Origin of the sequence: Kitasatospora sp. NRRL B-11411, from assembly GCF_000721345.1 — a bacterium.
Lineage (GTDB): Bacteria > Actinomycetota > Actinomycetes > Streptomycetales > Streptomycetaceae > Kitasatospora > Kitasatospora cineracea.
In genome coordinates this window covers 1-56,198 of the sequence record NZ_JOGH01000045.1, presented here as the reverse complement: position 1 = coordinate 56,198, position 56,198 = coordinate 1, and the positions used below count along the sequence as shown (strand labels likewise).

General features: G+C 73.0%; 50 protein-coding genes (1 of these 50 running past the window's edge). 23 read left to right on the top strand and 27 right to left on the bottom strand.

Features of this window, described 5'->3' with window-relative positions; all coding sequences use genetic code 11:
• The 3 genes in view from IH44_RS0121085 to IH44_RS0121075 are tightly spaced (at most 9 nt apart) and all read left to right on the top strand, a layout consistent with a single transcriptional unit that may run on beyond the window.
• Positions 1 to 946 carry the 3' portion of an acetyl-CoA carboxylase carboxyl transferase subunit gene (locus IH44_RS0121085; protein ID WP_030461210.1) on the top strand. 743 nt of this gene lie to the left of the window's left edge, so 946 of the gene's 1,689 nt are visible here — the last part of the coding sequence; its start codon lies off the left edge, out of view; the stop codon is at positions 944 to 946.
• The gene (gene accB / locus IH44_RS0121080; RefSeq protein ID WP_030461209.1) at positions 943 to 1,440 is read left to right on the top strand and encodes an acetyl-CoA carboxylase biotin carboxyl carrier protein; all 498 of its coding nucleotides are present in this window, start codon (positions 943 to 945) and stop codon (positions 1,438 to 1,440) included. The genes IH44_RS0121085 and accB overlap by 4 nt, the downstream gene beginning before the upstream one ends.
• Positions 1,441 to 1,449: 9 nt before the next feature.
• Entirely contained in the window at positions 1,450 to 2,814 is a 1,365-nt protein-coding gene (locus IH44_RS0121075) for an acetyl/propionyl/methylcrotonyl-CoA carboxylase subunit alpha (RefSeq protein WP_030461208.1), read from the top strand.
• A gap of 61 nt (positions 2,815 to 2,875) precedes the next feature.
• Here the strand turns inward: IH44_RS0121075 and IH44_RS0121070 are convergent, their stop codons facing one another.
• Both IH44_RS0121070 and IH44_RS0121065 read right to left on the bottom strand, forming a co-directional pair.
• Positions 2,876 to 3,943: a methyltransferase gene (locus tag IH44_RS0121070; RefSeq protein WP_030461207.1), complete on the bottom strand. Its 1,068-nt coding sequence runs from the start codon at positions 3,941 to 3,943 to the stop codon at positions 2,876 to 2,878.
• A 39-nt stretch (positions 3,944 to 3,982) separates the two neighbouring features.
• A complete protein-coding gene (locus IH44_RS0121065; protein WP_051817133.1) occupies positions 3,983 to 5,095 on the bottom strand; it encodes a nitrous oxide reductase family maturation protein NosD in 1,113 nt (370 codons plus the stop codon).
• Between the two features lie 241 nt (positions 5,096 to 5,336).
• Between IH44_RS0121065 and IH44_RS45515 the strand changes: the two genes are divergently transcribed.
• Positions 5,337 to 5,624 (top strand): hypothetical protein, encoded by a 288-nt coding sequence (locus IH44_RS45515; protein WP_030461205.1) that lies wholly within the window; start codon positions 5,337 to 5,339, stop codon positions 5,622 to 5,624.
• A gap of 105 nt (positions 5,625 to 5,729) precedes the next feature.
• Here IH44_RS45515 and IH44_RS46600 read toward each other — a convergent pair whose 3' ends face one another.
• Entirely contained in the window at positions 5,730 to 6,425 is a 696-nt protein-coding gene (locus IH44_RS46600) for a hypothetical protein (RefSeq protein WP_051817132.1), read from the bottom strand.
• Positions 6,426 to 6,751: 326 nt separating this feature from the next.
• Here IH44_RS46600 and IH44_RS0121050 point away from each other — a divergent pair, with 326 nt between their 5' ends.
• Positions 6,752 to 8,437 (top strand): alpha/beta-hydrolase family protein, encoded by a 1,686-nt coding sequence (locus tag IH44_RS0121050; protein ID WP_051817131.1) that lies wholly within the window; start codon positions 6,752 to 6,754, stop codon positions 8,435 to 8,437.
• A gap of 7 nt (positions 8,438 to 8,444) precedes the next feature.
• On the opposite strand, the gene IH44_RS0121045 is transcribed toward IH44_RS0121050, so the two are convergent.
• The 4 genes from IH44_RS0121045 to IH44_RS0121030 all read right to left on the bottom strand — a co-directional run bounded on the left by IH44_RS0121045 (position 8,445) and on the right by IH44_RS0121030 (position 12,075).
• Entirely contained in the window at positions 8,445 to 10,049 is a 1,605-nt protein-coding gene (locus tag IH44_RS0121045; RefSeq protein ID WP_232795031.1) for an MFS transporter, read from the bottom strand.
• Positions 10,046 to 10,600 (bottom strand): TetR/AcrR family transcriptional regulator, encoded by a 555-nt coding sequence (locus tag IH44_RS0121040; RefSeq protein WP_030461201.1) that lies wholly within the window; start codon positions 10,598 to 10,600, stop codon positions 10,046 to 10,048. Before IH44_RS0121040 ends, IH44_RS0121045 begins: the two co-directional genes overlap by 4 nt.
• A 150-nt stretch (positions 10,601 to 10,750) precedes the next feature.
• The gene (locus IH44_RS46595) at positions 10,751 to 11,149 is read right to left on the bottom strand and encodes a cell division protein SepF (RefSeq protein ID WP_051817130.1); all 399 of its coding nucleotides are present in this window, start codon (positions 11,147 to 11,149) and stop codon (positions 10,751 to 10,753) included.
• Between the two features lie 398 nt (positions 11,150 to 11,547).
• On the bottom strand, positions 11,548 to 12,075 hold the full coding sequence (locus IH44_RS0121030) for a DinB family protein (RefSeq protein WP_030461199.1): 528 nt from the start codon (positions 12,073 to 12,075) through the stop codon (positions 11,548 to 11,550).
• A gap of 182 nt (positions 12,076 to 12,257) precedes the next feature.
• Between IH44_RS0121030 and IH44_RS42935 the strand changes: the two genes are divergently transcribed.
• The gene (locus IH44_RS42935) at positions 12,258 to 12,617 is read left to right on the top strand and encodes a YrdB family protein (RefSeq protein ID WP_063759656.1); all 360 of its coding nucleotides are present in this window, start codon (positions 12,258 to 12,260) and stop codon (positions 12,615 to 12,617) included.
• Positions 12,618 to 12,739: 122 nt separating this feature from the next.
• Here IH44_RS42935 and IH44_RS0121020 read toward each other — a convergent pair whose 3' ends face one another.
• The 3 genes from IH44_RS0121020 to IH44_RS0121010 all read right to left on the bottom strand — a co-directional run bounded on the left by IH44_RS0121020 (position 12,740) and on the right by IH44_RS0121010 (position 16,123).
• Positions 12,740 to 13,489 (bottom strand): TVP38/TMEM64 family protein, encoded by a 750-nt coding sequence (locus IH44_RS0121020; RefSeq protein ID WP_232795030.1) that lies wholly within the window; start codon positions 13,487 to 13,489, stop codon positions 12,740 to 12,742.
• Positions 13,490 to 13,522: 33 nt separating this feature from the next.
• Entirely contained in the window at positions 13,523 to 14,509 is a 987-nt protein-coding gene (locus tag IH44_RS0121015) for a deoxyribonuclease IV (RefSeq protein ID WP_232795029.1), read from the bottom strand.
• 417 nt (positions 14,510 to 14,926) lie between these two features.
• Positions 14,927 to 16,123, bottom strand: coding sequence for an MFS transporter (locus IH44_RS0121010; RefSeq protein ID WP_030461195.1), 1,197 nt, complete (start codon positions 16,121 to 16,123; stop codon positions 14,927 to 14,929).
• 84 nt (positions 16,124 to 16,207) lie between these two features.
• Here IH44_RS0121010 and IH44_RS0121005 point away from each other — a divergent pair, with 84 nt between their 5' ends.
• From IH44_RS0121005 to IH44_RS0120990, 4 genes are all read left to right on the top strand, one after another.
• Complete coding sequence (locus IH44_RS0121005) at positions 16,208 to 17,575, top strand: ROK family transcriptional regulator (protein WP_030461194.1); 1,368 nt, start codon at positions 16,208 to 16,210, stop codon at positions 17,573 to 17,575.
• A gap of 366 nt (positions 17,576 to 17,941) precedes the next feature.
• Positions 17,942 to 18,355 (top strand): molybdopterin-binding protein, encoded by a 414-nt coding sequence (locus IH44_RS0121000; protein WP_030461193.1) that lies wholly within the window; start codon positions 17,942 to 17,944, stop codon positions 18,353 to 18,355.
• Positions 18,356 to 18,612: 257 nt separating this feature from the next.
• A complete protein-coding gene (locus IH44_RS0120995; protein ID WP_030461192.1) occupies positions 18,613 to 19,320 on the top strand; it encodes a glycerophosphodiester phosphodiesterase in 708 nt (235 codons plus the stop codon).
• A 542-nt stretch (positions 19,321 to 19,862) separates the two neighbouring features.
• A complete protein-coding gene (locus tag IH44_RS0120990; protein ID WP_232795028.1) occupies positions 19,863 to 20,978 on the top strand; it encodes an AI-2E family transporter in 1,116 nt (371 codons plus the stop codon).
• Between the two features lie 77 nt (positions 20,979 to 21,055).
• Here the strand turns inward: IH44_RS0120990 and IH44_RS0120985 are convergent, their stop codons facing one another.
• On the bottom strand, positions 21,056 to 22,009 hold the full coding sequence (locus IH44_RS0120985; protein WP_232795027.1) for an alpha/beta hydrolase: 954 nt from the start codon (positions 22,007 to 22,009) through the stop codon (positions 21,056 to 21,058).
• 187 nt (positions 22,010 to 22,196) lie between these two features.
• Between IH44_RS0120985 and IH44_RS0120980 the strand changes: the two genes are divergently transcribed.
• Positions 22,197 to 23,042, top strand: a complete 846-nt coding sequence (locus IH44_RS0120980) for a spermidine synthase (RefSeq protein WP_030461189.1) — start codon at positions 22,197 to 22,199, stop codon at positions 23,040 to 23,042.
• Between the two features lie 186 nt (positions 23,043 to 23,228).
• On the opposite strand, the gene IH44_RS0120975 is transcribed toward IH44_RS0120980, so the two are convergent.
• Together IH44_RS0120975 and IH44_RS0120970 are read right to left on the bottom strand one after the other, a co-directional pair.
• On the bottom strand, positions 23,229 to 24,236 hold the full coding sequence (locus IH44_RS0120975) for a GNAT family N-acetyltransferase (RefSeq protein ID WP_030461188.1): 1,008 nt from the start codon (positions 24,234 to 24,236) through the stop codon (positions 23,229 to 23,231).
• Between the two features lie 658 nt (positions 24,237 to 24,894).
• Positions 24,895 to 25,110 (bottom strand): heavy-metal-associated domain-containing protein, encoded by a 216-nt coding sequence (locus tag IH44_RS0120970; protein ID WP_030461187.1) that lies wholly within the window; start codon positions 25,108 to 25,110, stop codon positions 24,895 to 24,897.
• Between the two features lie 351 nt (positions 25,111 to 25,461).
• On the opposite strand from IH44_RS0120970, the gene IH44_RS0120965 reads away from it, so the two are divergent.
• Both IH44_RS0120965 and IH44_RS0120960 read left to right on the top strand, forming a co-directional pair.
• The gene (locus tag IH44_RS0120965; protein WP_157852413.1) at positions 25,462 to 26,775 is read left to right on the top strand and encodes an MATE family efflux transporter; all 1,314 of its coding nucleotides are present in this window, start codon (positions 25,462 to 25,464) and stop codon (positions 26,773 to 26,775) included.
• A gap of 492 nt (positions 26,776 to 27,267) precedes the next feature.
• The gene (locus tag IH44_RS0120960) at positions 27,268 to 29,472 is read left to right on the top strand and encodes an NB-ARC domain-containing protein (protein WP_232795026.1); all 2,205 of its coding nucleotides are present in this window, start codon (positions 27,268 to 27,270) and stop codon (positions 29,470 to 29,472) included.
• A 135-nt stretch (positions 29,473 to 29,607) separates the two neighbouring features.
• Here the strand turns inward: IH44_RS0120960 and IH44_RS0120955 are convergent, their stop codons facing one another.
• Complete coding sequence (locus tag IH44_RS0120955; protein ID WP_035955831.1) at positions 29,608 to 31,311, bottom strand: hypothetical protein; 1,704 nt, start codon at positions 31,309 to 31,311, stop codon at positions 29,608 to 29,610.
• Positions 31,312 to 31,577: 266 nt separating this feature from the next.
• Positions 31,578 to 31,982 carry an SAV_915 family protein gene (locus IH44_RS0120950; protein WP_051817127.1) on the bottom strand — a complete coding sequence of 135 codons (405 nt, stop codon included), beginning with the start codon at positions 31,980 to 31,982 and terminating at the stop codon, positions 31,578 to 31,580.
• 310 nt (positions 31,983 to 32,292) lie between these two features.
• On the opposite strand from IH44_RS0120950, the gene IH44_RS0120945 reads away from it, so the two are divergent.
• Complete coding sequence (locus IH44_RS0120945) at positions 32,293 to 33,024, top strand: carbon-nitrogen hydrolase family protein (RefSeq protein ID WP_030461182.1); 732 nt, start codon at positions 32,293 to 32,295, stop codon at positions 33,022 to 33,024.
• 36 nt (positions 33,025 to 33,060) lie between these two features.
• On the opposite strand, the gene IH44_RS0120940 is transcribed toward IH44_RS0120945, so the two are convergent.
• Positions 33,061 to 33,555: a DUF5709 domain-containing protein gene (locus IH44_RS0120940; protein ID WP_063759655.1), complete on the bottom strand. Its 495-nt coding sequence runs from the start codon at positions 33,553 to 33,555 to the stop codon at positions 33,061 to 33,063.
• 364 nt (positions 33,556 to 33,919) lie between these two features.
• Here IH44_RS0120940 and IH44_RS49145 point away from each other — a divergent pair, with 364 nt between their 5' ends.
• The gene (locus IH44_RS49145; RefSeq protein WP_081967016.1) at positions 33,920 to 37,063 is read left to right on the top strand and encodes a LuxR family transcriptional regulator; all 3,144 of its coding nucleotides are present in this window, start codon (positions 33,920 to 33,922) and stop codon (positions 37,061 to 37,063) included.
• A 37-nt stretch (positions 37,064 to 37,100) separates the two neighbouring features.
• Here IH44_RS49145 and IH44_RS0120930 read toward each other — a convergent pair whose 3' ends face one another.
• Positions 37,101 to 37,355, bottom strand: a complete 255-nt coding sequence (locus IH44_RS0120930; RefSeq protein WP_030461179.1) for a hypothetical protein — start codon at positions 37,353 to 37,355, stop codon at positions 37,101 to 37,103.
• A 14-nt stretch (positions 37,356 to 37,369) separates the two neighbouring features.
• Complete coding sequence (locus tag IH44_RS46590; RefSeq protein ID WP_157852411.1) at positions 37,370 to 37,528, bottom strand: hypothetical protein; 159 nt, start codon at positions 37,526 to 37,528, stop codon at positions 37,370 to 37,372.
• Between the two features lie 254 nt (positions 37,529 to 37,782).
• Between IH44_RS46590 and IH44_RS0120920 the strand changes: the two genes are divergently transcribed.
• A complete protein-coding gene (locus IH44_RS0120920; RefSeq protein WP_030461178.1) occupies positions 37,783 to 38,055 on the top strand; it encodes a hypothetical protein in 273 nt (90 codons plus the stop codon).
• A 64-nt stretch (positions 38,056 to 38,119) separates the two neighbouring features.
• On the opposite strand, the gene IH44_RS0120915 is transcribed toward IH44_RS0120920, so the two are convergent.
• Complete coding sequence (locus IH44_RS0120915) at positions 38,120 to 39,349, bottom strand: glutathionylspermidine synthase family protein (RefSeq protein WP_030461177.1); 1,230 nt, start codon at positions 39,347 to 39,349, stop codon at positions 38,120 to 38,122.
• 5 nt (positions 39,350 to 39,354) lie between these two features.
• Positions 39,355 to 39,696, bottom strand: a complete 342-nt coding sequence (locus tag IH44_RS0120910) for a hypothetical protein (RefSeq protein WP_063759654.1) — start codon at positions 39,694 to 39,696, stop codon at positions 39,355 to 39,357.
• A gap of 156 nt (positions 39,697 to 39,852) precedes the next feature.
• Here IH44_RS0120910 and IH44_RS0120905 point away from each other — a divergent pair, with 156 nt between their 5' ends.
• Positions 39,853 to 40,275: a DUF350 domain-containing protein gene (locus IH44_RS0120905; RefSeq protein ID WP_030461175.1), complete on the top strand. Its 423-nt coding sequence runs from the start codon at positions 39,853 to 39,855 to the stop codon at positions 40,273 to 40,275.
• Positions 40,276 to 40,293: 18 nt separating this feature from the next.
• On the opposite strand, the gene IH44_RS0120900 is transcribed toward IH44_RS0120905, so the two are convergent.
• From IH44_RS0120900 to IH44_RS0120890, 3 genes are all read right to left on the bottom strand, one after another.
• A complete protein-coding gene (locus IH44_RS0120900; protein WP_030461174.1) occupies positions 40,294 to 41,451 on the bottom strand; it encodes a homoserine O-acetyltransferase in 1,158 nt (385 codons plus the stop codon).
• Positions 41,448 to 42,767, bottom strand: coding sequence for a bifunctional o-acetylhomoserine/o-acetylserine sulfhydrylase (locus IH44_RS0120895; protein ID WP_030461173.1), 1,320 nt, complete (start codon positions 42,765 to 42,767; stop codon positions 41,448 to 41,450). The genes IH44_RS0120900 and IH44_RS0120895 overlap by 4 nt, the downstream gene beginning before the upstream one ends.
• A 319-nt stretch (positions 42,768 to 43,086) precedes the next feature.
• Entirely contained in the window at positions 43,087 to 43,971 is an 885-nt protein-coding gene (locus IH44_RS0120890) for a LysR family transcriptional regulator (RefSeq protein ID WP_030461172.1), read from the bottom strand.
• 222 nt (positions 43,972 to 44,193) lie between these two features.
• Here IH44_RS0120890 and IH44_RS0120885 point away from each other — a divergent pair, with 222 nt between their 5' ends.
• A complete protein-coding gene (locus tag IH44_RS0120885) occupies positions 44,194 to 45,039 on the top strand; it encodes an EamA family transporter (protein ID WP_232795033.1) in 846 nt (281 codons plus the stop codon).
• 98 nt (positions 45,040 to 45,137) lie between these two features.
• On the opposite strand, the gene IH44_RS0120880 is transcribed toward IH44_RS0120885, so the two are convergent.
• A complete protein-coding gene (locus IH44_RS0120880; RefSeq protein ID WP_030461170.1) occupies positions 45,138 to 46,184 on the bottom strand; it encodes a C40 family peptidase in 1,047 nt (348 codons plus the stop codon).
• Between the two features lie 335 nt (positions 46,185 to 46,519).
• Between IH44_RS0120880 and IH44_RS0120875 the strand changes: the two genes are divergently transcribed.
• The 4 genes from IH44_RS0120875 (at position 46,520) to IH44_RS0120860 (ending at position 50,711) form a co-directional block, all read left to right on the top strand.
• Positions 46,520 to 47,302: a GNAT family N-acetyltransferase gene (locus IH44_RS0120875; protein WP_051817125.1), complete on the top strand. Its 783-nt coding sequence runs from the start codon at positions 46,520 to 46,522 to the stop codon at positions 47,300 to 47,302.
• A 119-nt stretch (positions 47,303 to 47,421) separates the two neighbouring features.
• Positions 47,422 to 48,273, top strand: coding sequence for a DUF4253 domain-containing protein (locus IH44_RS0120870; protein WP_081967013.1), 852 nt, complete (start codon positions 47,422 to 47,424; stop codon positions 48,271 to 48,273).
• Positions 48,274 to 48,668: 395 nt separating this feature from the next.
• On the top strand, positions 48,669 to 50,036 hold the full coding sequence (locus tag IH44_RS49425) for an oxygenase MpaB family protein (RefSeq protein WP_030461167.1): 1,368 nt from the start codon (positions 48,669 to 48,671) through the stop codon (positions 50,034 to 50,036).
• 228 nt (positions 50,037 to 50,264) lie between these two features.
• Complete coding sequence (locus IH44_RS0120860; protein WP_030461166.1) at positions 50,265 to 50,711, top strand: hypothetical protein; 447 nt, start codon at positions 50,265 to 50,267, stop codon at positions 50,709 to 50,711.
• Positions 50,712 to 50,819: 108 nt separating this feature from the next.
• On the opposite strand, the gene IH44_RS0120855 is transcribed toward IH44_RS0120860, so the two are convergent.
• From IH44_RS0120855 to IH44_RS49745, 3 genes are all read right to left on the bottom strand, one after another.
• Positions 50,820 to 53,384 carry an FtsX-like permease family protein gene (locus IH44_RS0120855; RefSeq protein WP_030461165.1) on the bottom strand — a complete coding sequence of 855 codons (2,565 nt, stop codon included), beginning with the start codon at positions 53,382 to 53,384 and terminating at the stop codon, positions 50,820 to 50,822.
• A gap of 67 nt (positions 53,385 to 53,451) precedes the next feature.
• Complete coding sequence (locus tag IH44_RS0120850) at positions 53,452 to 54,276, bottom strand: ABC transporter ATP-binding protein (RefSeq protein WP_030461164.1); 825 nt, start codon at positions 54,274 to 54,276, stop codon at positions 53,452 to 53,454.
• Positions 54,277 to 54,540: 264 nt separating this feature from the next.
• Positions 54,541 to 55,569, bottom strand: a complete 1,029-nt coding sequence (locus tag IH44_RS49745; protein WP_063759653.1) for a hypothetical protein — start codon at positions 55,567 to 55,569, stop codon at positions 54,541 to 54,543.
• Positions 55,570 to 55,680: 111 nt separating this feature from the next.
• Here IH44_RS49745 and IH44_RS0120835 point away from each other — a divergent pair, with 111 nt between their 5' ends.
• Entirely contained in the window at positions 55,681 to 56,031 is a 351-nt protein-coding gene (locus IH44_RS0120835; RefSeq protein ID WP_030461163.1) for a 5-carboxymethyl-2-hydroxymuconate Delta-isomerase, read from the top strand.
• Positions 56,032 to 56,198: the final 167 nt, after the last annotated feature.

Sequence of the window (56,198 nt, the reverse complement as noted above, 5' to 3'; positions counted from 1 at the left end):
CCGGGTCGGCCTGCGCCCCGTCCTCGGCCGGCTGCTCGGCCTGCGCGCCGTCACCGGCCCGCTGCCGCCCGGCGACGGCGCCGCCATCCTGCGCGCCGCCGACGACCTGGTCGGCCGCGACCCCTGGCGCAGCGTCCGGCTCGCCCGGCACCCCGAACGGCCCACCACCCTCGACTACGTCCGCCGCCTGGTCGACGACTTCCAGGAACTGCACGGCGACCGGCTCGCCGAGGACTGCCCCGCCATCGTGGCCGGCACCGGGCGCCTCGCCGGCACCCCCGTCGTCCTGATCGGCCACCACAAGGGCGGCCCCGACCTGGGCGAGCGCCGCCGCCGCAACTTCGGCATGGCCCAGCCCTCCGGCTACCGCAAGGCCGCCCGGCTGATGCGGCTGGCCGCCAAACTGGGCATCCCCGTCGTCACCCTGATCGACACCCCCGGCGCCAACCCCGGCCCCGAGGCCGAGACCGGCGGACAGGCCGCCGCCATCGCCGAGAACCTCCGGCTGATGGCCCGGCTGCCCGTCCCGATCGTCGCCGTGCTGATCGGCGAGGGCGGCAGCGGCGGCGCGCTCGCCCTGGCCGTCGCCGACCGGGTGCTGGTCTGCGCCAACGGCACCTACTCGGTGATCAGCCCCGAGGGCTGCGCCGCCATCCTGTGGAAGGACCCGCAGGCCGCCCCCGCGGCCGCCGCCTCGCTCCGGCTGCACCCCGGCGACCTGCTCAGCCTCGGCGTCGTCGACGGCATCGTCCCCGAACCGCCCGCCGGCGCCCACCAGGACCACGCCGCCGCCGCCGACCTGCTGGAGGCCGCCGTCACCGCGGCCCTGCACGAACTGATCCCCTGGGACCCGGACCGGCTGCGCGCCGACCGCCGGGCCCGCTTCCACCGCTACGGCACCGACACCGGCACCGGCGCGGCCGCGGCAGATTGGAGCCAGCCATGACCGTCGAGGTGAAGCACGAGGCCCAGCGCGGCCGGATCACCCTGATCGGCGACGGCGCCGTCGCGGACCCGGTCGCCGACCTCACCGCGCTGTGCCGCAGCGTCGCCGAACTCGCCCGCACCACCACCCGCCCGCCCAGCCGGATCCGGCTCGAACACCTGGGCACCGCCGTCGAGGTCGAATGGCCGGTCGGGGAGCAGCAGGTCGTCGCGGCCGCTCCCCCCGCGGCGGACGAACCGCCCGACGAGGGCACCGCCCGGCACGTGCGCGCGCCGATGGTCGGCACCTTCTACCGCTCGCCCGAGCCCGGCGCGCCGCCGTTCGTCAGCGTCGGCGACACCGTGGCGGTCGGCCAGCCGATCGGCATCCTCGAGGTGATGAAGATGATGAGCCCCGTCGAGGCCGACACCGCCGGGCGGGTGGTGGAGATCCTGGCCGAGGACGGCACGCCCGTCGAGTTCCAGCAGCGGCTGATCGCCGTCGAACCGGCCTGAGGGGGCGGCGTGTTCTCCACCGTGCTGATCGCCAACCGCGGCGAGATCGCCCTGCGGATCGCCCGCACCTGCCGGGAGATGGGCATCCGCACCGTCGCCGTGCACTCCACCGCCGACCGCGACTCGGCGGTGGTCCGCTTCGCCGACCGCGCCGTCCACCTCGGACCGCCCACCGCCCGGCTCAGCTACCTGCACATCCCCTCCATCGTCGAGGCCGCCAAGCTCACCGGCGCCCAGGCCGTCCACCCCGGCTACGGCTTCCTCTCCGAGGACCCCGACTTCGCCGAGATCTGCGAGGCCAACGGCCTGACCTTCATCGGCCCGCCGCCGCGCGTCATGGAGCAGCTCGGCGACAAGGCCGTCGCCCGCCGCCTGATGGGCGAGGCCGGACTGCCCGTGCTGCCCGGCTCGGTCGGCGCCGTCCGCAGCCCCGCCGAGGCCCGCGCCACCGCCGCCCGGGTCGGCTACCCCGTCATCCTCAAGGCGGTGGCCGGCGGCGGCGGACGCGGCATGGCCGTGGTCCGCGACGACGCCGACATGGCCGGCGCCTACCAGGAGACCCGGGCCCACGCCCGCGCCGTCTTCGGCGACGAACGGCTCTACCTGGAACGCTACGTGGACGGCGCCCGGCACATCGAGGTCCAGGTGCTCTGCGACAGCCACGGCAACGCCGTCCACCTCGCCGAACGCGACTGCTCCGTGCAGCGCCGCCACCAGAAGCTGATCGAGGAGTCCCCGGCGCCCAACCTGCCCGACCCGCTGCGCCGCGAGATCTGCGCCGCCGCCGTCCGCGGCGCGCTCGCCGTCGGCTACGTCGGCGCCGCCACCTTCGAGTTCGTGCTCGCCCCCGACGCCTCCTTCCACCTGATGGAGGTCAACTGCCGGCTCCAGGTCGAACACCCCGTCACCGAGATGGTCACCGGCATCGACCTGGTCCGCGAACAACTCACCATCGCCGCCGGCGAACCGCTCACCCTGCGCCAGGACGCCGTCCGGCCGCGCGGCGCCGCCGTCGAGGCCCGGGTCAACGCCGAGGACCCCGACCGCGGCTTCCTGCCCACCCCCGGGCTGCTCACCGAGTTCGTCCCGCCCGGCGGCCCGTTCGTCCGGGTCGACACCCACGCCTACCCGGGCTGGCTGATCGGCCCCGACTACGACTCGCTGCTGGCCAAGACCGTCGCCTGGGCGCCCGACCGCGAACAGGCGATCGCCCGGCTCGACCGGGCCCTCGGCGAGTTCCGGATCGACGGCCCCACCGTCCGCACCACCACCGGCTACCTGCGCCGCACCCTCGCCGACCCGCGCTTCCGGGCCGGCCGGCACACCACCGGACTGGTCGCCGAGATGGCCGCCGAGGAGGCCGCCGCGCACTGACCGGGACGTGACGGAAGGGGCCGCCCGGAACCCTCCGGGCGGCCCCTTCCGTCACGTCCCGCTACGGCACGGTGCAGGAGAAGGCGTGCAGGTACGGGTTGACCGGGGCGACCGCGTCCAGCCGCAGGCCGGACTCGGCGATCAGCGCGGTCAGGCTGCCCAGGGTGTGCTTGGCGCCGCCGACGTTCAGCAGGAGCAGCAGGTCCATCGCGGTGGTGAACCGCATCGAGGGGGAGTCGTCCACCAGGTTCTCCACGATCACCACCCGGGCGCCCGGCCGGGCCACCTGGCGCAGGTTGCGCAGCGTCCGGCGGGTGGAGTCGTCGTCCCACTCCAGGATGTTCTTCACCAGGTACAGGTCCGCCTGCACCGGCACGGCGGTGCGGCAGTCCCCGGGCACCAGCCGGACCCGGTCGGCCAGCGAACCGCCCGGCAGCAGCCGCGGGTCCGCGTGCTCGACCACCTTCGGCAGGTCCAGCAGCGTGCCGTGCAGGCCGGGGTGGCGCTCCATCAGCTCGGCCAGCACCTGGCCCTGGCCGCCGCCGATGTCGGCCACCGAGGCGACGCCCGCCAGGTCGAGGAACCCCGCCAGGTCCTGCGCGGACTGCCGGCTGGACTGGGTCATCGCCCGGTTGAACAGCGCGGCGGACTCCGGCGCGTCGTCGTGCAGGTACTGGAAGAACTCCTTGCCGAAGGCGTCGCCGAACACGCTGCGCCCGGTGCGCACCGCGTCGTCCAGCCGGGACCAGGACTGCCAGGTCCACGGTTCGGTGCACCACAGGGCGATGTCGCGCAGGCTGCCCGGCTCGTCGGCGCGCAGCAGGCGCGACAGCGGGGTGTGCCGGTAGCGGCCGTCGGGGTCCTCGGCGAACACCTCGTAGCAGGCCAGCGCGCGCAGCAGCCGCCGCAGCGGGCCGGGCTCGACGTCCAGCCGCCCGGCCAACTCCTCGGCGGTGGCGGGCTCCTGCTCCAGCGCGTCCGGCAGCCGCAGGCTCGCGGCGGCGCGGACCGCGCCCGCGCAGGCGGCGCCGAACACCAGCTCGCGCAGCAGCATCGCGGGCGGGACGGCCGGGGCCTGGGGTGCGGTCGGGTTCGGCGGGGCGGTGGTGGGGGCGGAGGTCACGGGCATGGCCTTTCTTCGGAGGACGAGCGGAGGGGCGAGTGGGGATCAGCAGTGGCCGGCGGGCTCGGAGGCGCCGCAGACGTTGCCGGTGAAGGTGTTGCCGGTGCCGCGCGGATCCCGGTCGGCGAGGTCGGCGGGCCGGTTGTCGCGCAGCGCGTTCCCGGTGACGGTGGCCCGGGCGTTGGGCGCGCCGACCACGCTCGGGTACAGCACGATGCCGCCCGACATCGGGGACGCGCCGGTGTGGTCGCTGACCTGGTTGCCGGAGACCGTGACGTCCTCGGTGCCGGTCAGCAGGATGCCGGTGCCCTGGATGAAGTCGAGCCGCGGATTGGGCGGGCAGTACCGGTTGTTCGCCCGCACCACGTTGTCCCGCACGGTCAGCGCCCCCGCCCGCGGCACCCCGTCGTCACCGACCACGAACACGCCGCCGCAGTTCCCGGACGCCAGGTTGGCCGCCACCGTCAGCCCGCGCACCCGGCGCAGCTGCAGGCCGATCCGGTTGCCGGTCAGCCGGTTCTCGGACACCTCGGTGCCGAGTGTCTCCAGCGCACCGCCCTTGCGGTCGTACCAGTTGGCGACGAAGATCCCCGCCTGGCCGTTGTCCCGGGCCTCGTTGTCGGTCAGCGCGGTACGGGTCGACATTTCGACACTGATGCCCTGCAGGCCGTTGTCGTGCGCCGCCACCCCACGCACCGTCAGCCGGTCGGTGACGGCCGCGCCCACGCCGTTGCGCGGGAAGCCCGCGACCGTCAGCGCTTCCACCACCACCCCCGACACCGTGTGCACCGGCACGCCCTGCGGGTCCGAACTGCCCGTCACGCACACGCCGTTGCCGGCCCGCGCGCAGGCGCCGCGGTCGGCCGGATCGGGCACCAGGACGGTGGCGACGCCCTGGCCGCGCAGGGTCACGCGGTCGGTGGAGAGGGTCACGCTGCCCGGGTAGCGGCCCGCGGCGAGCTCCACCACGTCGCCGGGGGCGGCCGCGTCCAGGGCGGCCTGGACGGAGGCACCGGGCGCGACCCGGTGCACGGTCGGGCCGGTGGGGGCCGCCGCGGCCGGGGCGGCGGCCAGCCCGGCGGGCACCGTGGCGGCGCAGGACAGCAGAACGGCAGCGGCCCGGATCAGCGGGCGCGCCGGAGAGAGGAGAGCAGTCATCGAAGAGCAGCCGGCTTCCAGACGTCGCGGTCACGGACGGCATGCGGGCCGGTCCGCCGCCTCGAAGCTAAGGTCGCGCCCCGGGCCCGGCCAGCCGGGTTGGCGCGCACGGGTTGCCCGCACCCGCCGACCGGGTGGCGGTGGCCGGGAAGGGGGAGGCGGGTACCACCCGTACACCCGATCGGGGGGCTCTGCGGCCGGGCAGCGGGCCCGTACCGGCGGCCCGAACCACTATGGATCCATGGACACGCAGAATGGACGAATCGCCGAGCCGACCGAACTCCTGGCCGCCGAACTGCGCCCCGCCGGCGCCGGCCGCACCGACCTCCGCACCGACTTCCACGCCGGTCTCCGTACCGATCTCGGGTTCGCGGAACCCGTCGCCGGCGTCGGGGCCGCCCTCGAGAGCAGTCTTGAGGCCGACCTCGAGAACGGTCTCGAGAGCGGTCTCGAGACCGCGGCCGGGCCGGACGGCGGCGAGGACCCGGCCTGGGACTACGAGGACGTCATCCTCCGCTCCGTCAACTGACCCGGTGGCCCATCGACCCGGTACCGGGACGACGGACCGGCCGAACGCCGGTGTGCCTGCCGCTCGACCGGTCGAGCGGCAGGCACACCGGCGTTCGGCGCCCGGTCAGTAGCGGTAGGCCTTGACCACCACCGGGAGCAGGTTGGTGTCCTTGCCCAGCTTGCTGAACGCCACCGGGTTGGCCGTCGCGCCCGCCGCCAGGTGCTCCACGCCGATCACCTGGCTGTCCACGCTCTTGCCGGTGTTGTCGGTGAAGTCGACCTGGATCGCGTAGGACCGGGTCTCGGTGGTGCTGTTGGTGACCGTGATGATCGCCGCGGTCAGGTCGCCGGAGGTCGAGTTCGGCACACCGGTCAGCGTCACGTCCGTCATCGCGTTGCCCGCGTCCGGGACGGCCGCCAGCACCTCCGCGGCCTTCGCCCGGGTGGCTGCCAACTGGGCGTTGGCGGACGCCTCGAAGGAGGCGGCGCGCTCGGAGGCGCTGGCCTCCGCGGCCGACACCGAGGCCAGCGCCGACTCGTGCGCGGACGCGAAGGCGGACGGCGGCTCGCCCGAGAAGTTCGCCGTCTCCGGCGACGCCCCGACCGTGAACGTCGACATCGCCGCCTGCACCGGGTTCTCGCCCGAGGTGCCGCCGCAGGCCGCGATCACCGCGATCCCGGCGGCCGCGCCGGCCACCGCCAGCGACACCCGCAGCCCGCGCCGCACCGGGCGCCGCCGCACCGGGTGCCGCCGCGGCGGCCCCACCGGCCCCTGCCGGACCAGCCCCCGGCCCGAACCGTTCCGCTCCGCGTCTCGCATCCCGATGCACCCTCTCGTTCAGAACCGCGCCGGGCCCGTGCGCGCCGCGGTCGTTTTCAGAACCGCGCCGGGCCCGTGCGCGCCGCGGTCGTTCCGGCAGGCCCACGGCCCGCGTCCGGACATGCGGAACCGGACGTCCGCCTCCGCCCTACGCCCCCATCGTCGGAGCCCGGCGGCCCCCGGGGCCAGCGGCGCTGCGCCATTGGGAGGAGTCCGACGGCACGTCAGATCGGCGGTGCGGGCGGCGAGATACGTATGGCGGGCCGCGGCGGGTGCGCGGCGGTGCCGGTGCGGGCGCCGGGACGGGACAGGACGGGAGGCGGCGGGTGGCGGCGGTGGGGGAGCGGATCGTACGGCGGTGGCCGAGCTGGGGCGCGACGGCCGGGGCGCTGCTGTGCTACGGGCTGTCCTTCACCCCCTCGCTGCTGCCCCGGCCCTGGTACCTGCAGGCCGCCGCCGGGGCGATCACCGCCGCGTTCGGCTACAGCATCGGGGCGTTCTCCGGGTACGTGGCCCGGGTGTGCGGCCTGGAGTTCGGGGAGCGGGTGCGGCGGGCCGGCTGGTGGGTGCTGGCCGTGGCCGGCGGCGGCGCGGTGGTGGCCGTCACCGCGTGGAGCGTGCGCTGGCAGGGCGACCTGCGGCGGGCCGTCGGCATGGACCCGCGGATCGGCTGGTGGCAGTGGGCCCTGGTGCTGCCGGTCGCCCTGCTGCTCGGCACGCTGCTGGTGCTGTGCGCCCGGACGGTCCGGCTCGGCACCCGCTGGCTGCGGCGGATCCTCGGCCGCGCCGTCCCGAACCGGGCGGCCGCCGCCGGGGCCGCCGCCCTCGCCACCGTCCTGGTGGTCGGCTTCGTCGAGGGCTTCCTGCTGCGCGGGCTGCTCGACCTGGCCGAACGCGGCGCCGCGCTGGCCGACCGCACCACCTCGCCCGGCATCGAACAGCCGCTGTCGCCCACCCTGTCCGGCAGCCCCGAGTCGTACGAGAGCTGGGCCGGCCTCGGCGCGAAGGGCCGCGACTTCGTCGGCCGCGCCCCCACCGCCGCGCAGATCTCCGGCTTCACCGGGCACCCGGCCCTGGACCCGGTCCGGGCGTACGTCGGACTGCGGTCGGTGGACGGGACGGGCTTCGCCGAGGGCGCCCGGACCGCCGCCGGACTGGCCGAGCGGGCCCGGCGCGCGGTCGCCGAACTCGACCGCGCCGGGGGCTTCCGGCGCAAGGTGCTGGTGGTGCTGGGCACCACCGGTAGCGGCTGGGTCAACGAGCGGATCGCCAGACCGGTGGAGTACCTGTACGACGGCGACAGCGCCGAGGTCGCCTTCCAGTACTCGTACCTGCCGAGCTGGATCTCCTTCCTCACCGAGGGCGAGGCGACCGACGCCGGGAAGGCCCTGTACGACGCGGTGCACGCGCACTGGTCGCAACTGCCCGCCGACTCCCGGCCCCGGCTGATGGTGGCCGGCGAGAGCCTCGGCTCGTACGCCACCGAGCGGGCCTTCCCCGGCGGCGTCGAGCAGTTGACCGGGCAGACCGGGGGAGCGCTGCTGGTCGGGCCCACCCCCGACAACCCGCTGCGGGAGACGGTCACCGACCGGCGGCAGCCCGGCAGCCCCGTCTGGCGGCCGGTCTACCGGGACGGGCAGCACGTGCGGTTCGCCCAGCGGCCCTCCGACTTCGCGGTGCCGGCCGGCGCCGCCTGGGAACAGCCGCGGGTGATCTACCTGCAGAACGGCAGCGACCCGGTGGTGTGGTGGGAACCCGCGCTGGTCTGGCGCAGACCCGAGTGGCTGAACGGGCAGCGGGCCCACGACGTCTCCCCGACCATGCGGTGGTACCCGCTAGTGACGTTCTGGCAGGTCACCTGCGACCTGGCCGCCTCCGAGGCGGTGCCCGAGGGGCACGGGCACCGCTACGGGCTGATGCCCGCCGAGGCGTGGGCGCGGATCGCGCCGCCCGAGGGGTGGACCCAGCAGGACACCGACCGGCTGGTGGCGTACCTGGCGGACCACCCCTGACGGGGCGTCAGCGGTGCGCGGCGGCGGTGGTTTCCGTGCTGGGCTGAGCGGTGCTGATGGTTCCTGCGGCGGGCTGAGTGGTGGCGATGGGTTCCGCGGGGCGGTCGGGGCGGGTGCGCAGGAGGTGGTGGGCGAGGGCGGCGGAGGCCAGGAGCAGGACCGCCGAGACCCAGGCCGCGACCGTGATCCCGTGCACGAACGCGCTGTTCGCGGCGGTGAGCAACTGCCCGGCCGGGCCCGCCGGAAGGACGGCCGCGGCCTCGATCGCGCCGCCCAGCGACTGGCCGGCCTGCTCCGCGAGCGCCGGGTCGGTGCCCGCCGGGACGGACAGCGACCCCGCGTACAGGGCCGTCACGATCGAGCCGACCAGGGCGATGCCCAGCGCCGCGCCCAGCTCGTACGCCGTCTCCGACACGGCCGAGGCGGCACCCGCCTTGTCGGCCGGGGCGGCACCCAGCACCAGGTCCGAGGAGAGCGTGTACACCACGCCCTCGGCGGTGCCCAGCGCCAGGAAGGACGCGCCGAGCAGCAGGTAGGCGCTGTCCACCCGGACGAAGCCCAGCAGGCCGATGCCCAGGCCCATCACGAACAGGCTCGCCGTCAGCACCCGGCGGGCGCCCGCGCGCCGCACCAGCCGGGCCGTCAGCAGGCCGCCCGCCACCGAGCCGACGAAGGCCGGCATCTCGGCGAAGCCCGCGTGCAGCGGGGAGTAGCCGCGGACCAGCTGGAGGTACTGCGACATGAAGAAGATCACGCCGGACAGGCCGATCAGGCAGATCAGCGAGGACACCACCGCGGCCGTGAAGCGCGCGTTCCGGAACAGCCGGACGTCCAGCAGCGGGGTCTCCAGGCGGAGCTGGCGCCGCACGAACACCGCCAGCGCGGCCGAGCCCAGCACGAACACCAGCGGGGCCGTCCACTGCTCCGGGCCGTGCACGGCGAACTCCTTGACGCCGTACACCACGCCGATCACACCGGCCATCGAGAGCAGCACGCTCCCCACGTCCCACCGGCCCGGGCGCGGATCGCGGGACTCCGGCAGCAGCCAGCCGCCGAGCGCCAGCAGCAGCACCATCACCGGCAGGTTCAGCAGGAACACCGACCCCCACCAGAAGTGCTCCAGCAGCACCCCGCCCACCAGCGGGCCCAGCGCGGCACCGGCCGCCGCGCCCGCGCCCCAGACGCCGATCGCGGTGGCCCGCTCCTTCGCGTCCGGGAACAGCGTGCGGATCAGCGACAGCGTGGACGGCATGATCGTCGCGCCCGCCACGCCGAGCAGCGCCCGGGCCACGATCAGCCAGCCCGGGCCCGGCGCGTACGCCGCCAGCAGCGAGGCCGCGCCGAACGCGGCCGAACCCGCCAACAGCACCCGCTTGCGGCCCAACCGGTCGCTGAGCGCGCCCATCGACACCAGCAGGCCGGCCAGCACGAAGGAGTAGACGTCGCCGATCCAGAGCAGCTGGGTGCCGGACGGGCGGAGGGTTTCGGTGATGGAGGGGATGGCGAGGGAGAGCACCGTCGCGTCCACCGCCACCAGGGTGACGGCGAGCACGAGAACGCCGAGACCGGCCCAGCGGTGGGCGGGCCGGGTGACGACGGGGGTGGAACTCATGGGGTATCAGATCTCCGTAGAGCACCGCCGAGGAACAGCTCGGCGAGCGAGAACGCGCTTTCGCGGGGGGCGAGCCGGCCTTCCTGCACGGCCCAGCCGATGCCGGCCACCAGGTCGAAGAACGCCTCGCTCAGCCAGGCGGCCGAGAGCTCGACGCGGAACACCCCCTCCTGCTGGCCGCGCAGGAACAGCGCGCGGACCCGGGCGTCCTGGAGCTCCCAGAGGTCGTTGATCTCCTCGTGGTCGTACAGCTGGTTCTCCCCGGCCAGGAAGGCGCACAGCGCGGCATCCGGCACCACCGCGTCCACCAGGCGGCGCAGCGCGGCCTCGGCGTTGCCCTCCTCGACCCGCGCGGTGTCGAGCGCGGCGGAGAAACGGCGCAGGCCGAGCGCGCCCACCTCCAGGATCAGGGCCTCGCGGCCCGGGAAGATCCGGTGCAGCGTGGCGCGGCTGATGCCGGCGGCGCGGGCGATCTCGTCGAGATGGGCCGTCGGGCGCCGGGACAGGATGCCCACGGCTGCCTCCAGGACGGAGTCGCGGTCGGTTGCCATGAGATGAGGATAGCGCAAGTGATACATTGATGTCTCAAAATTTTGATGTGTGTCTCATGGGGAGAGGGGAGGTGGGTGCGGTGTTGGGGCCGGACATGCCGAAGACCCCGCGCGGGGCGCGGGGCCTTCGAACGGCTGGTGGGCCGGCTGTCAGCTCTGGTTGTAGAAGCCGGACTCGTCGAGCGGGCGGTCGATGACCATCACCTCGACGTCGGCGGGGGTGAGCAGGAACACCCGGCGGGCGATCCGCTCGATGCCGCCGCGGGTGCCGAAGATCAGGCCGGAGGCGAAGTCGACCATCCGCTTGGCCTCGGCGTCGTCCATCTCCGTGAGGTCCATGACCACCGGGGTCGCGGCGCGGATGTGCTCGCCGACCGTGCGGGCGGCCTCGAAGCCCGTCGGGCGGAGCGAGACGATCTTGGAGGGGCCGGCCTGGACACTGCTCGGCAGCGTCTCCTCGCCCTCCCACGGTTCCTCGTACATCGCGGCCGGGTAGCTGCCGGAAGGCATCAGCCACCCGTTGTGGTGCTCGTCGCGTAGTGCTCCCATTAGCCGCGCCTCCCTGTCTCGTTCCGTACTCGTCCCCCGGGGGGTGACGGGTCGTTTTGACACGTCATCCACTTGTTGGAACTGTCCGAGTATCGCACTGATCACCGTGGATGTGCCCGCTTGTACCCCCTGCACCGGTTGTGGCGCGGAGGAAAATCCGTGGCTCCTCGGATGCTCGGCGGATACCCGCAACGACGCCACCGGCCGGTGGGTGGTTGCGAGTGACGACCCTATCGGTGCTACCGGGACGCTAGTTGACTGAGTGTCAACAATCATGTAACGGCTTCACCCGGGAGTGGTGGGTCGCGGTCGAGGGGCGTGCGGGTGGGGCGTGGCGCGCAACGCGGCGTGCGTCACACCGGTGCGGCGTGCACCGTGCGGGCGGGTGGCGGTGGGGGCTACTCGCCGGTCGAGCCGTCGATTCGTTCCCGCAGCAGGTCGGCGTGGCCGTTGTGGCGGGCGTACTCCTCGATCATGTGGACCAGGATCCAACGGAGCGTCACCTCGTTGTCGCGCCACCGGCTCTTGCCGACGGTGTCCAGCGGCAGGCCGGTGGCGGCGGACCGGGCGAACGCCACCTCCTCCTGCCAGACCGCGGTGTCGGCGACCGGGTCGGCCCCGTCCACCAGGTCGAAGTCGCCGTCCGGGAACTCCTCCGTCCAGTAGCGGCCGTCGGTGCCGAGGTCCTGACCGTCCAGCACCTTGCGGAACCAGTGCCGCTCCACCTCGGCCATGTGCCGCACCAGCCCGAGCAGGCTCAGCGAGGACGGTGGGCAGGCGCGTTCGCGCAGTTGATCGGGGGACAGGCCCGCGCACTTGAGGGCGAGCGTGGCGCGGTGGAAGTCCAGCCAGGCGCCGAGCATGGTCGCCTCGTCGGCGGCGAAGGGCGGGCTGGTGCGGGTGGCGGCGGGGCCGGTGTTCGTCATGCGGACATGGTGGGGCAGCCCGGGCGGGCGGGCGAGCCGTTTTCGGGTGGAGTGGGATGGGGCGGGGTGGGGCTGTGGGTGTGAGGTGGGGTTGGGGGTGTGAGATGGGACTGTGGTGGGAAGATCGGATCATCGGGCTGATTGGTGCGGCGGGGGAACGGGCGGGGGCGGACGTGCGCAAGATGATGACGGGCACTCAGTTGGCGTTGCGCCTGCTGCTGGAACTGGCCTCCCTGGTGGCCCTGGCCGTCGGCGGGTACGGGGTCTGGGCGGACGGCCCGGTCGTGCTGCGCGGGCTGATCGCCCTGGCGCTGCCGGCGCTCGCGGTCGTGCTGTGGGGCCGCTACGCGGCGCCCCGGCGGCCGGTGCGCGACTCGGCGGCGCTCTGGTACGGGGTCCAACTGCTGGTCTGGGGCGGGGCGGTCGCGCTGCTGGCGGTCGGCGGGCACCCCGGGTGGGCGCTCGGGCTCGGCATCGTGATGGTGGTCAACACGGTGGTGCTGTGGTCGCTCGGCGAGTGGTCGCCCGTGATCGAACGCTAGGCGGGTGGTTGCCGGCGGCCTGGGGCTTTGTTGGCGCCGGGGTGGCGCTCCGGGAGCGGGTCAGGCGGAGCGGTGAGGGCAGGGGGGAACGGCGGGGGCAGGGGTGGAAGGGCGGGAGGGTGTCAGGCGGAGCGGCGGGGGCGGGCGCGCCACAGGGAGAAGGCGCTGAACGCGCACATCGTGGCGATCACCCCGGCGGAGATCAGGAAGGCCGGTGAGGTGGGGGAACTCGCGCTCGCCCCCGCGACCACGTACGCGGTGGTGGTCGGCACCACGCCGATGACGGTGGCCAGCAGGTACGGCCAGAACTTCACGCCGGAGAACGCGCACGCGAAGTTGCCCGCCTGGAACGGCGCGCCCGGGAACAGCCGGATCAGCAGCACGCTGCGGAAACCCTGCTCCGACAGGCGCCGGTCGATCTCCGTCAGCACCCGGCCGCGCACCAGCGGCCGCAACGCCTCGCGTCCCAGCGAACGTCCCAGGACGAACGCCGCCGCAGCACCGATCGCCGACCCGGCGACCGCCAGCGGTACGCCCCACAGCGAGCCGAACAGCAGCCCCATGCCCGCGTTCATCGCCGGGCGGGGCAGGAAGGCCATCGAGCCGAAACCGTAGGCGGCGAGCGCGATCGGGATCCGCCACGGCCCCGAGGCGGCGGCCAGGACGGCGGACGGGTCCCACAGCAGCAGCGAGGCCATGGCGGCGGCGAGTACGGCGAACAGGGCGCCGAGACGCAGCAGGGCCCGGCGCGACGGGCGGGACGGGCGGGGGGAGGGCCGGTGCGGAGCCGTGGCGGGGGCCTCCGGGTCGGCACCGGCTGTGGTGAGGGCGGCCGAGGTGGGGGCGGTGGTCCTGGCCGGTGGGGTGGGCACGGCTATCGGCTCCGGGGCATGCACCCGGGGAGCTTAACCCGCGCTGGGAGTCGCGCCGTCCAGCGGTGCGCCCGTGGGCCGCGGGCGGGACGGACGGTTCGGCGGGGTGGGGCGGTGCAGCGGTGCAGGGCGGCGCAGTCGCTTGAGCAGGGCGATGTCGGCGGCGTGGCGGGCGCCCTCGATCCGGGCGGGGTCGTGGCGGCCGTCCGGCGTCTCGATGATCAGGGGGATACCGGCGGTGGCCGGGTGGGCGAGCAGCGCCTCGAACGCGGCCGAGCCGATGTGGCCGGCCCCGATGTTCTCGTGGCGGTCCTTGCGGGCACCCGCGACGTCCTGCGAGTCGTTGGCGTGGATCAGTCGCAGGCGTCTGGGGCCGACCGCGCGGTGCAGGGACTCGAAGAGCTCCTCGACCCCGTCCGGTGCGGCCAGGTCGTGGCCGGCCGCGAAGGCGTGGCAGGTGTCCAGGCAGACGCCGACCAGCGGGTGGTGGTCGAGGGCGTCCAGGTAGGCGGCGAGGTCGTCCATCCGGGAGCAGAGCGAGCTGCCCTGGCCGGCCGTCGGCTCCAGCAGCAGCCACGGGGCGTCGGCCCCGTACCGGTCGAGGCCGTCCAGGATCGGCAGCACCTGGTCGCGGACCTGGGCGAGCGCCTCCGCACGGGTGCCGCAGAGCGCGGACCCGGTGTGCACGACCGTGCCGAGGGCGCCGATGGCGGCCGAGCGGTGGAGGGAGTGCGTCAGCGATTCGGCGGAACGCTCCCGGGTCGCGGCCGAGTCGGAGCCGAAGTTGATCAGGTACGGCGCGTGCACGTACGCAGGGATGCCCCGTTCGGTGCAGGCCGCCCGGAAGGCCAGGTCGTGCGCGGGGTTCCCGGCCGGGGTCGCCCAGCCGCGCGGGTTGGCGACGAACACCTGCACTGCCTCCGCCCCGACCTTCTCGGCGTAGGCCAGCCCCGTGCCCACCAGGCCCTTCCCGGCGACGGGGACGTGGGCACCGATCGGGTTGCGCGGGGCGGGATCCATGACCAGGAGCATCGCACGGCAGGACGGAGGCGCAGCTCACCGGGGTCGGCACGATTCCGGTACTTCGGGGCTCGGGGCTTGGTGCTTGGGGTTGTTGCTTGCGGTGGTTCGCGTGGGTGGGGGAGCTGTCGTCGGCGTCGGTCGAGTGCGTTGTGAAAGTGCCCGGTTTGGAGCTCGGTAGGACGGTGCTGGAACTCGGTGCTGACGGGGCGATAGGCCGTGGCAGGGGGTGACGGGCTGTTGTGTGCTTGCTTGGCGAGGTGGTGGTCTGGCCGGGCGCGGGTGGCCTTGTTGGTCGGGTGTCGGGTGGGGGCCGGTTCCGGGGCCGGGTGTGCCGAGGGGCGCGGGAGTGGACCTCCCGCGCCCCTCGACGGACGGCCGTCCGCCCATTGTCCGGCCGTCCGGCAGTGGGGCCCGTCAGCGGGTCGGCTCCAAGGAACTGGAGGCCGCGACGGGGGCGCCGGCCGGCTTGCGGTGGCGCATCGCCGTTGCGGAGGGGATCAGCGCGGCGGCGAGCAGGGTGACCGCGATGAAGGAGACCGTGAGCGAGCTGGCCTGTGCGATGCCGCCGACCACGGCCGGGGCGACCAGACCGGAGGTGTAGGTGATGGTAGCGACACCGGCGATGGACTGGCTCGGGTTGGTGCCTGCCCGGCCGGCGGCGGCGAACGCGAGCGGGACGACCACGGCGATGCCGATGCCGATCAGCGCGAAGCCCGGGATGGCCACGTACGGGGAGTCGGCGAACACCACCAGCAGGCCGCCGGCGGTGGCGATCATGCCGCTCAACCGGACGGCGCGCACCGGACCGAGTCGGCGGACCACCGCGTCACCGGCCAGACGGGCCGCGGCCATGGTGGCGGCGAAAGCGGTGAAGCAGGCGGCCGCGACGGAGGAGGAGGCACCGGTGATGTCGCGGAGGTAGACCCCGCTCCAGTCCATCGACGCACCCTCGGCGAACACCGCGCAGAACCCGACCAGGCCGATGACCAGCGCTTCCTTCGGGGGCAGCGCGAAACGCGGCGGGGCCTCCTCGCCGGCGGTCGGCCGGACGTCCAGCACTCCGCGGGACACCACCTGGGCGAGCACCGCCAGGACCGCCGCGGTCACCGCGTACTGCACCCGGGCATCCGCGTGCTGATGGGCCGCCAGGACGCCGAACGCGGAGGCGACCAGACCGCCGACGCTCCACATGCCGTGCAGGCCCGACATGATCGACCGGCCGATCCGCTCCTCGACCTCCACGCCCTGCGCGTTCATTGCGACGTCCGACATGCCGGCCGTCGCGCCGTAGAGGAACAGCGCCAGGCAGAGGACCGCCAGGTGGGGGGAGAGGGCCGGCAGTGCCAGCGACAGGCACCACAGCGTCAGCAGGCCCTGCAGCGCCGTCCGGGCGCCGTAGCGGTGCACGATCCGGCCGGCCAGCGGCATCGCCACCGACGCGCCGATGGCCGGGAAGACCAGGGCGAGACCGAGCTGACCGGGGCTCAGGTCGAGGTGGTCCTTGATCCACGGAATGCGGCTGACGAAGGTGCCGGTGACGGCACCGTGAACGGCGAACACCAGCGCCACGCTCATCCTTGCGCGCCGGACGTCCTTGAGAGTCTCGCCCATGCTGGGCTCCCCCTTGGGTCGGTCGGATGCCGATAAACTATCAGGGACCCTGCCTGATAGAAACCTCTGGAAGGATGCAGGCTCATGACGACCGCTCGCACCGCCACGCCGAGCACCGCCCGGGCCATCAACGACCGGCTTGCCCTCGACCTGCTGCTCGAACGGGGCCCGCTCACCGCATCCGACCTGCGCGCGCTGACCGGACTATCCCGGCCCACCGTCGCCGACCTGCTCGAACGACTCCAGCGCAGCGGCCTGGTCGCCCACGCCGGGGAGAGCGCCGCACTGCGCCGCGGCCCCAACGCCCGCCTGTACGGCCTGGTCGCCGACCGTGCGCACCTCGCCGGCATCGACATCCGCGCCAGCGGCGTCAGCCTGGTGGTCGCCGACCTGACCGGCCGGACCCTCGGCACGGCCACCATCGCCGCCTCCTTTCCTGCTGCTTCTGCTGCTCCTGTGGTTGACGGGGAAGAGCCGAGTGGATCGAGTGACGCGGGGGCGCCGGAGAGCACGGGCTGTTCGTGCGGATCCGGTGGATCGGGCGGGTCGGGCGGCGGCGGTGCGGGCGTCGTGACGACGGACGGCGACCTGCTGGTGGAACGGACCGTCGAGGCGCTGCTCGCCACCGCGGCCGAGGCTGGGGCGGGGGAACTGCACACCGTGGCCGTCGGCGCTCCCGGCCTGGTCAACCCGGCGACGGGCACGCTCAACAACTCCGGCAAGCTGCCCGAGTGGCACACCAAACTGCTCGCCGCCCTGCGCTCCCGCCCCGGGACGGAGGTGATCCTCGAGAACGAGGTGAATCTCGCCGGAATCGCCGAACACCGCATCGGTGCGGCCAAGGACCGGCGGGACTTCGCGCTGATCTGGCTGGGGCACGGCGTCGGAGCCTCCGTGATACTGGACGGCCGTCTGCGGCGCGGGGCCTCCGGTGGCACCGGCGAGATCGGATTCCTGCCCGTGCCCGGGACGATCGGGCTGCCGGACTCCAAGAAGTGTGACGGTGGGTTCCATTCCACGGTGTCGAGCGCGGCGATCTGTGAACTGGCGGCCCGCCACGGGCTCAGGGCGGAGCCTGGCACCGAGGAGGGAGCAGGGGCGGAGGCCGAGCCCGGTGTCGGAGCTGAGGACCGGGAGCCTGCGGCCGGGGCCGTGGTCCGTCGGGCGGTCGAGACCGGCGCCGATGACTTCCTGGACGAGCTGGCGCTGCGGATCGCCGTCGGGGCTTCTGCGATCTGCGTCGTGCTCGATCCGGGATGCGTAGTGCTGGGCGGCGAGATCGGGCAGGCCGGTGGCCCGGAACTGGCAAGCCGTGTCGAACGCCACCTCTCCCGGCTCTCCCCGCTCGCCACCGAGGTGCGGGCCGGCACCGCGGGCGGCGGCGCCGTTCTGGCGGGAGCCGTGCTGACCGCCGGGGACGCGGTCAGGCGGGAGCTGTTCGGCGGCGACTGAGGCCGGCCTCCGCCGAACGCTGCGCGGGGTGCTGCAGTGGGGCGCGCGGTGACGCCGCGTCGGCGGTGCCGAGCCGTCGATCTGTCCTTCGCCCGCTGCGGTGGTGCAGTGCCGTGGCCGTTCTGCTGTCGTGCGGGGCCGTCGGCCTGCGATGCCTCGGTCAGCGGAGTGTGCAGGCCGGGAGAAGCGGATGTGGCGGGTCGGGCTGTGGTGGGACAGAGGGTGGAGGCTGCCGTGCTGGCGGGTGGCCGGTCGGGGGCTAGCGGGCGCCCGGGCGGGTGGTGGGGCGTGCGTGGGGAGAGGCCTCGGTACGGCAGGATGGCGGGGTCTGCCAGTTCGTTCCTGAATCGCCCGGGAGTCGCATCGATGGTCATGTCCGACCGGCCCGTCCACCCGTACCGCATCGGCGAGGCTGCTTCGATGCTGGGGGTGAGCGCCGACACCATGCGGCGATGGGTGGACGCGGGCCGACTGCCGGCGACGCGAGACGAGCACGGCCACCGGATCATCGCCGGGGCGGAACTCGCGGCGTTCGCCCGGGAGCTTGCCCGACCGGAGAACAGCGAGGTGGAGGGGCGTTCATCGGCCCGGAACCGCTTTCCCGGGATCGTGACCGCCGTCGTCCTGGGCGATGTCGCCGCGCAAGTGGAGATCCAGGCGGGCCCGTTCCGGGTGGTTTCGCTGATCAGCCGTGACTCGGCGGAGGAACTCGGGCTTGTCCCCGGGGCGCCCGCCACTGCGGTGATCAAGTCGACCAACGTCGTGGTCGAACGGCGTTGAGGTCTGGTCTGGCGGAGAGGATCCTTCCGTCGACCCGCGACCGATCCTTCGGGCGTCCTCGACTCTGCGCTGATCAGGCCAGGAATCGAGGACGGGGGCGGGGGCGGGGGCGGTACCGGGGCAGGGGCGTCCGGGCGGTACCGATGGCCGGGGACGGGGCGTGAACTGACGCCGCCTAGGATGCGGAGACCTGTGGCCGACCGGTAGTGGGACGGCCAGCGTTGTGAGTACCCCGACCGTGCGAGAGGACGACCCCGTTGAAGAGCCGCGTGCGCGCCGTTGCCCACCGTGGTGACCCGTACCTGCACCGCGAGAACACCCTGCCGGCGGTCAGCGCCGCGCTCGCCGCGGGAGCCGACGCCGTCGAGGTCGACGTCCAGCTCACCCGGGACGGGGTGCCCGTGCTGCTGCACGACCGCACTCTCGAACGGCTGTGGAACGATCAGCGTCAGATCGCCCGGGTGACGCTCGACCAACTGGAAGAGGTAGTCACTCCCGGGCTCGGGCTTCGGATTCCCACCCTTGCCGAGGCGTTGCAGATCATCGACGCCACGGACGGCGCGCAACTGATGATCGACCTGGACGACAGCGGCCCGGCCGCAGCCACTTGGAAGGTCGTCAACGATCTCGGGATGGCGGACCGCGTCGCCTTCTGCGGGTCGGTCGTGGCCATGCTCGCCATCCGCGAACTCGCGCCCGGCGCGGAAATCTCCCTGACCTGGAACCGTCTCCAACTGCCGAAGCAGCGGCTGCTCGACGAGCTGCGCCCCGACTACCTCAATCCGCCCTTCGGACTGGTGGACGAGAGGTTGGTGGGCTCCGTCCACGACGCCGGCATGGGCCTGGCGACCTGGACCGTGGATCTGCGGCGCACCATGCGGCGGATGCTCGCCCTCGGAGTCGACTCGCTGACCTCCAACCGAATCGCGCTGCTGCGCCGGACGATCGACCAGTACCAGGGGTGATCCGTGGGCGCCGGTGCCCACACCAGTACCGCTGGGGCGGGGGCCGGCAAGGGCATGCACGTTCGCCCGAACCAGGGTCCCGCCCGGCATCGGTCGGCCGCTCCGGTCGCCACGCCACGCCGTTGGCTCCTGCCCGTCGATATGACCGTTGTCTGTTGAAATAAGACGATCATGACGGTGTGTTGGCTGCGGAGGTGGCGGTGACGGCAGAGGGCTCTCCGAACCCGCAGGACCCGGGGGAACGCCGGGATCCGCCGGCACCTTCTGCAGCCGGAGCCGGAGCCGGAGCCGGAGCCGGAGCCGGAGCCGGAGGCGGCGGGGGAAGGGGAGAAGGGGGTGGCCCTGGGGCAACGGGGGCGGAACGGCCGCGGGGCGGCTCTGGTGAAGGTGGCCAATCGCAGCGGCGGTCAGGAGCCGCAGACCGGCGGTCGGAGAGTTCAGCGGGACGTGGTGGCGACGAGGTCCCCGACGGCCTTCCAGGAAAAACCACATCAAGTGCACATCCCTCCTCGGAGAATGAGGGGACTGCGGAGGCAGTGCCCGTGATCGTTGCGGGTGGGGCGGGGCTGGACGACCGGCGACCGGCCCAGATGCTGCCCGCGTCGGTTCGGTCGGCTGCGGCTTGGTCCGCTGCGGTGATCCTCTTCATCACCGTGGCTGCGTTCGCCATCTTCGTGGTGGTGGAACTACGGGCCGCGACGATCCCGATGCTGGTTGCGCTGCTGGCCACGGCCCTGCTCTATCCGGTGATGCCCTGGCTGGTGGGTCGGGGCGTCAAACGTGGGGTGGCTGCCGGACTGACCTGCACGATCCTGGTGCTCGTGGTGACCGGCGGGATCGCACTGCTGGTCAACTCCCTGGTGAACAGCGCACCGCAGATCGCCTCCGGTCTCCAGCAGGCGGGTGACCGTATCGCCTCCTGGCTGGGGCCGTTCGGGGACAAGATCCAGTACGCGCTCAAGGAGAGCTCCGGCTCCGGGAGCACCTTGGTGGACTCGCTCGCCAACGGAGTCCTGTCCGGGTTGGGTCTGGTCACCCAACTGCTGACCGGTGGAGTGCTCTCCCTCGCGCTGGTGTTCTTCTTCCTGCGCGACGGTAACCGTTTCGGCGACGCGGTCCATGAGCTCATCCCGGGCGGGCACGCCGACACGGTGATCGCGTGTGGTCAGCAGGCGTTCACGGCGATGGCCGGCTTCATGCGAGGCACCACCTTGATCGCGCTGATCGATGCCACGTTCATCTCCATCGGACTGCTCGCCCTGGGAGTGCCCGGAGCGGCCGGACTCGGTGCGCTCGTCTTCATGGGCGCCTACATTCCTTTTGTCGGTGCCTTCCTCTCAGGAACGGTGGCCGTTCTCGTGGCCCTCGCGAACGGCGGACTGGGTACCGCTCTGTGGGCCCTCGGGGTGGTGCTGGCGGTACAGGCGATCGAGGGGAACATCCTGCAACCCCTCATCCAGAGCCGGACCGTCGAACTTCACCCCGCCACCATCATGATCGCGGTGGTGGCCGGCTCCGGGATCGCCGGAATCATCGGCGCCCTGCTCGCGGTGCCGGTCAGCGCCGCCGGACTCGGAGTGATGTCCGTCCTTCGAGGTGAGACGGAGGGCCCGGGACTGCCCGGCAGCCGTCGAAAGCGCCACCGAATCGAGCCGTGAGCGTTCCGTGCTGCAGGTGTGGACGCGTGCGGCCCTGCCGGTATCCGTGCAGGATCCGCCCGAATTCGGTCGGACGGTCAGGAGGCCGGGAAGTAGGCGGTCATCCAGCGGTCCAACTCGGCGAACACCTCGGCCCGGGCCGAGTCGGCTGACAGGACCAGGTCGTGCACGCCCCCTTCGATCCGGACGGTGGTGACGTGTCGGCCGAGACGCGGTGCGAGCGCGACGATGTCGTCGGCCCGTAGGACCGCGTCGGTGCGCATCAGGGCTGGGTCCCACCGGTTGGTGACGGTGGAGGCGGTCGAGGCCATCAGCAGGATCGGACAGTCGACCGAGAGCCCGCGGCGTACCTTCCGATGGCCGCGCTGGATCGCGGCCAGCCAACCGGCGAACAGCGGGAATCCTTCGGCGGGCTTCAGAGCAAGATCGAACTCCCAACTGCCGCGATGATCGCGGTGGAGACTGTGGACGTAGTGCGGATTGAGCGGAGCAGGCAGCTTCCGGGTGGGAGCGGTCCGCCCGATGGCGTCGAGCGCGGGGGCGCCGAGGGTCCGTACGGCCGGGGCGGCAGGCATCGACAGGAACGGGCTGTTGAGGAACAGTCCGTCGACCAGCCCGCGGCCAGCCTGTCGACTCGCCCACAGGGCTGCCACCAACCCACCCGTCGAGTGCCCGTTCACCAGGAGCCGGGTGTGGCCGTCGAGCTCCCGGATGATCCGGACGGCCTCGTCCAACTCCTCGTCGTAGGTGGCGAGATCCGTCACGAAGTTCGGGGACTGGTGCGGGCGGAGCGACCTGCCGTACTTGCGGAGGTCCAAGGCGTAGAAGGAGAAACCGGCAGCCGTGAAATGATCCGCGAGGTGGGTCTGGAAGAAGTAGTCGGTGTAGCCGTGCAAGTACAGCACTGCCTGTCGGGAGCCCTCCACCAGCCGACGGACCAGCGTGGCACTGACCTCGCCCTCCTCGTCCGGGACGAGCGGGAGCTCCGTCGCCTCGTAGGGGGCGCCCAGGATGTCTTCACGGAAGTCCACGCCAGCCACGTCCATTTCCTGTTCCGTCGTGCCGCCCGGGACCACCCCGTGCGGGACCACCCCCGTGACCATACCGGTCAGTAGCCCCCTTCGTTTGGGAAGACTGCCCTGGTGGGGCCTAAGCTGCCCGCATGGCTGTCCCTTCGTCGATCGTTCTTCGCCCCGTCATTTCCCGGAAGCCCAACCGATGAGCGGCCCCACCGCCGAAGGGGCGGATCCGTGGCCGGCGGAGCGCGAGGTGGGGCTCGGCACCGCCAAGCTGATTCCCGACATCGACATCGAGGGCGGCTGGTTGCTCACTCTCGACGGCACCCCGCAGTCGTATGTCGACCTCGAGGACCCGACGCACCTCGAATTCGAGTACGTACAGCGGATCGCCCACCTGCTGGACGTGGTGGCGGATTCCGGTGAACCGCTGGACGTACTGCACCTGGGCGGTGGCGGGCTCACCCTGCCCCGCTATCTGGCGAAGACTCGCCCGGGCTCGAGCCAGCAGGTGGTCGAACTGGATGGTCCGCTGACCGAGTTCATCGCAGAACACCTTCCTTGGCCGTCCGGTATCGAGGTGACGGTCGGCGATGCCAGGGCCGTGCTCGGATCCGTGGCGGCCGCCAGCGTCGATGTGGTGGTGGCCGACGTGTTCCGCGGCTCGCGGACGCCGGCGCACCTCACCAGTGTCGAGTTCGTACGACTGGCTGCCGCCGCGCTCCGGCCGGGGGGCTGTTACGCGGCGAACCTGGCGGACGGCCCGCCGCTCGCTTTCGCCAAGGCCCAGGCCGCCACGGTCGCGGCCGTTTTCGCGCACGTCTGCCTGGTGGCCGAGCCCGCAGTGCTGCGGGGCCGGCGCTACGGAAACGTCCTGTTGATCGGCTCCGACGAGCCGCTCCCCAGCAGTGAGTTGGCCCGGCTGCTCGCTGCCGATCCGTTTCCCGCCAGGCTGACGGAAACGCCGGAGCAAGCGGCAGAGCCGGTCACGGATGCGACGGCCGAGGATTCGCCGCCCCCGCCCAGCGGGGCGTTCTCGCTGGGCTGAGCCGGAATGGTGGTGTGGCGGGGCACTGTGCTGGAAGTCGTACCTGATGGGAGGCGCTCCTTTCGGCGGCGGGACGGCAGACGGGGTGCGGTCCGAGACGGATCGCAGGCCGAAGGCCGGTTGTGGGGGAAACGGGCTGGGCAAGCAGTCGGTGGCGGGCGCGTGCCGGGGAATCCGGTCGACCGATCAGACGGCGGACAGGACCAGCCGGCGCGTGCGGTTGCGGTAGCCGACCAACTCGAAAGCGGCGACCACGGGGTGGTTTGAGCGGTCGGTTTCAGCCCGGATCACGTCGGCCTGACTCTCGACGGCCAGGATGCGGGTGATCTCGGCGATGATCTCGGCAGCGAAGCCTCGCCCCCGAAATTCGGGGAGGACACCGAGGTACCCGACCACTGGCACAACGGAGTTGTGCGAGGGGATGGCGAAGCCGACCACCTGCCCCGTTGTCGTCCGGACTATTCGCCACCAGGAACGCTTGCCGTGCATTTCCTGCCGGTAGAACGCGACCTCGCGCCTTGCATGTGCCTCTGCTCCGATCAGGAGTACTTCTCGAGTGGACATCGTGTCCATGCTGTTCGGCAAGGACCGGCGGAACAGATCGACGAAGACTTCGTCATCGGGTTCCGGGGTGAAGAGCAGACGGCCCGACAGGGTCGGAACGGGACGGTCGGTCTCGCGTTCGAAGCGGAGTCGCTCGGCGGAGAGGTGCAAGCCGACTGCCTCGGCTGCTCTGCGGCGCCATGCCACCGAAGCGGCGACCTCGGGGCGATCACGCCAGTCGGGCGGCAGGAAGAGGTGGTAATCGGGCGGGGGCGTCAGCCCATCGGCGGCGAACACCTGGTGGGCGGCCGTCAGCAGTGCGGCGGCGATCGCACTGCGCGGGTCGGTGGTTGCCCTGGACGTCCAGGCCCTACGTTCGTACGGATCGGCGGGGGCTCGGGTCGGATCGGATCGGGCGAACAGCGCGTCCAGATTGCTCGGGTGGGTGTCGGCGGGACTTCCCCACCAGATGGCGACGGCCAGCGGTGCCCGGTCGGGGGCGGGCTCCGCCACCCAGATCCAACCGGGGCGGTACTCGCCAGTGGCCAGGCGTGAGCGAACGGTCTCCGCGGAGATCGTGGTGGACGGATCGGGTCGGACCTGCCCCAGTACGGTGTTGAGTTCCCGCGGAACGATCGGACGAAAGATCACAGTGCCTCCGGAAGAAAGGAACGAGAGGCGCCAAACCCGATCGTGGCGATCCGCCGCGACTGCTACACGGGGACGGACCGGCCAGGAAGAAAGACGACCGGGAGCGCCGCAGAACGGCTGCGGATTATCGGAACCATCGTGCGGAACCCCTCTCGAGACGCGGCACTGTGAGACCCCGGAACCTGACTGAGCAAACGCCGGAGGAAGCTGGCAGCGAGACCTGATCCGCTGTCAGTGATGCCCAAGATTAGGAGAGGGCCAGATCGCCTGCAAATTATTATTCGAGGCCAAAAATCCCTCGATCATGCAGGGCTGGGGAGAGGGGAGATGGCGGCGCCGAGGGCGGCTTGGAATCCGAGAACCGATTCGCCGGTGGGACGCGGACGCAGCCGGTATTTGCCCGGGCGGCCTGCCGCGATGCGGTGGCCACCCGGGTGATTCCCGAGGTCGTGTGCTGGTTACGCAGAACTACCCGAAGGGGTGGAAGTAATGATTTCCACCCCGAGATGGATTGGCCCGGTCCCTGCGGCGGTAACCGGAGGGGTGACGGCAGGCCGGCCCGGAGGGGGTTTCGGTTCGTCTTCGGGTGCGTAGCAGGGGAGCGGCGAGATCGAAGAAACCGCAGGGTTATTTCGATAGTTGACGTCCTGCTGGTGGGTCAGACTCGACCCACCAGGGCGAAGCCGGCATCGGTGACGGCGGAACGAATCTGGTCGTCCAGCAGGGGTTCGGCGGATTCGATCGTCACCTGGCCGGACTTCGCGTCGGCGGTGACGTTGGTGACGCCGTCCAACGCGGTCAACCCGGCAGTGACGGTGCGCTCGCAGTGGCCGCAGCTCATTCCTTCGACAGAGAAGACGGCAGTGGTGGACATGGGTACCTCCGTTGAACATGCGGGACTCGGCGGGCGGCCACTCAAGGCCGAAGAACGCCGTACAGCACAACGCACCCGAGCAGGGTGGGGCACTGGGACACGCCGGTGGATGACCCCAATGAGTGGTGTGCTGCATGGGATTTCGCCAGTGGCCGACGGCAGGTAGTGACGCCCGCGGGAGCGGTGCCGTGGTGCCGACGGGCAGGGTTCCGGTTGGAGTCGAACGGGTTGAAAGAATTTATTTCTTGAAATCATAAAAATCTCTCGCTACGGTCTGCCGCGTTGATACCGCCGGCACCCAACGGATGGCTGTCGGAACAATCAAGAGGGGGAGGCATGGTGGGAAAGACCGTGGCCACCGTCGAGGAGCAGCAGCCCGCGCTCGCATCGTTGGACGTTTCAGCCGGGCGATTCGCCGTATCCATCCTGTTGGGACTGGTGTCCGGGTTGGTGCTGCAGATCTGGACGGTGGCCTTCCTGGGACGACTGGGCCCGGAGGCGCTCTACGTCCGCTCGGTGTACACACCGGTCGGCTACCTCGTGCTCGCGGTGACCGAGGGGCTGGTGGTGGCCGCCCAGGTCTCTGCGGGCATTGCCGCACGGAGCGGAAGGGGGCGTGATTCGCTCAAGTCACTGCCGACGTTCTTCGCTGCTGGCGCCGGACTGCTGGTTCTGCAGACCGTCATGGCGACGGTGGCTTCGGGACCGGTCCTGACGGCGCTCGGGGTCGCTCCTGAGGCCCGGCACGAAGTACTGGTCTTCATCGTCGCCGTCGCTCTGACCGGGGTGGCCGGGTTGATTCCCTACCTGGGCGCGGGTGTTCTGCGCGGTCTGGGTCATGCCGGTTCGGCTGCGTGGCTGGGGGTGCTGTTCACTGTGCTGTCCATCGTTGGAACGATCGTGCTCCACGCGGTCACGGGGCTCGGTGTGCTGGCCGTGCCGATCGGCGGCCTGCCCGCCATCGTGATCGTCGGCGCGTCCGTAGCGGTCGTCCTCCGACGGGAGCAGGTGGCCTGGCCGAGGATGGCCATCGACCAGGGTGCGGTGCGTGAGCTCCTGGGCCTGGGAGCGCCGGTGGCGGGCACGTTCCTGTTGCTGTCCACCGTGACCTTCGGTTATCTGCGGGTGCTGCGCGAGGCCGGGCGGACCGAGGTCGCGGGGTTCGCCCTCGGGCAGATGGCCGTCGCGCTGCTGATGGTGATCGCCATGGCTGTCGGCTCCGGTACGGCCGTCGCGGTGACCTTGCGTCCGGGCGCGAACCGACGAGGCATCAACTACGCGGGCCTGGTCACGGCCCTACGGTTGTCGGTCCCTCCGTACTTCCTGCTCGGTGCGGCGGCGTTCCTGCTGCGGGAGCCGCTCGCCCGAGCGCTGACCACGGACCGGGCCGCTGCCGCTGTCGCAGCCGACTACTTCGCCTGGGTCGGCCCCACCCTGGTGCTCTTCGGGGGAACACTGGCACTGCTCAGCTATCTGGAGCAGATCGGCCGGGCGGGAGCGGCCTTCCTGCTGAACGTCGTGTACTTCACGGTGATGCTGGCCGCCGCGTTCCTCATACCCGGGCCCGTGGACGCCGGAGAACTGGCGAAGCTGATAGCCGCTGGCAACGTGCTCGGATTCGGCGGGCTCTGGTTCAGCGCACGCTTCCTGGTCCTGCGTCGATGACGGTTCGTAGCCGCTGACGGGCGCCCGATACCGAACAGGGCGCGCTGGTTTCCGAGTTGTCCAGTATCGCGTGACCTGCCGGACAGCCCAGGCGATCCTCGCTCACTCGGGCCGGCCAGTCGGTCTTCTTCAGTCTGATGGTACCGAGCCGTTGCCCGGGCCCGGCGTCGGGGACGACGAAGTGGCTGCTGTTGCAGGAGGTGCGCAGGCGGTGGGAGATGTCGGTGCACCAGGAAGCCGCGTGCTCGGCGGCGTACGGATCGGGGAGTGGCAGTAGTACCTGCGGCAGCTCACCCACTGGGTGTCGAAAAATGATTTCCACCGGGGACGAACCGGTGACCCGCTCCGGCGAATCCGAGGATCGACAGGGGGATCTCCAGTACCGTGGCAGTCTGCCAGCAGCCGCGAGGTCCGTGCAGCCGGGACCGCAGCGGTACTCGGGGGCGTGGCAGCCGACGAGCCGGTGCGGAGAGAGTGGGGACGATCGGCGTGGTGGACGGCGAGGGCATCTCGGCGGCGCGGGTCGACAACACGATGTCGGGCACCGTGCACGGCACCTCGATGCAGGTCGGCACCGTGCACGGAGGCATCACCTTCCACTACGCGACGGCTCCGACCCTGGGTACCAGGCCCGATCAGGTACCGAAGCCGCCCCGACGCTTCGTCAACCGTCGCGCCGATCTGGCCCGGTTGGACGGGCTGCTGGCCGAGGGAGCCAGCGCCGTGCTCAACGGCATGCCCGGCATCGGCAAGACCGCCACGATCTACCGTTGGGCGCACGACAACCAGCAGCACTTCCCGGACGGCCAGCTCTTCGTCGACTTCACCAAACTGCGTTCCGCAGCCGGTGCGGACCTGTCCGAGGCGCTCACGATGTGCCTGCGCGCCCTCGGCGTGCCCGATGAACAGATCGGCAGCGGAACAGCCGAACTGGAGAACACCTTCCGCAGCGTCTCCCGCGACCGGCGGCTGCTGGTGGTGCTCGACGAAGTCACCGAACCCGGCCACGTCCGCAGTCTGATCCCCAAGGGCGAAGGCAGCATCGTCCTGGCGACCTCCAACCGGCGGCTCGGCGAACTCGCCCTGCACGATGTCGAACTGGTCGAACTGGACGTCTTCGACCGGGCCGCCGCCAAGGAACTGCTCGGCGAGCTCTGCGGACGCGCAGCCGTCGAAGCGGATCCCGGCTCCGCCGACCGGCTCGCCGAACTCTGCGGCGGCCTTCCGATCGCGCTGCGCATCGTTGCCGCCCGCCTGCACAGCGACCGGCTCACGCTCGCACAGTTGGCCGACCAACTCGCCGACGAACGCCAACGCCTCGGGCGGCTCACGGTCCAGGGCCCCGACTCCACCGGCGTCTCCGCGACACTCAGCCTGGCGTACCGCGACCAGGCCGAACCCGCGGCACGGCTGTACCGCGTCCTGGGCGACCTGCCCGGAGTCAGCTTCGACTCCGGCGTTGTCGCGGCCGCGGCCGTCCTCGACGCAGGGACCAGTGCCAGGCTCCTGGCGGATCTGGCCGGCGCGCACCTCGTCCACCGCACCGACGACGGACGCTACCGGCTGCACAGCCTGGTCCGACTGCACGCCCAGGAGACGGCGCGGGAGGCCGATCCGCCGGAGGCCGAGCGACAGGTCGTCCAACGGGTGACCGCTCACTACCTGGCACTCGTCACACTCGCGGACCTGACCGTTCGGGCGGACCGGCTGCGCATCCTCGACGTCGGCGAGGCGTTGCAGCAGCCCGCCGACCGGCTCGACGTGCTCGTGGACCACTCGCCTTTCGCCGCCTCCGACACGCCGGACCGCGATGCGATCGAGTGGCTTGAGGCCGAGCGGCCGAACCTGATGGCTGTGCTGCGTGCGGCCGTTCGGTTCGGGTTCGATCGACAGGCGTGGCAACTCGCCGAAGCCCTGACCGTGTTGTTCCTCCACCACCGTCACCTCGCCGATTGGCGGGAGTCCCTGGCTCTCGGTGCGGACGCGGCCCACCGCGACCACCAGCCTGCGGCCGAAGCCCGGCTACGCAGCATGCTCTCCCGCCCGCTGCTGGACCTCCGCCAGGACGACCGCGCGCTCGCGGAACTGCAAACCGCGATCGACCTGGCCGACCGCTCGGGGCACCCGGTGCTGCCGGGCTCGGTGCGGGAATTCCTCGGGCGCTACTGGGACCGGCGGGATCCGGAACGGGCGGCCGCCGCCTACCGGGAGTCGCTGGAACTCAACGAGAGGGCCGGTGAGACGCGTGGCGCAGCCCTCGCTCGGTACTTCCTCGGGCGGGCGCTGCTGGTTGCGGCCGGCGGAGCGGCCGGGATGCCGGAGCGGGGGGTCGACGGCGCGCGGGCTGCCGAGGCGGAACGGGAACTGCGCGCCGTGCACGAGGAGTTCCTCGGCCTGACCGGAGCCGACGGGAAACCGGCGCCGGACCGGCGTATGGCGGCCAGGGCGCTGGCCGACCTGGGGCGCGCCCAAGCGCTGGCCGGTGCGACGGAGGAGGCCCGGACGACGCTGGGGCAGGCAGTCGGTGTGCTCAGGGAACAGCGGGCGTTCCACTACGAGGCGGAAGCGATCGAAGCCCTCGTGGAGCTGGTCGAAGACAGCGGCGAACAGCAACAACTGCTCGAACGCGCCCTGACCATCTACCGGGAGAACGGAAATCCGAAGGCAGTAGAGCTGCAGGCACGACTTGCGGGGTGAAACCCGCTCTCCGTCGCTCTCCGGATTTTCTCCAGGAAATCATGCTGCTGATGGACATTCGGGTCGACCGGATGGAACTCCAGAAATATCCACTTGGTTGGTTTGACGTGTGCTTCGCCCTTTTCGGGTGTGGGCTCAGTGCGGCTCGGGCACCTTTCGGATCGTCAGCTCGCGACAGTGCGAGCCCAGATCCAGCAGGAGGCCGCAGTGATCGAGCAGTTCAGGGTGGAGCTTGACGCGCAGCACCGTGTAGAGCGCGGCGGAAGCCTGACCCGGGGCCAGCGGTGCCCCGTCGGCGGAACGCACCGCGAACCGCGGCCCGCCCGCCAGATCGACCAGAGCGCCATCGGGCAGCGAAGCGGCGATCAGGAGAGAGGCGTAGTGGGCCCGGAGTTCGGTGATCCGGCGGTGGGCGGCGTCGAGCGAGGCGGACGGGCGCCGACAGACCAACACGGAGGCGCTGTCGGTGAGGTGCGTATCGGGTTCCTCGGTGTCGCTCGCAAGATGCCAGAAGGTCTGCTCCGACTCCTCATCCGGTTCACGTACGGCTGCCGGGTAGCGGCGCACCGATACAAGGAAAGGCGACGTATCAGCACCGGCAAACGTCGTCTCGACGTAGAAGGAGGTGGATACCTCGGCACCAGGCTGCGGTACGGGCGGAAAAGCCATCGGTCGGCCACCCGCCGCTGTCGGCGGGGCCAGTTCCAGCAGTTGGTACAGCAACTGGCGGAGCTTCGGAAAGGACGATCCCGGCTCCATGAACGCACACCTGGCGACAGCGGCGAGCAGATCGGGGCGGTGGCCCGAGAGCGCCGCATCGATCTGCGGGCGCAACGGAGCCGAGCGGTCGAGCAGCGGCACGGAGCGGTGGAGTGCGTGTCCGGCCGTCCCGGGGACCGCCTCCTCCCCGAAAGCGGCCAAGAGGACGGGTCTGCCGAGCGCAGCTCCGTAGAGCGTCACCGAACCGTGATCGCCGACCACCACATCGGCAGCAGTCAACGCCTGCTGCCAACCCGCCGTCGGGTCGATCAACAGCGCACCGGCGGCCAGCGCCGAACGCTGTGCCACCCGGATCTGCCAGGCTCCGTGGCCGGACCAGACATTCGGATGCAGTACCAGGACGAGCCGGTACTCGTCAGCCGGCAGCTCCGCCAGCAGCCGGGCGGGGAGATCGGGGTGACGGCCGATCAGCGAGCCAGGACCCCAGGTGGACGTCATGAAGACCAACCGTTGCCCGGGCTCGACCCCGAGCGAAGAGCGGTAGCGGTCTCGCCAGCGCAAGCCGGCGTGCAGACGGTCCAGGCACGGGTCGCCCGCCAGCACGGTCCGGCCCACGGTGGCCGGGTGAGCGGCGGCGAGTTGGCTCTCCTGATCGGGGTGCGACACGGCGAGCCAGGCCCGGCGTGCCGCCAGCAACCCTTCCGAGACCAGGCCGGAGAGCCGGGTACCCGACGACGCCGAATCCGGAACGAGCTTCTGGAAGCCGACACCATGTGGGAGGACGAGTACCGGGTAGTCGCCGGGTGGAACGCCGATGTTCTCGCTCGCGGAGACCATCAGATCAGGCTTCGCTTCAGAGAGTTGGGCCCACGGCAGAGTACGGCAGCGCAAGGAGCGGAGCAGTTCCGGAACGCCTTCGCCGAAGGCGGAGGTGGGATCGTGGGCGAATACGACCGCCAACCGGGGATCATTGCCCAGCAGATCGGGCAGGACTTCCAGAACGCGAACGAGGGAGGTCACCGTTCGGGCCGCGACCGCTACGGTGCGCTCGCTGTCGAAGGTCCGCCAGCGTGAGGCATCCGGGCCGACCGGTACGAGGATGCGCCTATCGAAGTCCACCGGACACCTCCGCCCCTGCGAGCGATGGTATCCGGTTCGCGGTTCGCGGTTCGCGGTTCGCGGTTCGCGGTTCGCGGTTCGCGGTTCGCGGTTCGCGGTTCGCGGTTCGCGGTTCGCGGTTCGCGGTTCGCGGCACTTTGTAGCGGATCGGAGGGGTTGAGACAAGGCACTCACCACCTGTTTCTCCGCATCTTTCGGGTTCCCTCTGAAGGCTACTGGAGTGCGGAAGGTGGTCCTGACGGAGCCGGCTGCAGACTGATGGCGGTTCAGCCGGTGGGGAAGACGATGGGCGGCGGTGGCGTGGGCCCCAGGAGAGGTTGGGAGACGGCGGAAGGACCGAGGGTGTGGGCGGCGCGTGCGGCCTCGGGGCGCGGACGGCTTCGCGGAGCAGCTGCCACGAGCTGAGGGTCGATGGTGAGGGCGGTGACGCCCAGCGGAGCGACCAGTGCGCGCAGCGCCGGTTCGGAGAACTCCGCCCAGGACTGGGCGGAGCCGAGGACGCGGGCCAGGAGGGTTTCGGAGGTGAAAGCGACAGCGGTCCGGTCGCCGAGTGCGGTGCGAAAGAGCTGAGCGGTGCAGCCCAGCGGATGGGGTCTGACCGGTACCAGGAGGAAGCCGGAAGGAACGCGTTTCGCAGGCTCCGGACCGGCGTCGTCGTGGCGCTGCTGCATGGGATGCCTCCGTGGTGGGTGGCGGGCGCAGAAAGGTGCCGGGCGGCCGCCCAGCGCCAGCACGTCATGGCATCGACGCTACGCCGGAAATCTTGGTGAGGTACCGCGCCCTGACGGCTTCTTGATCCCCGGATCATGGCGCGGTGGGGCTGCGGCGCCGAGGTCGGTAGGCATGTGTGGTGAGTGCCGGAAGACCGCAGTTCGGTTGGACGAGTCGGGATGCGGGGGGCGTCGGGACCTCTGCGGAACGAGCTGCGGTAGGTGGTAGCGGTAGCGTCCGAGTGCGCGGGGCGACGAAGAGGAGAGCGGGATGGCACAGGTACGAGTGGCGGCGGCTCAGTTCGAGTGCGTTGTGGGTGACGTGGTGGCCAATGTGCGGCAGATCGCGGAACTGGCGCAGGAGGCCCGGGCGGCTGGCAGCGCGGTGATGGTCTGCCCGGAGCTGGCTCTCACCGGATACGAACCCGGGCTGATCGGCCAGGACCGGACGCTGTGGACGGAGGCGGAGGACGCCCGCCTCGACCCGCTACGTGGCGCGGGGATCACGGTGGTGGTCAACGGAGCCGCGGCAGGGCCGGGAGGCCGGCCGCAGATCACCAGCACCGTGTACGCCCCGGACGGCTCCGTGGCGGCGGTGTACGCGAAGGAGCACCTGTACGAGAACGAGCGGGAGGTGTTCGAGCCGGGCAGCGGTGGCGGCCGCTTCTGGGCGGACGGCGTCGGCTACTCGCTGGCGACGTGCTTCGACAACCACTTCCCCGAGGTGTCCGGGCGGAACGCGGCCCAGGGTTGCCGGGTTCACCTGGCGAGCTCGCTGTACGGGACCGGGGGCGGGCGGGAGGAGCGGCGCACGGTCCACCCGGCGATAGCGAAGGCCACCGGGATGTACGTGGTGCTCGCGAACCACGTCGGTCCCGCCGGGCCGTGGACGGGCTGCGGAGGCAGTGCCGTGTGGGCGCCGGACGGGACCGTGGTGGCCGAGGCGGACGAGAGCGGGCCCCGGCTGCTGGTGGCCGACCTGGAGGTGGAGACGGGCGACTGAGGAGGGAGGGAACGGCGGAACCGGGAGAGGCGCGGCTCAGCGGTATTCGTCGTCGGGCACGCGGTCGGCCAGATCGTCGAGGACGGTGAACCGGACCGCCTCCCGCAGCGGCTCGTTCGGCTCGGCGTCGTCGAACTCGGCTTCGGTGTCCTCGTCCGGGTACACCAGGTGCACCGCGGCCTCTTCCGCGCTGGCGGCGCCGGCGTCCGGCCCGACATCGGTGCCCTCGGTGTCGATGCCGTCCTCGACCAGGCGGCCGGCCCGGGGCGAGGGGCCGTCGGCCCAGCGGTCGTCGACCGCCTCGGGACTGTCGTCGGGCTCCTCCTCCGACAGCAGCTGGTCCAGGGACTCGCCGCGCTCGGCCTCCTCGGGCGTGGTGCCGTACGCGGTGGCGCCGCGGTAGCCGTCCGGCGGGATCACCCCGGTGTCGAGCGGGTCGTCGTCCAGCCGGTCCGTGAGCAGGGAGTCGGCAGGTTCGAGAACGCCGTCGTCCTCGGCGGGTTCCGGGTCCTGGGCGTCCCAGTCGGTCATGACAGCACCTGTCCTCGTCACTCGGGGTGAGGTCACACGCAGTTTCTTCATGCTCGCCAGGGAGCCACCCCGCCCGCAACACGGCGCGGCGCCGAGGGCCTCGGAACACGGGTGGGACGGACGGCCTCCGGGGGCCCGGAGGAAGGAGGCGAAGCGGTTGTCGGTGGGCAAGGTGCCTGGTCGGGGGCTTGCGCTGGGCGCAGGCCGGTCGAAGAGGGGCGGACGGGCCGACGCGGTTCGTGGCGGTGTGGCGGGAATTTGTCGAGGCCATGTCGATAGGGGTGTCGCGGTGGAGGGGAGAAACATCAGGATCGGTGGGCGGGCGGAGGCGGTGAAGGGTTTTTGAGCGAGAGAGGAGGCGGGGATGAAGGGTTTCGGTAACGCGGAAGTCAGGCGAGGGGCACGGGTAGGCGGCGGAATGGCGGTCGGCGGCCGGGGCGTCAGGGCAGCGCGGCATGATGAGGCGCATGGAACGGACGTGCCCTCGCCGGTCGGTGCCGTCGGGTCGGGCGTGCGGATGGGATGGGCGGCGATGAGGCACGACGGCGGAGCACCGGGCTTCGTGGGACGGCGGCGCGAAGTGACGCGGCTGGTCCAGGCGCTGCGGGCCGCGCCGGCGGTGGTGCTGGTGGAGGGCGACGCCGGTATCGGCAAGTCCGCACTGGTCGGGCGGGCGCTGGCGGAGGGCGAGGTGCCGGGCGAGCGGGTGCTGACCGGCCGGTGCCATCCGGTGGCCGAACCGTCCCCCTACGGTCCGGTGCTGGACGCGCTGCGGCGGAGCCGCCCGGTGCTGGCCGGAGTCGCTGGAATGCCACCGAGCGCCGGGGCGCTCCGGACCTGGCTGCCGGACCTGGCCGACCTGCTACCGGAGAACACCGCAGGTGCGGGAGCCGACGAGCGGTACCGGCTGACTCAAGGCCTGCAGGCGCTGCTCGGGGCACTGGGCGAGGTGGTGCTGCTGGTCGAGGACGCGCAGTGGGCCGATCGGGCGACCAGGGAGCTGTTGCTGCTACTGGCCAGGGACCCGCACCCCGGTCTGTCGCTGGTGGTGACCTACCGGCCGGAAGAGCTGCCGGACGGGGCGCCCGTGCTGGGAACGGCCTACCGCTGTCCGCCCGAGGTTTCCGGCGGGCTGCTCAGGATCGAGCCCCTGGACGAGGCGGAAGTGCTGGAGCTGGCCCGCACCGTGCTCGGCACCGGCACCGGCACCGGCACCGGCACCGGCACCGGCACCAATGGCGCGGCCGGGCCCGCTGCTGCTCCAGCCTCCAGCGGCGGTGTTGCTGCTGGTACCGGCCTCGCCTCCGGTGCCGGCCCGGGCGTCGGGCCCGGCACCGTGCCTGCGGTGGCGCGTCTGCTGTACGAACGGTCCGGGGGACTCCCGGCCGCGGTCGTCGAGGACCTGGCGGCCCTGCAGGAGGACGGCCGGCAGACGGATCCCGTCGCGTTCCTGAGCGGGGCGGATCTGGCGCGTGGCCTGCGGGACGCGGTGGCCGAGCGGCTGGCAGGTCTCGACGCCGAGGCGCGTGCGGTGGTGGAGACGGTCGCCGTGCTGGAGGAGCCGGCCGGTGAGGGGCTGATCGCCGAGGTTTCCGCGCTGTCCGCCGAGCAGGTCTCCTCCGGGCTGGTGGAGGCGCTGCGGGCGGGTGTGCTGAGCGAGCCGGAACCTGCCAGGTACGCGTTCCGCTGGGAGCCCGCCCGGCAGGTGGCGTACCGGCGGATACCGGGTCCGACGCGCTCCGCGCTCCACCGCCGCGCCATCGACGCGCTGCGCACCGGGCGACCGCAGCCGCTCGCCCGGATCGCCGCGCACACCCGGGCCCTCGGCGACCGGGACGCCTGGCAACAGGCCGCCGAAGCGGCCGCCGACCAGGCGGTGGAGCAGGGCGACACCGCGGTGGCCGGGCCGCTGCTGCGCGCGCTGCTCGCCGAGGCCGACCTCGCGCCCGAGCGCCGGGGACGGGCCGCCCGGGCACTGTCCGGGCTCGCCGCGAACGCCGCCTACGACGCGGCCAGCACCGAGGTGCTGGCCGACATCATCGCCGACCCCCGGCTGCCGGTCGCGGACCGGGGCGAAGTCCGGCTGACCCTGGGCCTGCGGGTGGCCGTCCAGGGCGGCGACCGGGCCGGCTTCGCGCTGATCGAACAGGCCGCCGACGAGCTCATCGCCGAACGCCCGGCCCGCGCCGCCCGGGCCCTGGTCGCGCTCGCCATGAACGAACGCGACGGCGCGGGCGCGGCCGTCCGTGAGCGGATGGCCAAGGCCGCCGCAGCCCTGGAGAGCGAACCCGACGAGGAGGTCGCCGCCGCCTACCGCGCCACCAGGCTCACCTTCCAGGCCCGCGAGGGCGACCCCGAGCTGTGGCCCGAGCTCGACCGGCTGCCCCGCGACGCCTCAAACCCCGAACTCGTCCGGCAGACCACCAGGGCCCTGTTCAACGTCGGCGACATCGCCATGGAGACCGGCCACGACCAGCGGGCCGGACGGCTGCTCGCCGAGAGCCGCGCCCTGGCCCGGCAGGCCGCGATCTCCTACCTGGAGTGCTACAGCCGGATCGCCCTGCTGCGCCTCGACGGCCTGGCCGGGCGGTGGCAGGGCCTGGAGGAGCGGTTCGAGGCCATCGGCACCGAGTACCCGGACGTGGCGATGGCCCGGGTCGAACGCGCGATGCTGTTCGGTCGGATGGCCGCTTCGCGGGGGCGGTTGGCGGTCGCGCGGGCCGAGTTCGAGTCCGCCGCCAGGTACGGGGAGCGGGAGTCGCAGGTCACCACGGCGATCAGGGCCGCCGCCGGGCTGGGGGCGGTGGAGCTGGTGGAACGCGGTGCGGAGGCGGCCGCTGCGGTGCTGGCACCGGCCGTGGCCATGCTGCGCCAGGCGGGGGCGTGGGCCCGGGCCGGGGAACTGCTGCCGATCGCCGTGGAGGCCGTACGGGGTGCCGACGACGAGGGCGCGGCCAGGCACCTCACCGAGGAGGCGGCGGAGGCGATCGACGGGGCGGACGCGCCCGCCGCGCACGCGGGGCTGGCCCTGGCCCGGGGCGTCCTGCTGGAGGGGACGGACTCGTGCGGTGCGATCGAGTCCTACCGCGAGGCGCGGGACGCCTGGCGGGGCATCGGACGCCCCTACGAGGTCGCCAAGGCCGAAGAGCGGCTGGCCCGGGCACTCGCCGACCGCGACCCGCAGACGGCGGCCGAGCGGCTGGCCGCTGCCGAAGCCACCTACACCACCCTCGGCGCGGCCTCCGACGCGGCCCGCTGCCAGCACGTCCGACGGGACCTGGGTCTGGGGCGGATGGCCTCGCCCGGGCGGCGCGGCTACGGCGAGGCGCTCTCGCCACGTGAGCGGCAGGTCGCCGAGCTGGTCGGGCAGGGAGTCAGCAACCAGGACATCGCCCAGGCCCTGTTCCTGTCGCCGAGGACGGTCGAGCACCATGTGGCCAGCGTGCTGAGGAAGTTGGGCGTGGGGCGGAAGGACGTGGCGGAGGCGTTGGCGGAGACCGGGAGCTGAGGGAGAAGAGGGTAGGGACAGGAGTGGTGACGGGAGGTCAGTGGTGGAGGGTGGCGCGGGCACCGGTGGTGTCGATGCGGGCGCCGCGGCGGTGGCGGAGGGCCGGGTGGGTGTGGGCGGTGGTGGTGGCTGCGGTGAGTGCTTCCGTGCAGGTGGGGGCACGGACGGCGAAGGTCTGTTCGCCGCGGGTGCCGGTGGGGCTGGTGGTGGGCATGGTGACCAGCCAGAGCGGGAGGTCGGCCGCCGAACGGAACCGTGAGGTCGGGAGGGTGAGGGAGGCGGTGAGAGTCATGGTGGTCGCCGGAGTCAGGGGCGGGGGTGGTGGGGGAGGCGGGCGAGTCGGGAGAGGGTGGCGCGGCGAGTCTGGCGTTCGACGGTGCCGCGGCGCCGGGGGGACGCGGGCTGGTCGGCGAGGACGGTGAAGTGCTCGCTGGCGTACAGGCGGAAGCGTTCGCGGCGGGTCATCCGGACCTCCGGGGCGAGAGTGGGAGGGAACGGCTACCAGCTAAGCGGGAGTTGAGCGCGGTGATCAATGCGTAGTGGTACCCATCGCGGTGGGCGAACGGTGGGTAGTGGCCGGGAATGGGCGGGGGATACCCAGGGTTCGGGACGGAGGTTGGGTAGGGGATACGCATTGTTCGGGCCGGGAGGGCGGGGCTTTGCTTGGAGTGTTCCCGATGACGGCTGCCCGCCGGCCCCCGGCCGCCCAGGAGGTTTCGATGACCCGCCGTGAACTCTTCCGACGTTACGCCGCCGAGCACTTCACCGCCCCGGACGTGCCGGCCGCCGACCGGGCCCGCTGCCGGGGGACGGTGGAGCGGCAGACCAGCCGTGCCCGGCTGGCCTCGCTGGCGCGGATCACCCCCAGGTACCCGCTGCCGGAGGCGGTCGACGGGGGGAGGGCCGGAGGCGGGACGGCCGAGGGGACCGGGGCCGTGCGGATTCCGGCGCAGCGGTCGTGCGGCGACCGTCCGGGCGGGGCGGACGACTGAGCGGGGAGGAAGGGTGAGCGGGGGAGGCGCGGCTCCCTGACGGGGGGTCAGGGAGCGGGCGGGGTCAGCGGATGAGGTGGGGGAGGAAGCGGGCGCCCTGGTGGGTGATGGGGCTGTCGTCGGTCTCGCGGATGCCGAGGCCGGCGGATTCGCCGTCGACGACCCAGGTGCCGAGGACGGGGCGGTTGCCGTCGAAGTCGGGGAGCGGGTGGTACTGCTGGTAGCAGTAGCCTTCGGCGCCGTAGCGGTCGGGGTCGCCGGCCCAGTCGGCGAGCCGGGTCTGGCTGCCGTCGGGTTCGACGATGCGGATGCCGGCGCCCTCCCGGCCGAGCAGCGGCTTGGCGGCGTAGCCGGGGCCGTCGGGGTCGGCGAGTTCGCGCGGGCCGTCGAGGTAGGCGGGCAGCAGGTTGGGGTGGCCGGGGTTGAGCTCCCACAGCACGGCCAGCAGGGCCTTGTTGGAGAGCAGCATCTTCCAGGCGGGCTCGATCCACAGGGTGGAGCCGGTGCCGCCGCCGAGGTCGATGACGTTCAGCAGGTGGTCGGCGAACTCGTCGTCGACGAGCCATTCCCAGGGGTAGAGCTTGAACGCGGAGCGGATGAAGCGGTGCTCCAGGTCGACGAAGCGGCCGGACATCTCGTCCCAGCCGATGTCCTCCATGGCGATGCCGACGGTCTGCAGACCGGCCTGTTCGGCGCATTCCTGCAGGTAGAGGGTGGTGAGCCAGTCCTCGCCCTCGGTGTCGCCGCGGGAGTGGGCGAAGTGGACGGGGCCGGGCGGCAGCAGGTGCTTCTGGTCGGACCAGGACTCGACCAGCCGCTCGTGCAGGGAGTTCCACTGGTCGGCCCCGGGGAAGCGGTCCTCCAGCCAGAACCACTGCGGTCCGGCGGCCTCGATCAGCGAGGTCGGGGTGTCGGCGTTGTACTCGAAGAGCTTGGCCGGTCCGGTGCCGTCGTAGGCGAGGTCGAAGCGGCCGTACACGCTGGGCTGTTCGGCGCGGCGGCGCCAGGACTCGGCGACCACGGCGGCCAGTCGCGGGTCGGTGATGCCGAAGTCGGCGAAGCGGCCGGTGCGCACCACGTGCTCGGCGGCGGCGAGGGAGAGTTCGTGGAGTTCCTCGACGACCTCCTCCAGCGCCTCGACCTCGGGCAGCGAGAACTCGTAGTAGGCGCTCTCGTCCCAGTAGGCGTGCGGGCCGCCCTGGTTGCACGGGTCGGAGCACATCGCGTACACGAGGCCCTGGGACTCGACAGTGGCCAGCCAGTCGGGGCGCGGGGCGATGGTGTGGCGGCGCAACCGGATCAGCCCCCGCCCGAGCCGCTGCTGCTGCCCTTGGGGCAGCCGAAGCCGCCGCGCTTGGCGGCCGCCTTGCTGAAGGTGCCGCCGCTCGCGGTGGTGCTGCCGGAGCCGCAGTAGTACCACTGGCCCGCGCCCGAGCCGCCCGCCGAGCAGGAGTGCGCGTCGAGGACCTTGAGGGTGCCCGGGTCGACGCAGCGGCTGGGGGTCTTGGTGGACGAGGAGCAGCCCGCCAGGGTCAGGGCCAGGGTGCCGACCATGCCCAGGGCGACGAAGCCGGAACGGCGGCGGGCACCGGGGGCCGGCCGGTCGGGCCCGGTGGTGGAGGAAGGCGGCGGCGAGGTCATGGCGGATCATCGTACGCGTGCTGCCGGATGGTAGGCGAGGGACCCCGGAAAACTGACGGGACACCAGAGGCGTGGGGTATTCGTGGGATATCTTTTGCCGATCCTTGACCACGAGGCGGCCCGGGCGGCCGCTCGACCTCCGGGGAGCCCCCGCAGATGAACGACATACTCCACGGCCTCGGCGCGGCCGCCGTCTACGGCCTGGTGGGCCTGGTCCTGCTCCTGCTCGGCTACCTGCTGATCGACGTGCTCACCCCCGGCAAGCTGGGCCGGCTGATCTGGGCCGACGGCAACCGCAACGCGGCCGTGCTGCTCAGCTCCGCGCTGCTCGGCGTCGGCGGCATCGTGTACACCGCGATCCGGTACACCTACGACGACTTCGGCAAGGGCCTGCTGTCCACGCTCTGCTTCGGCGTCCTGGGCCTGCTGCTGATGGCGCTCGCGTTCTGGCTGCTGGACCTGCTCACCCCCGGGCGGCTCGGCGCGATCCTGGTCTCCACCGAGCCGCACCCGGCGGTGTGGGTGTCGGCCAGCTGCAACCTGGCCGCCGCCGCGATCGTGGCCGCCTCGATCGCCTGAGCATCCGCAGGGGCCGGGTCAGCGGCGGGCGGCCGGCAGCAGTTCGGCGAACAGCGGCGCGACCTGCCCGGCCTCCAGCAGGAACCCGTCGTGGCCGTGCGGCGAGGAGAGCGTCCGCAGCGCGTCGGCGTCCGGCAGCAGCGCGGCCAGTTCGGCCTGCTGGGCGGGCGGGTACAGGCGGTCGGAGTCGACCGCGGCGACCAGCGCCGGAACGGCGGCCCGGCGCAGCGCCGCCGCCGTCCCGCCCCGGCCGCGGCCGAGGTCGTGCGCGTTCATGGCCTCATTGAGGACCACGTAGCTGCCCGCGTCGAAGCGGTGGGCGAGCTTCGCGGCGTGGTGGTCGAGGTACGACTCGACCGCGAACCGCCCGCCCCGCCAGGGGTGTTCGCCCGACTGCGCGGCCCGGCCGAAGCGGGCCGCGAGCTCGGGCTCGCTGCGGTAGGTGATCTGGGCCAGTCGGCGGGCCAGGCCCAGGCCCCGGTGCGGGCCGCCGCCCGGCGGCAGGTGGTGGTAGTCGCCGCCGTGCCACCCCGGGTCCGTGCGGATCGCGTGCAACTGCGCCGAGGCGTGCGCGATCTGCTCGGCGGAGGCCGCCGCCGCGGTGGCCAGCACCAGCAGCGCCCCGACCCGCCGCGGGTGCGCCACCGCCCACTCCAGCGCGCGCATCCCGCCCATCGACCCGCCGACCACCAGCGCCCAGCGGTCGATGCCGAGCGCGTCCGCGAGCCGCACCTCGGCGGCGACCTGGTCGCGCTGGGTCAGGAACGGGAACCGGCTGCCCCAGGGCCGGCCGTCCGGCGCGGTCGAGGACGGGCCGGTGGAGCCCTGGCAGCCGCCGAGCACGTTCGGCGCGACCACGAACCAGCGGTCGGTGTCCAACGCCCGCCCCGGCCCGACCAGTTCCGTCCACCAGCCGGCCGTCGGGTGCCCGGGGGCGGCCGGCCCGGTGAGGTGGCTGTCCCCGGTCAGGGCGTGCAGCACCAGCACCGCGTTGGAGCCGTCCGAGCGCGGGGAGCCCCAGGTCTGGTACGCCAGCCGGGCCCCCGGCAGGGCGCCGCCCGCCTCCAGGGCGAGCGGCCCGGGCAGCGCGAACCAGCGCCGCCCCCCGGCCGGGTCGCCGTCCCGCCACGCCCCGGAGGACGGCGGCGGGACGGCGGGCAGCGGCGGGCCGTTCAGGACGCGCCCTTCGCCGAGCGGAAACCGGCCTCCAGGTCGGCCCGCAGGTCCGTGACGCTCTCCAGCCCGACCGACAGGCGCACCAGGCCCGGCGCCGCCCCGGTGGCCGTCAACTGCTCGGCGTCCAACTGGCTGTGCGTGGTGGAGGCCGGGTGGATCACTAGGCTACGCACGTCCCCGATGTTGGCGAGGTGGCTGAACAGCTCCAGCCCGTCCACGAACCGCCGCCCCGCCTCGATGCCGTCGCGCAGCTCGAAGGAGAGCACCGCGCCCGCGCCGCGCGGCAGGTAGCGCTGCGCCGCCCCGTACCAGCGGCTGGAGGGCAGCCCCGGGTAGTGGACGGCCGCGACCTCGTCGCGCTGCTCCAGCCAGCGGGCCAGCTCCAGGGCGTTCGCGGTGTGCCGCTCCAGCCGCAGCGACAGCGTCTCCACGCCCTGCAGCAGCAGGAACGCCGAGTGCGGGGAGAGCGCGGGGCCGAGGTCGCGCAGCAGTTGGACCCGGAGCTTGGCGGCGAACGCGCCCGGGCCGAGGGCGTCCCAGAAGCGCAGGCCGTGGTAGCTCGGGTCGGGCTCGTTGAAGCCGGGGAAGCGCTCGGGGTCGGCGCCGAAGTCGAAGCTGCCGCCGTCCACGACCACGCCGCCGATGGTGGTGCCGTGCCCGCCGAGGAACTTGGTCGCCGAGTGCACCACGACGTCCGCGCCGTGCTCCAGCGGCCGCAGCAGGTACGGGGTCGGCACGGTGTTGTCGACGATCAGCGGCACTCCGGCGGCGTGCGCGACGTCCGCGACCCCGCGCACGTCCAGCACGTTGCCGCGCGGGTTGCCCAGCGACTCCGCGAACAGCGCCTTGGTGTTCGGGCGGATCGCCGCCCGCCACGCCTCCAGGTCGTCCGGGTCCTCGACGAAGCTCACCTCGACGCCGAACCGGGGCAGGGTGTGCCGCAGCAGGTTGTACGTGCCGCCGTACAGCGAGGCCGAGGACACCAGGTGGTCGCCGGCCTGGGCCAGCGTCAGCAGCGCCAGCGTCTCGGCGGCCTGCCCGGAGGCCAGCGCGACCGCCGCCACGCCGCCCTCCAGCGAGGCCAGGCGCTGCTCCAGCACGTCGGTGGTCGGGTTGTGGATGCGGGTGTAGATGTTGCCCGGCTCGGCGAGCGCGAACAGGTCCGCGGCGTGCGCGGTGTCCCGGAAGGCGAACGAGGTGGTCTGGTAGATCGGCACCGCCCGCGCCCCGGTCGCCGGGTCGGGCTGCGCGCCCGCGTGGATCTGCCGGGTCTCGAACGACCAGCCGGGAACGGCCTCGGGGCTCTGCTCGGACATGCTGCTCCTGTACGGATCACGGGCGCGACGCGGGCACGGCGGAGCCGTCGCTCGGACGCGGGAGGGCGGGGAGGAGGGCACCGCCGGCGGGTCTGCGCGGCCGGGGTGCCTGCCGTGCCGGCGGCGCGGCGGCGCTGCCGGACGGTCACGGCGTCAGGTAAGCACAGGCCGCGAACGCCCCGCCAGCGGATCGCGGAAGCGGAAACGGGACGACACGGGGCGCAATGTCCCGGAGACCTGACGGGACATCATCTGATCATCCGATAAAGGGATTTGAGGGGAATCGGCAGCTCGGGCGCGGGTCGGGCGGCGGGGGCGCTCAGGCCGGGGCGGTGTCCGGGATGCCGAGCAGGGCCAGGAACGCCGCCGTCGCCGGGGTGGGACCGGTGCGCGGCCAGACCACCGTCTCGATCCGGACCGGCGCGTCCGTGACCTCGACGACCGCGATGCCGGTCAGCCGCGGGACGTACGCGGCGGGCAGCATCGCCACCGCCAGGCCCGGCCCGACCAGGCGCGGGATGTAGGACGCCTCGTCGACCTCGAAGGCCACGTCGCGCACCAGCCCCGCGGCGGCGAACGCCAGATCGGTCTGGGCCCGCCCCGCGGTGCCCGACGGGAGGTCGACGAAGGGCTCGGCGGCCAGCTCGCGCAGCGGCACCCGCCCCCGGGAGGCCAGCGGGTGGTCCGGCGCGACGGCGGCGACCAGCCGGCCGCGGGCGAGCTCGCGGGCCGTGACCCCCTCGGGCCGGAAGGTGGTCGGCAGCCCGAGGAAGGCGACGTCCAGCTCGCCCTCGCGGACCTGTTCGACCAGGTTCTTGCTGGCGCCCACCCGCAGGCCGATCCGCACCTGCGGGTGCCGGCCGCGGAACTCGCGCAGGCCCACCGGGATGTCCACCGCGGTGACGGTCGAGATCAGGCCCACCGCCAGCCGCCCGCGCACCTCGCCGACCGCCGCCGCGACCTCGGCGGCGGCCCGCTCCGCCGCTTCCAGGCACTGCCGGGCGGCCGGCAGGAAGGCCTCCCCGGCGGCGGTCAGCCGGACCCGGCGGCTGGTGCGCTCGAACAGGCGGGCGCCCAGCTCCTGTTCGAGCCGGGCGATCTGGTGGCTGAGCGCCGACTGCACGACCAGGCAGCGCTCGGCGGCCCGGGTGAAGTTCAGCGTCTCGGCCACCGCGAGGACGTAGCGCACCTGCTGGAGTTCCATGCGATCCATCATGGATCGAGATCAATGGGCTGACAAACATGTGTTGGACTCATCGATCGGGCCGGGGCCAGACTGCTGCCCATGAGAGCGAACCCCGGCACCACCACCCCGACCATCGCCCCGAGCACCACCACCCCGACCACCGTTCCGGCCGCCGGGCCGTCCCGCGGCGGCCGCGCGCTCGGCACGCTGCCCCGCACCGCACTCACCGCGCTCGCCCCGATGGTGTGGGGCACCACCTACGTGGTCACCACCGAACTGCTGCCCCCCGGCCACCCGATGTTCGCCTCCCTGCTGCGCGCCCTGCCCGCCGGGCTGATCGCCCTGGCCGTCACCCGGACGCTGCCGCGCGGCAGTTGGTGGGGCAGGGCCGCCGTGCTCGGGGTGCTGAACATCGGACTGTTCCTGCCGCTGCTGTTCACCGCCGCCGAACGCCTCCCCGGCGGCGCCGCCGCCACCCTCGGCGCCGTCCAGCCGATGATCGTCGCCCTGCTCGCCGTCCTGGTGCTGCGCCAGCGGCTCTCCGGCCGGCGGCTGGGCTGGGGGCTGGTGGGCGTGGTCGGCGTCGGATTGGTGGTGATCGGCCCGAGCGCGGCGCTGGACGCCGTCGGCGTGGCCGCCGGGCTGGGCGGCGCCGCCACCATGGCCCTCGGCGTCACGCTCACCAAGCGCTGGGGCCGGCCCGAGGGCGTCAGCCCGCTCGCACTGACCGGCTGGCAGCTCACCGCCGGCGGCCTGTTCCTGCTGCCCGCCACCTTCCTGTTCGAGGGCGCGCCCCCGGCGGTCGACGGGCGGGCCGCGCTCGGCTACCTGTGGCTCGGCCTGGTCGGTGGGCTGCTCACGTACGCCCTCTGGTTCCAGGGCATCGGCAGCCTCCCGGTCACCAACGTCGCGGTGCTGGGCCTGCTGTCGCCGCTAGTCGCCGCGGTGCTGGGCGCGCTGCTGCTGGACCAGACGCTCGGGCCGGTGCAGCTGCTGGGCTTCGCGCTGGCGCTGGCGTCGATCGTGGCCGGACAGCTGCCCGAACGGCGGGCGGGCGGCCGGGGCCGAGCGGGCGGCCGGGGCTGATGCGGCGTGCGGTCGGGGGCCGGTGATGCCCCGTCAGTTGCGAACGGCCGCCCCGGAACCGGGGCGGCCGTGGTGCGTCGGTGGGTGCGGCGGGGCCGTCAGACCCGGCGGATGGTGCTGATGGTCAGGGCGTCGACCGCCATGGTGCGGACCGGGGCGCCGGGCTTCGGGGCGTGCACCACCGTGCCGTTGCCGATGTACATGGCGACGTGGTCCTGGGCGCCGTGCACGTTGTAGATCACCAGGTCGCCGGGCTGGGCGTTGTGCCAGTCGCGGCCCACGCTGCTGCCCACGCCCGCCTGTTCCTGGGAGGTGCGCGGCAGCGCGATGCCGGCCTTCGCGTACGCGTACACCATGAGCCCGGAGCAGTCGAAGCTGTTCGGCCCCTCGGCGCCCCAGACGTACGGCTTGCCCCGCTGGGCGAGCGCGGTGTCCACGGCGAGCTGGGCGGCGCCGCTGGAGGCCTTCGGCAGGGAGGAGAGGTCCACCCGGTCGGAGCCGCGCGAGGCGGTGCCGCCGTTGTCGGCGAGGATCGCCTCGCGGTCGGCGGCGCTGAGCTGGTTGAGCAGCCGCCGCGACTCGGCGAGCTTGGACTGCACCTCGTTCTTGGTGTCGTTCAGCGTCTTGGTCTCGCCGTCCAGTTCGGCCAGGACCGTCGAGGTCTCCTGCTTCTGCTGGTCCAGCCGGCGCTGCTGGTCCTTGAGCGCCTTGAGGACCTCGCTCTGGGTGCTGGCGGCCTGGTTGAAGGAGGACGCCTTGGAGAGGTACTGGTCCGGGTCGGTGGAGAGCATCAGCTGCATCGACGGGTCGACGCCGCCCTGCCGGTACTCGTCGCCCGCCACCTCCGCCAGTCCCGAGGCCAGTTCGGTCAGCTGCTCCTGGCTGCGGGCCACCTGGTCCTGCAGCTGGCCCGCCTGCTGGCGCAGCTGGTCGGCCCGCTCCTTGGCCCCGTTGTACTTCTCGGTGGCCTGCTCCATCTCCTCGGAGAGCTTGTCGACCTGGGCCTTCACCTCGTCCTTGGACGGCTGCGCGGGCGCCGCGTGCGCACCGACCTGGGCCGACAGGGCGACCACGGTCGCGGCGGCGCCGGTGAGCACGGTCACCCGGGCTCGGCTCGGCTGCTTGGGGCGGCGGTGGGAGGCCATCCGAGGTTCCTTCTTCCGGTTCTTCCGGTCGGACTCATTCATTCGAGTGATCGTCCGAAGATAGGTTCGACGCCAGACCGTAATCAAAAGCGGGCCCCGCGTCCACTCCCCTCCGCTCCCGAACCCGGCAACGGGGAGGAGTGGCTGACTGTACGTCAGCCTGACAACGGGGCGGGGGAAGGGGGTCGGTGAGGTGTCACATGTGGCATGGCTGATGGGTTTGCAGCCTATTGGGTGGGTTTCGGACTGGATCGGGCAGGGCGGGCGAGCCCGGTGGGGTGGCGGGGTGGCGGGGTCGGGGAAGGGGCGGGGGCGGTGTGGCGCAGAATGGATCCGTGTTCGAACTGACTACGGAGGGGCAACTCCGTACCGCCACCGACGACGACAGCGTGCTGCTCTGGGCCGCCCAGGGCTTCGCGGACGGCGTCCGCGCTTGGGCCTCCGGCCTGGGCTCGGGCCGGGCCGTCGCCGTCGCCTCGCCCGCGCTCTCCGGGCGCGACCGGATCGCCGTCCGCGGGCCCGTCGCGGAACTGCTGCCGCTGCTGGACGCAGTGACGGCGCTGGTCGGCCCGAGCTACCGGCCGTTCGGCGACGCCGACCTGCTCGTAGAACTCTGCGCCCGCCGCGACGGCCTGGAGTCGCGCGGGCGGTTCGGGTGGATGCAGCGCGCCGCGACCGGTCTTCCACCGCTCGGCGGCGGGACGGGCGTCGCGCACTGGCTGGCCCCCGGCGAACTGGACGAGGCCGCGGAGCTGATCGACCGTCACTTCCCGGCCTCGCACGCCCACCCGCACCGGCCGGGCGTCCGGGCCTGGGCGGGCGTCCGCGACGCGGCGGGACGGCTCACGGCGCTCGCCGCCGACGCCTGGCCCGCCCCGGCGGTCGGCCTGCTCGCCGGTGTCGTCAGCGATCCCGTGCACGGGCGCGGACGCGGGCACGCGGCGGCCGCCTGCACCTTGGTGCTCGGCGGGATCCTCGGACGCTCGCCGCACGCGGCGCTGATGGTGGACGACTGGAACGTGTCGGCGATCGGGCTCTACCGGCGGCTCGGCTTCGAGCACCGGCCCCTGGGTGCGGCGGCGCAGCGCGGGGCCGACGAGGCGGCGACGGGGTGCTGAGGGGCCGGGCGGTGGCGGGAGGGTCGGCGGGAGGGCCGGAGGGGGAGCGGCGGCGGGTGGCGCTCGGCGGTCCGGGCGTGGTGGCGGAGAGTGTCGCCTCGGGTCGCTAGCGTGTTCGCATGACCGATGTCGAGCACGACCTGCGCCGTCTGCTGCCCAGCGGGGAACCGAGCGCCGTGGCCGGACTGCTGCCAGCCGGAAGGCTGGTCGGCCCCCGCCGCCACGGGGAGGAGATGACTCCCGTGCTCTGGCTGAGCGACGGGCCCGCCCCGCTCGGGCTGTGGGAGGAACTGCACCGCGGGCATCCGCGCAGCGGGCTGTGGCCGCTGCTGCTCGCGCCGCTCCGGGCGGGGGACGAGGAGTTCCGGCCCTGGGCGACGGGCGAACTCGACACCGACTCGGCCAGCGAACCCGACTGGTACGACCCGGCCGCGCTGCTGCGCACCGGCTGGGAGTACTCCACGACCGTGGACTCCGAGGGGGACCCGCTCGACCCGGAGGAGGCCGCCGAACTCGGCCGGTCCGTCGCCCCGTTCCTCACCGGCTGGCCGGGCACCGCGCCCGCCGCCGCGTACGCGGGCGACCCCGACGGAGCGGCCCGGGCACTCGCCCGGGAACTGCTCGCGGGCAACCCGAAGCTGCGGATCGGCCTGGTCGCGGCAGGGAGCGGGGCCGAGGCGCTGACCGCCTGCGGCTGGTCGGGCCCGGTCAACCACGAGGACGACATCGCCAAGGTGTCCGCCGTCCTGCTGGACTGGGAGCGCCGCTACGGCACCCGGCTGGTCCAGGTCGGCTTCGCGGAGCTGGAGTTGAGCGTGGCCGCCCCGCCCCGCGACGAGGAGACCGCGCTCCGGGTCGCCGCCGAGCACCTCGCGTTCTGCCCCGACAACATCTTCCAGGGCGCGGGCACGCTCACCGCGTACGCGCCCGGACTGATCGGGGCCGAGCAGTGGTCCTTCTGGTGGGACTGACGGGCGTCCGGTGAGGAGGTGCTCCCGGTTTCTCCTCGAACTCTCCCCGGGGAACGTCAATTCTGGTTGATCGCGCTCCACTCGCGCGAGCGAAGAATCGCACGAAGATTCGCCCCGGGGGGTGGTTTGGCTTCCGCAGTGCCGAGTTCCCGTCTTTGAGGCTTTTAGGGTTGCCGACGAGACAGGGACGGAGTGGTACGGACCGGGCCGAAGTGCCCAGGGGGGAGCAGACCGTGACGGAAACGACCGGAACGAACAGCGGCACGGCGAGCGCGGCCACGAGGGGCACCGCGTGGCTGCCCGGGCGGCGACACCCAGGAGCGGGACGGCGGGGAAGGGGAATGGGAGGACGGGGAACGGGAGGGCGGGGAGCGGAATGGCCGGGAAGCGACTCGATGCTCCGCCGCACCCTGGGCGAGCAGCGGATCGCGCTGGTCGCCTGGCGGCTGCTGGTCCTGCAGAACGCGCACCCGGCGGTCGCCGCCGGGGTCAGCCAACTGTCCACCTACCGCAGCCACCCGTGGCGGCGGATCGAACACACCATGGACAGCGGACGCCGCCTGTTCTTCTCCGACCGGGACGCCCTGCACCGGGAGATCCAACGACTCGAACGGAGCCACCGCCGAATCGCCGGGGTCGACGGCCGGGGCCGCCCCTACACCGCGCTCGACCCCGCCGTCCGGGTCTGGGTGCTGGTGACGCTCTACGAGGCGATGACCGCACTCCAGGCGCTCGCCGGACGCCCGCTGCGCCCCGCCCAACTGGACCGGCTCTACCGGGAGTTCCGCACGGTCTGCGCCGCGTTCGAACTCCCCGACGAACTGTTCCCGCCCACCGCCGCCGACGTGCCCGGGTACATCCGCACCACCATCCGGGACACCCTCGAGTTCACCGAAGCGGCCCAGGACATGCTGTACACCGTCCTGACCCGCGCACCGGCCCCGCGCCGCCTCGGCCGACTGCGCCCCGCCTGGCCGCTGCTGCGCCGACTCGTCGCCCGCTTCCTGACCGCGCTCACCCTGGCGGACCTGCCACCCGAGTTCCGCACCAAGTTCGGCCTGCGGCGCAGTCGGGGCGCGGCCGCGCTCTCCTGGATCGTCCACCACGGCGCCCGGGCGGTGGCGGTGCAACTGCCGGACCGGCTGCGCTACCGGACCCTGCCGGACGGCAGCCGGGCCCGACCACGGCAGGCCGACGCACCGCGCCCGGTGCGGACACCGCGCCGGGACAACCGGCCGGCGCGGATGGCCGCGTTCTACCGCCAGGTGATGGACCAGACCGGGGACGGGCAACTGACCTCGGCCGACTTCGAGGCGATGGCGCACAACATCTGCTGGCCGCTGGAACTCGACCAGGCCGGTGAGTCCGCCGTGTACGCCGCCTTCGACACCTGGTGGCACCACCTGCTGGCCACCATGGACGGTGACGGCGACGGCGAGATCTCCTGCGAGGAGTTCGTCACCACGATGCTCGCCGGCACCGAACGGGACCCGGACTACCTGGCCCGGGGCCTGCACGTCGCCGTCCGCGCCATGTTCCACGCCGCCGACCTCGACCACAGCGGCCTGCTGGACGCCGAGGAGTACCGCACCCTGTTCGGCGGCTCCCGGGTCCATCCCGCCGAACTGACCCACGGCTTCCGACAACTGGACACCGACGGGGACGGCCAGATCACCGAGGAGGAGTTCGTGAGGGGATTCACCGAGTTCTTCACCGCCCGAACGGAGAGCGTCGCCGGCACTCAACTGCTGGGCCGACCATGACGGACCGGACACCTGTCTCTGCCTTGCCTTGGCTCGCCTCGCCTCGCCTCGCCTTGATGCCGGGCCTGGCGCCGACTGAGGGCGGGTCCTGAGACCGCGGGGGCGGGCAGTTCCTTGACAACTGAACAGTGCACGCGGGGTGGACGGAGTGGAGAGGAGAGGCCGGAGGGGATGTGGGAGGCAGGTGGGAGGCTGGGCGGAGACGCGGACGGAACGAGGAGGTGAGGGGTGGAATTGCGCGCGGAACTGCTTCCCCCCGTGGTGACGGTCCGGCAACGGGAGGAGGTGGAACGGGAGGTCGAGCGGATCGAGGAACTGCTGCGGACCCGGAACCCCACAGCCAGGGCCGCGATCGAGGCGCTCAACGACCGGACCGGACACGACTGCGGACCGTACGACTTCCTCGCGTACGCAGGCAGTCGCAGTCGGGCGGACTTCGCCCTGGAACTCGCCCGTCCGGCCCGGCCGCGGGTGGACGGGATCACGCGGGAGGAACTGGCCGAACTCGTCCGGCGGGCGTTCGAGTCGGGGCCGGACAGCGAGTGGTACCTGCTGGTACTGGATGCCAATGTGGCGCATCCCCGGGTCGGTGACGTGCTGTTCCACGGGCGCGGCGATGCGGCACCGGAGCGGTTGGCGGCGCAACTGCTGGCCTACCGGCCGATCGTGCTCTGAGGTCGGCGGGACCCGGCGGAGGGGCTACCTGCTCGGGGTACGGGGTGTGCTGAGGGCCGCCTGCCCCGGGAGGGGAGGCGGCCCGTGCAGGGGGAAGGAGGGTGGGGGTCAGCGGGTGGCGGTGGGGCGGGAGCGGAGCAGTGCACGGCCCGGGAGGGCGGTGGCGGCGAGGCAGAGGAGGGCTGCTCCGGCGGCGAGTGGGAGGGCCGTGCCCAGGGGGATGTGCGGAGTGGCGGAGGTGAGGGCGCGGGTGATCGGGGTGAGTGTCGTCCAGGCGATGGCGGCGCCGGTGGCCAGACCGATCACGGCGATCAGCAGGGCCTCCCAGCGGAGCATCGCGCGGACCTGGCGGCGGGTGGTGCCGGCCAGCCGCAGCAGGGCGATCTCGCGGCGGCGGTCCAGCACCGTCATCACCAGGGTGTTGGCGGCGGTCAGCGCCGCGAAGCCCGCCAGCACGGCCGCCATCACGTTGTTCGCCCAGCCGCTCAGCTCGCGCTGGCGGTCGGCCTGCGCCGCGTAGCCCTGGCGGTCCGTCACCGACAGCTGGCCGGGGGCGAGTTCGGCGAGGGCCCGGGCCGTGGCCGCCCGGTCCGCGCCGGGGGCCTCCGCGACCAGCAGTTGGGCCGGGTACGCGGAACTGCTGTGCGCGGCGACGGTGGCGCCCGGGAGCAGTGCCTCGCCCAGGCCCAGACCACGGCTGTAGGTGGCGACCACCGTCGGCTCGGTCTTGGTGCCGTCGCCGAGCCAGAGCGGAGCCCGCTGGCCGACCCGGACGCCGAGGCTGTCGGCGAGCGTGGCGTCCAGCGCGACCGTGTCCGGGGAACGGGACAGGTCGGCCAGCGAACCGGAGCTGACGCCCAGGTCCAGCACCGCCGGGAGGGCCGCCGGATCGCCGTCCACACCCAGCGCGGTGGCGGTGGCCAGCATGTCGGACTGCTGGTACACCAGCCCGGTCGGCCGCAGCCCGACCGCCGCCGACACACCGGGAACCTGCCCGGCCCGCTCCACCGTGCCCGCGGGCAGGCCCGGCCGTCCGGCCTGCGCCGTCACCACCTGATCAGCCGTCAGGCCCTGGCGGACGTGTTCGGCCGCAGTGTGCTGCAGACTCGACTGGAGGAACACCAGCGTCCCGCAGAACGCCGTCACCATCACGATCGGCACGGTCGCCGAGGCCAGCCGGCGGGAGGAGGCCCGGGCGTTGTCCGCCGCCAGCGAGGCCGGCGCGCCGCCCGCCCGCAGCAGCACCCCGAGCAGGCCCACCGCGCCCCGCACCAGCCACGGGCCGAGCAGCGCCACCGCGACCAGGAAGCACAGCACCACGCCCAGCGCGGTGTTCGCCGCGGTCGCTCCCGTCAGGTTGGCCGCGACGACGGCGAACGCCACCGCGCCGGCCGTGAACACCGCGCCCGTCACCGTCCGGGCCCGGCCGGGACGGCCCGGACCGGTGTTCGCCTCGCCGAGCGCCTGGGCGGGCCGCATCCGGGCGCTGCGCCGGGCCGCGAACCAACCGGCCGCCAGCGCCGTCACCGTGCACGCCACGACGGCGGCCAGCACCGGCAGCGGGCCGACCCCGAGCTTCACGTCCGACGGCACCGCGCCGCGTGCCACCAGTTCGCCGAACCACCAGCGGGCCAGCGCCAGCCCGGGCAGCACACCGATCGCGGCGGCCAACGGTGCCACCAGCACCGCCTCCGCGGCGATCGACCGGCGGATCTGCCGGGGCGTCGCCCCGATGGTGCGCAGCAGCGCGAACTCGCGGGCCCGCTGGCCGGTCGCCAGCGCGACCGTGCTGACCACCACGAACACCGCCGTCATGGTGGCCACTCCGCCGAAGGACGCGCCGAGCGCCGTCAGCATCGCCTTGGCCTCGTGTAGGACCGGCTGCTCGACCGTGCCGCGCTGCTGGCCGGTCGACACCTGCGCCTGCCCGTCCAGTGCGTGGCGCAACTCGTCCGCCAGGACCCGCGAGTCGGTACCGGCGGCGGGCCGTACCGCGACCGCGTCGATCCGGCCCGGGTGCCCGGAGATCCGGTCCGCGGTGCGGTCGGAGAACCAGGCGGTGGGCGAGCCGGGCTGGGCCTCGGCCAGGCCGGAGATCCGGTAGGAGGCGCTGCCGGTGGGGGTGGTGAGCGTGAGGGTGCCACCGGGGGAGAGGTGGGCGGCCCGGGCGCTGGCGCTGTCCAGCACCAGTTCGCCGTCGGCGGGCGCGCGGCCCTCGGTCAGCCGTTCGCCCGGACCGATGCCCAGCGCGCTCCAGCCTCGGCCGGTGAGCCCGGGTCCATTGATGGAAGAGGAAGAGGCAGAGGAGGGAGGGGTGGCGGGGGCGGTGGTGGCCGAGACGGGGAAGGAGGAATCCGGCAGGGCCTGGGCGACGCCCGGCAGGGCAGCCACGGTGGCGGTCAATCCCGCGTCCAGGCGGGCCCGTTCGGGCAGTGGCTGGGTGATGGTCTCACGGTCCTCGCCGCGTTTGACGGTCAGCTCCACCTGCTGGTCGGCCGCGACCACGACCGGTACGTCGGCGTACCGGGAGGGCTGCACGCTCGCGGTCAGGCCGGTCTGGAGCAGGACGCCGCAGGCCGTCACGATGGCGGACGCGAACAGGAGGGCGAGGAACGTTCCCGCGAAGGACGCGGGACGGAAGCGCACGGCGGCGCGGGCCAGTCCGTTGCTCATGCGGTCGGCTCCGTGGGAAGAGGGCGGGGAGAAGGGGTGGCGATCTCGGGGCCGGGGCCGGGGCGGGTCATGCGGCGGACGCCGAGGGGGTGCCGGAGAGGGTGAGCATGCGGTCGGCGACGGTGCGCGGATCGGGGTGGTGGAGTTCACCGGAGAGGGTCCCGCCGGCCAGGAAGACCACGCGGTCGGCGAAGGAGGCGGCCACCGGGTCGTGCGTGACCATCACGACCGTCGCGCCCAGACCGTCCACCGCGTCCCGCAGGAGGCCGAGCACCTCGTGGGCGCTGCGGGTGTCGAGCGCGCCGGTCGGCTCGTCCGCGAAGATCACGTCGGGGCTGGTGACCAGCGCCCGGGCCAGCGCGACGCGCTGCTGCTGGCCGCCGGAGAGCTGTCCGGGACGGCGCGAGGCGTGCTCGCCCAAGCCGACCCGGGCCAGCAGTTCGTGGGCCCGGGCGCGGTCCTGCCGCCGGCCGGCCAGGCGCTGCGGCAGCAGCACGTTCTGCAGGACCGTCAGCGACGGCAGCAGGTTGAAGGACTGGAAGACGAAGCCGATCCGGGTGCGCCGCAGCTTGGTCAGCCGGTCCTCGCCCAGCGAGCTGATCTCCTGTCCCGCGAGCAGGACCTGGCCCGCGTCCGGCCGGTCGAGGCCCGCCGCGCACTGCAGGAAGGTGCTCTTGCCGGAGCCGGACGGCCCCATCACGGCCGTGAAGGTGCCCTTCGGGAGCACCAGGTCGACGCCGCCGAGGGCGTGCACCGCGCCGGCGCCGTGCCCGTAGCTGCGGCGCACCGCACGTAGCTCCACGGCGGGCGGAGCGGCGGTGGGCCGGGCGGACCCGGGGACGGCGGACGGGACGGGCCGGCCGGAGGTGAAACGGCGCAGGCGGGGCGACATGGTGGAGCCTTCCTCGGAGACGGCGCCCCCGGTGTACGCGCTCCGGAGGCACTGTCAACGCTAGGAAACTCCCAGGTCACCCACCATGAAGGCGACAGGAGACTTCGGGGTGGGGCTATCCCCACCCCCATCGGGCAGCCAGCCCCCGGAGGGGGTTTTGGTTCCCGGTGGGGCAGCCGATTTCAGGTTCCAGGTACAGCGGCCGGTCCTGTCGGAGGGCGGTCGGTCGTTGGGAAGGCGGGGGAAGGGACGGCTGGCGTGGGGTCAGACCGGTTTCGCAACCGGCTGGGGCAGTTGGTTGGTGGCGGCCAGTACCTCGCCGCCCGGTTGGGTGCCCAAGGGTCGGCGCAGTTCGGCGATCTCGGGGTCGGCTGCCGAGACGGTGAGGGTGTAGGGGGCGGGGCCGGTGATGCTCTGGCTGCTGTCGACCCGGGGGGAGAGGCCGGTGGCCACGGCGGTTGCGTCGATGCCGGGGCAGAGTGCCGCGGTCGGCAGCACCACGTGGGCGGTCGTGCCGCTGTCGGTGATCAGCCAGCCCCGGCCGTCGGGGGTGTGGGTGGCGCCGTTCACCGTGGTGGGCAGCCCGTAGGCAGCGGCCACCACCCCGTTCGGGCCCTCGATCTCGACCGCGATGCCCGCGCTGCCCAGGGGCGCGGAGATCGCCAGCGGGGTGTCCGAGCCGGAGCCGAGTTCCAGGTCGAACACGAACTCGCCGGGCCGGGTGGCGTCCAGCCGCTGGTAGCCGTAGGAGGTGAAGCGCAGCCAGGGGCCGGTGGACTTCTCGGTGGGGAGCGCGTCGGCGGCTGCCGGGAAGCGGTGGTAGCCGTGCTGCCCGCACTTGCTGCCGGCGAACGTCCCGCCGTCGGGGAGCGCCTGGTCGCCGGTGGGACGGGGGCTAGCCGCCCGGGCGCCCGAGGAGGCGAGTTGCGGGGTGTGCGCCCGGTTGGGGCCGAACAGCAGCCCGCCGACCACCAGCAGGACGATCAGCGCGCCGAGCACGGCCGTCCACCGTTCGCCCCGGCTCAGCGTGCGGAACCGGTGGCCGAACCGGTCCGGCCGTCCGGGCCGCCCGGACCGGGTGCGGCGGGCACGACGGGTGCGGGCCGGGCCGTCGGCGGACCAGCGGCGGCCGCCCGGGTCGACCGGGGGTTCGCGGCGCCAGCGCTCGGTGAGCATCCTGGTCCGGGCGGACGGCTCGCTCACGGTGGCGGAGCGGATGAACTCCTCGTCCAGGACCAGACCTTCGAACGGGTCCGGGGGTTCCACGGCATCGGGCGGGCGGCGGTCGGGCATTGCGCCAGTATGCCCGCCGGGGGTGTCGCCGCGGGACTATGTTCTGGATCACGGACGCGGCAGATCCGGGAAGGCCCTGGTGCAGTTCGCCGTCCGGGGAGGACGACCGCTGTGCCGCAGATCCTGATCGACCACTCGCCGGGCCTGGACTTCGACGTCACGGGCTTCGCCAAGGAGGTCCACCAGTTGATTCCCCAGATCGTCAACACCCGGGTGGAGGACTGCAAGACGCTGGTGCGCCCGGCCGCGCAGCACCTGGTCGGTGACGGTGCCTCGACGGAGGCCGTGGTGCTGGTGGAGATCAAGATCCTGGCCGGTCGCAGCGTCGAGGTCCGCAGCACGCTCTCCGCCCGGGTGACGGAGTTGCTGCGCGCGTACGTCCGGGTGCCCGCCGCGTTCTGCGTGGAGGTCACCGAACTCGACCGGGAGACCTACGTGTTCGTGCAGCACTCCGGGCAGTGACGGTCGGGAGGTCCGGGAGGTCCGGGAGATAACGAGGGCGAAGGGAGACTGCGGTTGGTGTCTCCCGACCGGGGAGAATCGTTTCAGCTCGGTCGGGAGACGCGGGGAATCTGGGAGGGGGAGGGGGCGGTGCCCGCCGGGTGGTGCGAGGGTGGCGGCGGGGCCGG

Coding starts and splice junctions, on each gene's coding strand:
- accB (WP_030461209.1), top strand. CDS start 943: ATGACCGTCGAGGTGAAGCACGAGGCCCAGCGCGGCCGGATCACCCTG.
- IH44_RS0121070 (WP_030461207.1), bottom strand. CDS start 3,943: ATGCCCGTGACCTCCGCCCCCACCACCGCCCCGCCGAACCCGACCGCA.
- IH44_RS0121065 (WP_051817133.1), bottom strand. CDS start 5,095: ATGACTGCTCTCCTCTCTCCGGCGCGCCCGCTGATCCGGGCCGCTGCC.
- IH44_RS45515 (WP_030461205.1), top strand. CDS start 5,337: ATGGACACGCAGAATGGACGAATCGCCGAGCCGACCGAACTCCTGGCC.
- IH44_RS46600 (WP_051817132.1), bottom strand. CDS start 6,425: ATGCGAGACGCGGAGCGGAACGGTTCGGGCCGGGGGCTGGTCCGGCAG.
- IH44_RS0121045 (WP_232795031.1), bottom strand. CDS start 10,049: ATGAGTTCCACCCCCGTCGTCACCCGGCCCGCCCACCGCTGGGCCGGT.
- IH44_RS0121040 (WP_030461201.1), bottom strand. CDS start 10,600: ATGGCAACCGACCGCGACTCCGTCCTGGAGGCAGCCGTGGGCATCCTG.
- IH44_RS46595 (WP_051817130.1), bottom strand. CDS start 11,149: ATGGGAGCACTACGCGACGAGCACCACAACGGGTGGCTGATGCCTTCC.
- IH44_RS0121030 (WP_030461199.1), bottom strand. CDS start 12,075: ATGACGAACACCGGCCCCGCCGCCACCCGCACCAGCCCGCCCTTCGCC.
- IH44_RS42935 (WP_063759656.1), top strand. CDS start 12,258: ATGATGACGGGCACTCAGTTGGCGTTGCGCCTGCTGCTGGAACTGGCC.
- IH44_RS0121015 (WP_232795029.1), bottom strand. CDS start 14,509: ATGGATCCCGCCCCGCGCAACCCGATCGGTGCCCACGTCCCCGTCGCC.
- IH44_RS0121010 (WP_030461195.1), bottom strand. CDS start 16,123: ATGGGCGAGACTCTCAAGGACGTCCGGCGCGCAAGGATGAGCGTGGCG.
- IH44_RS0121005 (WP_030461194.1), top strand. CDS start 16,208: ATGACGACCGCTCGCACCGCCACGCCGAGCACCGCCCGGGCCATCAAC.
- IH44_RS0121000 (WP_030461193.1), top strand. CDS start 17,942: ATGGTCATGTCCGACCGGCCCGTCCACCCGTACCGCATCGGCGAGGCT.
- IH44_RS0120980 (WP_030461189.1), top strand. CDS start 22,197: ATGAGCGGCCCCACCGCCGAAGGGGCGGATCCGTGGCCGGCGGAGCGC.
- IH44_RS0120970 (WP_030461187.1), bottom strand. CDS start 25,110: ATGTCCACCACTGCCGTCTTCTCTGTCGAAGGAATGAGCTGCGGCCAC.
- IH44_RS0120950 (WP_051817127.1), bottom strand. CDS start 31,982: ATGCAGCAGCGCCACGACGACGCCGGTCCGGAGCCTGCGAAACGCGTT.
- IH44_RS0120945 (WP_030461182.1), top strand. CDS start 32,293: ATGGCACAGGTACGAGTGGCGGCGGCTCAGTTCGAGTGCGTTGTGGGT.
- IH44_RS0120940 (WP_063759655.1), bottom strand. CDS start 33,555: ATGACCGACTGGGACGCCCAGGACCCGGAACCCGCCGAGGACGACGGC.
- IH44_RS49145 (WP_081967016.1), top strand. CDS start 33,920: ATGAAGGGTTTCGGTAACGCGGAAGTCAGGCGAGGGGCACGGGTAGGC.
- IH44_RS0120930 (WP_030461179.1), bottom strand. CDS start 37,355: ATGACTCTCACCGCCTCCCTCACCCTCCCGACCTCACGGTTCCGTTCG.
- IH44_RS46590 (WP_157852411.1), bottom strand. CDS start 37,528: ATGACCCGCCGCGAACGCTTCCGCCTGTACGCCAGCGAGCACTTCACC.
- IH44_RS0120920 (WP_030461178.1), top strand. CDS start 37,783: ATGACCCGCCGTGAACTCTTCCGACGTTACGCCGCCGAGCACTTCACC.
- IH44_RS0120910 (WP_063759654.1), bottom strand. CDS start 39,696: ATGACCTCGCCGCCGCCTTCCTCCACCACCGGGCCCGACCGGCCGGCC.
- IH44_RS0120905 (WP_030461175.1), top strand. CDS start 39,853: ATGAACGACATACTCCACGGCCTCGGCGCGGCCGCCGTCTACGGCCTG.
- IH44_RS0120895 (WP_030461173.1), bottom strand. CDS start 42,767: ATGTCCGAGCAGAGCCCCGAGGCCGTTCCCGGCTGGTCGTTCGAGACC.
- IH44_RS0120890 (WP_030461172.1), bottom strand. CDS start 43,971: ATGGAACTCCAGCAGGTGCGCTACGTCCTCGCGGTGGCCGAGACGCTG.
- IH44_RS0120885 (WP_232795033.1), top strand. CDS start 44,194: ATGGTGTGGGGCACCACCTACGTGGTCACCACCGAACTGCTGCCCCCC.
- IH44_RS0120880 (WP_030461170.1), bottom strand. CDS start 46,184: ATGGCCTCCCACCGCCGCCCCAAGCAGCCGAGCCGAGCCCGGGTGACC.
- IH44_RS0120870 (WP_081967013.1), top strand. CDS start 47,422: ATGACCGATGTCGAGCACGACCTGCGCCGTCTGCTGCCCAGCGGGGAA.
- IH44_RS49425 (WP_030461167.1), top strand. CDS start 48,669: ATGCTCCGCCGCACCCTGGGCGAGCAGCGGATCGCGCTGGTCGCCTGG.
- IH44_RS0120855 (WP_030461165.1), bottom strand. CDS start 53,384: ATGAGCAACGGACTGGCCCGCGCCGCCGTGCGCTTCCGTCCCGCGTCC.
- IH44_RS0120850 (WP_030461164.1), bottom strand. CDS start 54,276: ATGTCGCCCCGCCTGCGCCGTTTCACCTCCGGCCGGCCCGTCCCGTCC.
- IH44_RS49745 (WP_063759653.1), bottom strand. CDS start 55,569: ATGCCCGACCGCCGCCCGCCCGATGCCGTGGAACCCCCGGACCCGTTC.